The following is a 56,764-nucleotide window of genomic DNA, read 5'->3' on the forward strand; positions in this document are numbered from 1 at the left end:
ATCCACTGGTACAACCATGACCGCATCTCGTTAACGCTCGAGTGCCTGAGCCCGATGAAATACCGGGCCCAGGCACTGGCTGCGTAGACTTTTACTTACCGAGTCCAACTTTCGGGGACCAGTTCAAAATTGGTGCGGGGGGCTTGTCATGGGTTGGGGGCGTCCTAGGCGAGCAGCACCGTGGGTGACCCGGGCCGTGCCTCCGCCGTCGTCCTGCCGGCCGCGGTGCGGCCCGCCAGATAGCCGAACACCAGTCCCGGGCCAAGGGTTCCACCGGCACCGCCGTACACCATGCCGGTGGGCCCGGCCATGACATTGCCTGCGGCGAAGAGGCCGGGGATGACTTTGCCGTCGACGGACAAGACCTCCGAGCTGGGAGTGGTGCGTGGGCCTCCCTTGGTACCCAAGGTGCTGCTGTGCAGTTCCACGGCGTAGTAGGGGGCCCGCTCCAGCGGACCGAATGTGGAGTCCGCTCCCGGATATCCGTCCCGGTTGCCGACAAAGCCGTCGAAGGAGCTCTCGCCGCGCCCGAAATCGGGGTCGGATCCCTGCTTGGCGTGCCCATTCCAGCGCTCGATCGTCTCCACCAGCGCGTCGGCCGGCACCCCGATCAGCCCTGCCAGGCCCGCGACCGAGTCCGACCTCATGATCCATGAGGGCACCGGTTCTCCCGGGGCCGTGCCGAAGCCCCCGAAGCGTTCCATCATCCGGGCGTCGAAGACGACCCAGCAGGGGATGTTCCGGTAGTCGAATGAGGTTGGATCGAGTTCATGGAACGCCCCGCCCATGGCGTTGTAGTTCGCCGCCTCGTTGGCAAACCGCTTGCCCTCGCGGTTCACCATGATCGAATGCGGCACGGTGCGCTCGCGCTGCACCAGGTACACGGGCTGGGTGCCAAACGCGTTCTCGCCCGGCAGCGTGCACACCGGCGCCCACCAAGCCTCGCGCATGTTCCCGAGGCTGGCACCGATGCGCATGGCCATGCGCAGGCCGTCGCCGGTGTTGGTGGGAACGCTGGCGGGATGGCTGATCGGCCCTCGCAGGAAGTCCCGGGCCAGATCCTTGTCCCACTCGAATCCCCCGGTCGCCAGTACGACCCCCTGTCGGGCCGTGACCTCGTGACGCACCTGCGGGCCTTCCAGAACGACCCCACTGACGGCTCCGTCCTCAAGGCGCAGCTCCACGGCACGCTCCCCGAGGTGGACCTCGACCCCGCGCTCCAGGCATCCCTGCAAAAGCGCAGCAACCATGGCGCGCCCCAGCCCCTCCACCTGGTGTTCCTCGCGCTCCCGTCCCTTTTCCGGCGGCAGGAAGCCGGTGCCGCCTCCGATGGGAGTCTCCCCCACGAGCATCCGGCGCGGCGTGCCACCAAGGCGCCCCGCCCATTCGCCCAGACCTTCCAGCGAGAACAGCTGCGGTTCGATGGATCGCCCCCCGCCAGGCTTTCCGCCGGGTCGCTCGGGGTGGTAGTCGGGGTATCCCGGAACCAGAGACATCTTCAGCGGCGTGGTCTCGAGCCAGTCCAACAGCTCGGGAATCGTGTCGACGAAGGCCTCGGCCATTTCGGGGAGGATCATGCCGTTGGACAGGGACTGCAGGTAGGCCAGCGCATCGGCACGGGAGTCCTGGACCCCTTGTTCCCGGGCGTATCTGTTGTTCGGCATCCACGCCACGGCGCTTGACAGGCAGGTGGTGCCGCCAACGACGGGCGCCTTCTCGAAGACGCCCACCGTGGCACCGCCATCGGCCGCCGCGAGCGCTGCGCACAGGCCAGACGCCCCACTGCCCAGAACTACCACGTCATACGTGGAACGATTTGTACTGCTGTTCATTAACTACTCCCCTGTATCGGTATTCGGAGTTGGGCGGCGGCCAACCGCACGAAACAGGAGGTTTTCTCCGTGGCGGGTCGGCCGCGACGCCAGGCTGGCGTCCCGGGCACGCCATAGGCGACCGGTGGCCAAACCATGGCCCACATCACAAGAAAGACGCTAGCATCGCAGGGAGATACTTACAATCGTTATCCTAGATTATGGAGCCAGACTCATCCGACAGGATCCGTCCGATCGGAGCAGCTACAAGGTCCAGGAAATCGGCGTGTTCAGGACGTCGGGGAACTTGCGCTCGACATAGTTTGCGTACTCGAGAATGTGTTCACGCATCGCGCTCGCCGCAGAGGCCGGGTCCTTCGCAGCCAATGCCTCATAGATCGCAGAGTGGGCCTTGTGGACCGCGACCCTGCGGTGCTCCGGGTAATCGACGCCGATGGCCGATCCGTCAAGCATTCCCAGGAGGGTATCCGTGAGGTGGCCGAACAGGGCGTTGCCGGAGTTGCGGGCAATGATGTCGTGGAACCGCTTGTTCATCTCGAGAAAGACGGATTCATCCCCCACCTTGTCGAGCATATGGTCCACGGTGTACTTCAGCGCAGCAAGCTGCTCCTCGCTCATCCGCGTCGCCGCGAGTTGCGCCATCATCGGCTCGAGGGCCGTCCGGGCTTCGGTAATGGTCCTGAACGGCGCGTTTTCGAACTGCAGCAAGAGGGTCAGTGCCGTGGCCAGGCCGCCGCCATCCGGCTGTTGCACCACGGGCCCGCCACCGGGCCCTGGCTTAAGCATGATGATGCCCTGCAGCTCGAGGAAGCGCAGCGACTCCCGCAAGGTTCCGCGCCCGATGTTGTACTCCTCGAGCATGATCCGCTCGGGGGGCAGGCGATCTCCCGGCACATTCCCCCGACGCTGGATGTCGGCGACAATGCGCTGGGCCACCAGCACGGCCGTCTTTTGCGGCCGTAACGAGGTCTGCATGGGTTCTCCTTGTGTGAGGTGGCCGCTACGCGGCCGCGTAATAATCGAATCATAAGTATAGTCCGACTATTATACTCCTCCACCCCGCCAACGATCAGGAAGCCGGCTCCAGCTCCGTCATCATCTTCTTGAGCGGGGTGCCTGAGTCGCCGGCCCTGTCGGCCGGAACATTGAGCCCTTTGGCCAGGAGCGTCTTGACTGCCATGAAATCCACCGGGTTGTTGATGCAATCCACGGCAATGACCCGCCCGTCTCGGTAGTAGATCACGGAGAACTTCTCGTCGGCGATCGAACCGCGCAGCACAACCCGGTCATGCCCCGCAGAGAGTCCGGCCATCTGCAGCTTCAGGTCGCCCTGGTCGGACCAGAACCACGGCACCATGCGGTAGGCAACCTTGTTCCCGACGATCGTGGCGGCGGCATTGCGTGCCTGCTCCACGGCGTTGTTGACGCTCTCGAGCCGCAGGCGCTCCGGCGCACCTTCGCGCGGCAGCGGGTTGGGCATGTCCGCACAGTCCCCGGCGACGAGCGTGGTGCCGTCGGAAGCCAGCGAATGTTCGTCCACGGCGATCCCGTTGCCGCAGGCCAAGCCGAGGGCTTCGGCGATTTCCGTTCGGGGAACGACGCCGACGCCCACCAGCACGACGTCGGCCGGCACGGTCTTGCCTCCCTCCAGCTCGACGCCGGTGACCCGACCTTGCCCGTCGCCGACAAATCGCGTGATCCGGGCGTCCAGCGTGATGTCCACGTGGCGCGACCGGTGCGCGCCCAGGAAGAAGTCCGAGGTGGCCTCCCCGACCGCCCGGCCGATGAGCCGGGGTGCCGCCTCGAGAACGGACACTGTCTTGCCCAGCTTCCGGGCGCTCGCGGCAGCCTCCAGCCCCACGAAGCCTCCGCCGACCACGACGACGTTCCGGGCGTCTTCCAGCCGGGTCTTCAAGCCCTCGGCGTCGTCGGCATCGCGCAGGTAGAGAACGCCGTCGAGTTCAGAGCCTTCCAGCTGCAGCTTGCGCGGCCGCGCTCCCGTGGTCAGGGCCAGCCGGCCGAAGGTGAACTGCCGGCCCGAGGCGGCGGTCGCCGTTCCCGCGCCGTCAGAGTTCTTGTCGATCGACACGATCCGCTCGCCCAGGACCAGATCGATGTTGTTTTTCTCGTAGAAGTCCCGGGTCCTGAACGCCAGCGTCTCCGCCGTGACGAGTCCTTGCAGGAAGGTCTTGGACAGTGGCGGCCGCTGGTACGGGGCGTGCCGCTCGGCGCCGATGAGGGTGATCGGATCGGCATACCCCATTTCCCGAAGGGAGCTGGCGAGCTGCACGCCAGCCTGCGAGGCGCCGATAATGAGGATTCCGCAGTTCTCCGACATGGCGTTTAGACCTGACTTTCCGGTGTTTCGACGTATACGTGGACATCCGCTTCGAGCTTCAGCTGGCACGAAAGCCGCGAGTTGCCGCGGCGCTCCTCCGTGGTGCCGTCGAGCATCTCATCCTCGAGTTCACCCATGGCCACCAAGCCCTCCAGGTCCTCTTCTCGGACGAACACGTGGCAGGTGGAACAAGCCAGGGAACCGCCACACTCGGCCACGATTCCCGGCAGGCCGTTTCGCACCGCAATTTCCATCACGGAGTCCCCACTGTTGCCGCCAAGGACGTTGATGTCGCCGCTGGCCGAAGTATAGGTTACCTTTGGCATGCTCTTTCCCTTTCGTTCAGGAAGTTTACCGAATTCATGATCATGATTGTAACCATAAATGATCGGATGCAACAGGACTGGGGGCCAAATGTTTCGTAAGGCCCCGACGCTAACCGGCTTGCCGGCGAGGCGCGGCCGGGGATCCAACCGCTTCCAACCCGTCTAGGCGTGGGCGCGGAACCTCACCGGATCCATGACCTCACCGACCTGGTAGACCCCGTTAAACACCTCCACGCCGGCTGGCGTCAACTGCGCGTCCACTTGCGCCCAGCCCTGCGGCAGCGGGCCGACAGCCGGCGCGCCGGGCACCAGTGTCGCGAGCTCGATGCGGCACTCCTTGCTGGGCCAGCGTTCGGCATCGACGACCGTAAGGACCGCGCCTGCGTCGCGGAACTCGATCCAGGGGTCGACAATCATGACGAAAAGCATCCCCCCGTGCCCCTTGTAGCGCACGTCGCCTCGGTACTTGACGACCCCCTCCGGGATCGCCGGATCGTACCCGGATGCGTCGTCGAGCTCGAAGAAGTAGACCCCTTCGCCGGCCTCCGTGGCGCCATGGCCAGCACCCCTTCGCCCGTCGGCCATCGAGTCGATGTAGCGCGTAAAACTGCCCTTGATCCCCCAGGAAAGCCCGGGGCGTGTCGCCGGCTCGTCGCCGCCCTGAAGCCGGGCCGGGGCACTCATGCTCATATCTGTCATCCTCGTCGGTTTCCTGAAGCTGCGCCCGAAACTTTCGCCCCAAAGGGGCGGCAGCCCGGGCCTTGAACTGCCCGGCGCAGCCGGGCAGGCCGAATTGCTAGAGTCGCTCTTCGAGCAGGCGCTTGCCCGGGGTGAACGTCGCCGGCAGCTTCTCGAAGCCTGTATTGACACCCTGCCGCGGGTAGCGGGTCACCTTGGCATGGTCCACCTGATAGTCGGGCATGCGTTCCAGGACCTGGGTCAGGATGGTCCTGGCCATCAGGCGCCCCAGGTGGGAACCGGCGCACCGGTGGCTGCCGACACCGAACGACATATGGCGGTTAGGCAGGCGTTCGATGTCCACCTCGTCCGGGTTCTCGAATCCACCGGCGGCATCGCGGTTTCCCGAGGACCAGGCAAGCAGCGCCCGGTCCCCTTCCTTGATCTTGACGCCGTGGAAGTCGGCGTCCTTGCCGACGGTACGCGCAAGGGCCTGGGTCGGGGAGAAATAACGCAGGAACTCCTCGACGGCGTTCTGCATCAGGCCGGGATCATCAATGAGCCTCTGGCGGACATCGGGGTTGGCAGAGAGCCACTCGAGCGCCTGGCCGCTGAGCGAGGCAACCGTACCCACGCCCCCGGAGATGATCAAGTCCACCATGTTCAGCGTTTCCTCCTCGGTGATCGGCCGGCCGTCGATCTCGTGGCCCAAGATGAAGCTGATGGGGTCATCGCCTGGATTGAGCTTTCGCTCCGCGATGACCGCCTTCACCTTCTCCGCCAGGGCGGGAAGTTCCTCCGTGGTGACATTGATGTACTCGGGGCTGTCCAATTCTGCGGAGAGGACCTTGCGGTGGGCGAAGGAATAGCGGCGCCAGTCCTCAAGCGACAGGGACAGCCAGTCGATTGTGATGATGGAAGGAATGCCGGTCAGTGCCGCAAAATCGGCCTCGCCGCTTTCGATGATGTCGTCGATAAAGAGTGCGGTGTACCGCTCGACCATCGGACGCATCTCCTCGATCCTCGAGGGCGAGAGCAGCTGGTTCATGATTCGGCGGTACGGCATGGACGCCGGCGGGTCGAGGTCAATGGGGAAATGCTCCGAGATCGGTCGCTTGGGAATGAGGATTGCCTGGCCTTCTCCGCCGTGGATGCTTCGGGCCGAGGAAAACATCTCATCATCGCGGGCGGCATCGAAGATGGCGTCGTACCCACTCAGGACCCAGTATCCGCCCCATGCCTCGGTCCACGCGACCGGCGCCTTCTCCCGCAGGGCGCGGTAGCTGGCAACCGGATCGGTGCTGTGCGCCTCCGCATTGTGGTCGAACTCGACGACCGGGCGATCGGTCCGTACCGAAGTCTCTGCGTCCGTTTGCTGTGTCATAGAACTCCCCTTTGCTTCACGTTTGTGGCTCTTGGTGGCCTGGACGAACGGCGCCGCGGCGAAACTCGTCCTTGTATCTACTAATTATTATAATAGAATGGACCGTAAGCCCAGTCTAGGGCCCAACGAAGAATTCATACAGGGAACCAGGCCGTATCAGAGTGGCCAACCTCCGTTCGGAGAAGACAACCAAGAGGAGTATTGATGCGCATTGAACTCGACCGGAACGTCTGCCAGGGGCACGGCGTCTGCCAAATGACCGCCCCGAACCTGTTCACGCTTTCCGATGAGGACGGTCTGGCAATCCAGCCGTCGAACCCGATTGCCCCGGAATTCCAGGACGAAGGGCGCCTGTCCGTCGTCAGTTGCCCGGAACGCTCCCTGCGCATCATCGAGGAATAGCGGAGCGGCGGCGACCCGACGACGGAGCCCGAACTTCTGTGCAAGAAGAACTGCCCCGCCGGACGGCGGGGCAGTTCTTCTTGCACGCTGGACGCGGAGCGGCGGGGACGGGGATCAGTCGAAGACGATGACGGTCCGCGCTACTTCTCCGCTGAGCATGTCCTCGAAACCCTCGTTGATCTCTTCGAGCTTGATCCGCCGCGAGACGAGCGAGTCGAGCTCAAGGTTCCCGGCGAGGTAGTGCTGCGCCAGCCGGGGAATGTCGACCCGGGACCTGGCCGACCCCATGAGGCTGCCCTGCACCCGTCGCTCCCAGAGCAGGGACAATAGGTGCACCGAACCGGTTGCGGTTTCCGGCGGAGCACCCACCAAGGTCAGGGTGCCGCCGGCACCCAGCATGGCCAAGCCCTGCTCAAAGGTCTGAGCCAGGCCAACCACTTCGAGCGCGTGGTCGACGCCCCCGCACAGCTCCTGCACCGCGGCAACGGGATCCACGAGGCTCGCATCGATGACGTCGGTGGCGCCCATTTTCCGGGCGTGATCCAGCTTGGAGGCGACCCGGTCAATGGCAATGATTCGTCCGGCACCGGCCAAGCGTGCCCCCTGGATGACATTCAGACCCACGCCGCCGCACCCGATGACTGCCACCGTCTCGCCCGGTTTCACCTTCGCGGTGTTGGCAACCGCACCGACACCCGTAACCACGCCGCACCCCAACAGCGCCGCCACCTCGATCGGGACTTCGTCGGGAATCCGCACCACGGACCGTTCATGGACGAGCATCTTTTCAGCGAAACCGCCCACGAACGAATAGGTTCCCACGGCCTGTCCGCGCGACCGCACTCGCGGCGCATCCTCCGGTGTGCGATTTGGCTTTGCGCTACAGAGGTTCGGCCGACCGAGCATGCATTCGTCGCATTCTCCGCAGAAGGGAAGCGGGAAGGTAACGACCCTGTCGCCCGGGGAAACGTAAGTGACTCCGGCGCCCACGGCTTCGACCACGCCCGCGGCCTCGTGTCCAAGAATGACGGGGAGCGGATTCGTTAGTTTTCCCTGGATGACGTGGAGGTCGCTGTGGCAAAGTCCGCTTGCCAGCACCTTGACCAGTACCTCACCAGGCATCGGGTCATCAATCTCGACCTCTTCAATGACCAAGGGTGAACCGGTCTCGTGCATGATTGCTGCGCGCATGGGGCTGTTCTCGTTTCTGTTGAAAGTGCGTTGATGTTGGTTGCCAGGACCGGAGTCCTCGACGTGGCCACGTGGCGCACGGCGATTGCCGCTTCAAGGAAGCACCGTCCGCATCGACGATGATGCCGGGTGCGGGGCCGGTTCGTCACGGGAAAGCCGGGAGGGTGGCCACCGGTGTACGCCTGGCCACCCTCCCCTGCCGCCGCTGCTACGGAAGCTGGATGAGCTTCGTCTCGAGGAACTCGGAAAGCCCCTCGACGCCGCCCTCGCGACCCAGCCCGGACTGCTTGTAGCCCCCGAACGGCTGGAGCACGTTCATGCCCCAGGAATTCACGGAGATTTGCCCCGTCCGGATCCGACGCGCGATGGCCTCGGCCGTCGCGTCGTCCTTGGCGTAGACGGCACCTGAGAGCCCGTACTCGGTCCCGTTGGCCACGGCCACGGCCTCGTCGATCGAGTCATAGGGGATCACGCACAGCACGGGGCCGAAAATTTCCTCCTGCGCGATCCTCATTCCTGGAGTGACGTCTGCAAACAGGGTCGGCTCGACGTACCAGCCGGTATCCAGGCCCGCAGGCCTGCCGCCGCCGGTCACCAGTCGCGCCCCTTCGCTCTTGCCGATCTCGATGTAGGACTCGACCCGGTCGCGCTGGCGCTCGGCGGCCAGCGGACCGATAACGGTATCGACTTCGCGGGGATCCCCGATCTTGACGCTTTCCATCACGGCCTTGATCCGCTCGATGACTTCTTCCTGACGCTGGCGCGGGACCAGGATCCGGGTCAGCGCGGCACACACCTGGCCGGAGTGGCCGATGCCAAAGAACACCAGCTGCGGGAAGACCGTATCAAGATCGACGTCATCGGTGATGATTGCCGCCGACTTGCCGCCCAGTTCGAGCGTGACGCGGGCGATGCGCTCGGCGGCAATGCCCATGATGGTTCGGCCGGCCACCGTGCTGCCGGTGAACGTGATCATGTCGACGTCCTTGTGCCGAACCAGGTACTCCCCCACTTCCCGGCCGGCGGGCAGCAGGCTGATGACGCCCTCGGGCAGGCCGGCCGCCTCGAGTGCCTCGGCCAGCATCATCATGCTGATGGGGCCTTCGGGCGCCGGCTTGACCACCACGGTGCAGCCCGCAGCCAGGGCGGGGGCGAACTTCAGCGACGCGGTCGCCACCGGTCCGTTCCAGGGCAGGATCGTGGCCACAACGCCGATCGGCTCGCGCACCAGCAGGCCGCTGCCGCCCTCCCAGCTTCGCTTCTCCTCGAAAGTGAACCGCTCGTGCAGCGTGACGACGTCATCCCAGACCTTGACTGCGTTCTCGTGGAAGGCGTTGCTTGCGGCGGCGGGGGCGCCGATCTCGGCGGTGAAGGCCGTGGACATGGCCGGGACCCGCTTCTTGATTTCCGCGCCCACGCGGCGCAGGATTTCGGCCCGCTCCGCCGGCGTCATCCGGGGCCATGGTCCCTCGTCAAAGGCCTTGCGCGCCGCGGCGACGGCGGCATCCATGTCGGCTTCCTGCGCCTCCGGCACGGTGGCAATCACTTCACCGGTGATCGGCGAGACCACCTCGATGACCGCGTCGCTGGACGGGGCGACCCAGTGGCCGCCGATGAGCAGCTTGTCGTAGCTCGGCAGGGTTTGCGATTGCGCCGAGGATGCTGCTGAGGTTGTGGTTGTCATGTCTGTTCCTCCAGATTGGTCGTGCCTGCGGTGTGATTCGGTGAAAGCCTGTCGTCCCCGGACACTTAGACCGGCGGCGGCGGCGGGGGCAGCAGTGGATGGGCCGCACGCCGGCGGAATTTCCACCCCTGCGTCGTCCGGCTGTAGTCATCGGTGTAGTAGCCGACCGATTCGTCGCGCCGGCCGTCTGCCATGACGACCACGGCGTGGAGATAGACCCTCGCCGAGGCGGCATCGCCATCGATGTCGATCATGTGGTTCAGGGCCAGATGGCACCGGTGCCGGGTGTTGTGGATCAGGCCGGCAAAGAACTCCCGGATCTCCTCCGTCCCCCGCACCACCCCCATGCCGAAATCGGTGACATCCCATTCGGCGTCGGCCACGAACATGTCCACGACGTCCTCAAGCCGTGACGAGTCCACCGCCCGGGAATACTCGTGGGTGAGCCGTCGCAGGGCCTCCAGGTCCGCAACCGAACCTCGCCGCGCGTCCGCTGCTGCCGTAGTACCCATCGTCTCCGTCATGTCGCCGCCCCCCCCCTTACGGCGCCTGGAAGACCAGCTCGGCGGGGTGGGACTCGGACTGTGTTCCGTTCCGAAGCCACTCGGCCAGACGCTCGCCGATCATGAAGGCCGTCAGGTTCGTCAGTCCGGTGGTCACGTTGACCATCACCGAGGCATCGGCAACCCAGAGGTTCTGTGCGCCGTGGACGCCGAGGTACTGGTCAACGACCGCATCCGGATCCCCGACCGGCCCCATGCGGCAGGTTCCCGCGGCGTGCAGGGAGGTGGAGGCGAAGGCCCGGATATAGGCTTCGAGCTTCGCGTCGTCGTTGATCGTCTCTGCATCCAGGAAGCAGATCTCCTCGATCTCCTCACGCATGGGAGATGAGGTGATCATGTCCCATGACTTGCGCATGGACCCCTTGAGCCGCTCGATGTCCAGCGGGTGGGAGAGGAAGTTCACGTGGATCTCGGGTTGGTCATGGGGATCGGCCGAGGAGAGGGTGACCCAGCCGGCCGAGTGCGGCTTGGCGAGCAGGTTGTTCATCATCAGGGCCTTGCGGCCCTTGGTGTCGGCGGGGATGTTCATCGTCGCCGGGTCCAGCACGGCCGCGAAGATCATCATGTCGTCGACCAGGTTCTCGGTGCCGGTGCTGTACTTGACTTGTGCGCGCACCCCGCCCTTGTCGGTCTTCTCCTTAAGCAGCGCCACCAGCGGGGAGAACGGGTGGTCCTGGAGGTTCCTGCCCACGGCCTCGTTGACGATGACCGGCTCGATGCCGTGCTCTTGAAGGACTTGCCGCGGACCGATCCCGGAGAGCATCATCAGGTGCGGCGTGTGGAAGGAGCCTCCGGCCAGCACCACGCGGTCGGCCGTCACGTTCTCGATCCGGCCGTCCACCTCGGTCTCCACGCCCACGGCGGTGGTGCCGTTGAAGAGCACCCGGCGGGCCAGGGTGTTGGCCCGGATCTCCAGGTTCGGCCGGTTGCGGGCTTCGGCGAGGTAGGTGAGCAGTGCGCCTGCGCGCAGCTCCTCTTCGCCGATCAGGTTCCGGGGCACCGGGCCGTACCCGGAGGAGGATTCCGCGTTGAAGTCCTCGACCTTCGCGAAGCCCCGCTCCTCGCAGGCCTGGGCGAAAGCCCGTGTGATGGCGGGCCACTGGTCCTCGAAGTGTCGCGTGATCGGCACCGGACCGGAGGAACCGTGTCCCGGGGCGTCGGGGAAGTCGAGGTCGTTTTCCAGCCGCGCGAAGAAGGGCAGCGTCTTCTCGTACGACCATTCGGGGTTTCCGGCGGCCACCCAGGTGTCGAGGTCCTCCTTGGTCGCCCGTTCGGCGATGGCGGCGTTGACGGACGAGGATCCGCCCACGATGCGGCCGCGGGCGTAGGGCATGGCCTCGCGGGCCGTCGGCGGCTCGAGGAAGTAGGCCTTGAGGCCCCAGTCGTGTTTTTGGACGCTCATTTCCTTGGCGTCGCGCACGTCCTCGGGCACAAGCGCCAGTTCCTCGTAGTCCGGTCCGGCCTCGATGAGGACTACGCGCTGGCTAGGGTCCTCCGTCAGGCGCGCGGCAAGGGCCGCTCCGCCGCTTCCGGCTCCAACAATTACTGTGGTCAGGGTCATGGAAATCTCCTTGGTTTCGGGGCGCGTGATCCCGCCCGCGCAGGGCGGGATCACGCGTGGGAAGGTGCTGGGGGCCGGCTAGCTGAGGACGAAGCCTCGATAGCCGTCGGCGGCCACCGCGTCGCAGGTTTCGCGGTAGGCTCCGAAGCCGCCCGCGTAGGGCATGAAAACCCGGGGCTTGCCCGGAACATTGGCCCCGAGGTACCAGGAATTCGCGTTGCTGAACAGCGTCATGTCGGCGATCCCGTTTACCTGCTCCACCCAGCCGTCCTCGGCTTCCAATGTTGCCTCGGACCGACTTAGTCCCAGTTCCTCCACATGGGCGAGGTGGTCGCTGATCCACTCGACGTGCTGCTCGATGGCCGAGACCATGTTGGTGAGCACTGACGGCGATCCGGGTCCCGCAACGATGAACAGGTTGGGGAATCCGACGGTGGACAACCCCAGGTATGTGCGCGGCCCTGCGTCCCAGTGGTCGCGCAATGCGACGCCGTTGACTCCGTTGATCTCCGGGCCCAGCAGCGCGCCGGTCATCGCGTCGAATCCGGTCGCGAAGACGACAGCATCGAACTCGTATTCGGCGGCCTGGGTCTTCAGTCCCCGTTCGTCGAATCCGACGATGGGAGACTCGCGGACGTCGACGAGCCGGACGTTCTTGCGGTTGAATGTCGCGTAGTAGTTGGAGTCGACGCAGATGCGCTTGGTGCTGACCGGGTAGTCCCGGGGCTTCAGCTTCTCGGCGATGCTCGGGTCCTCGACCACCTCGTCGATCTTCGAATGGATGAAGGCGGCCAGGGTGTCGTTGGCCTCCTGGTTGACAATCAGGTCGGCGAAGGCGCCGCCGATCCTGAAACCGCCCGCTCCCCACAGCGACTCGTAGGTGTCCCGGCGTTCCTCTTCGGTGACGTCCATGGCCAGCGCCTGGTTGCCGAGGAACGGCAGACCGGTCGGCGAACGGCGGGCGACTTCCCGGCGCCGCGGGTAGTCGGCCTTGACCTCCTGCAGGAACTGGGGATCCAAAGGCGCGTTCCGCGCCGGGACGCTGAAGCTCGGGGTCCGTTGGAAGACGGTCAGGTGCTCGGACTGCGCCGCGATTTCCGGAATGGCCTGGATTCCGGACGAGCCGGTGCCGATGACACCCACCCGCTTTCCGGTGAAGTCAACACCCTCCTGCGGCCAGGATCCGGTGTGGTAGACCTCCCCGGCGAATGAATCCATGCCGTCGAAATCCGGGACCCGCCCGTTGGAGAGGCAACCAGTCGCCATGACGACGTACTTCGCCCGAAGGGTCTCCCCAAGGCCGGTGGTGACCGACCAGCGGTTGGCCTCCTCGTCGAAGGTCGCGGCGGTGACTTCCGTATCAAGCTCGATGGACCGGCGCAGGTCGAACCGGTCCGCGACGTGGTTCAGGTAGCCGAGGATTTCCGGCTGGGCAGGGTAGCGCTCGGTCCATTCCCATTCCTGCTCCAGCTCGGGAGAGAAGGAGTAGGAGTAGTCCTGGCTTTCCACGTCGCAGCGGGCACCCGGATAGCGGTTCCAGAACCATGTGCCGCCAACCCCGTTGCCGCGTTCGAAGACGACGGCGGACAGGCCCTGCTGGCGCAACTTGTGCAACATGTACAAGCCGGAGAAGCCGGCTCCGACGATTGCGACGTCCACTTCGCGGTTGGCGCCCATCATGCACCCTCTGCCTTGAGCTCGGCACGGACCGTCGCCGCAACGAAGTCCATCGCCTCGGCCGCCGCAGGAAGCACGTTGACCATGGAGAAGAAGCCGTGCATCTGGCCCGGCCAGCGGCGGTGTTCGGTCCTCACGCCTGCTTCCTTCAACCGTTCCGCGTATGCCTCGCCCTCGTCTCGCAGCACGTCGTGGGCACCGGTGATGACCAGGGCCGGGGCAACACCCTCGAGGGATTCGGCGCGCAGCGGCGAGGCCTCGGGCTGGGTGCGGTCATCGACGTTGGGTACGTAGTGGTCCCAGAACCACTTCATGAAGTCGGTGGTGAGCAGCGTCTGGTTCTCTGCCTCCGCGTAGGAGCCGCGGGTGAAGTCGGCGTCGGTGACCGGGTAGATGAGGATCTGCTGGGCCAGGGCCGGGCCGTTGTTGTCGCGCGCACGCAGGGCAACGACGGCGGAGAGGTTGCCGCCGGCGCTGTCCCCGCCCACGAACAGCGGGACACGGGCACCGGCCAGCTGCTCCATGTGCTCGTCGGCCCAGCGCAGCGCCGTCCAGGAATCCTCGACGGCAATCGGGTAGCGCAATTCCGGGGCCTTGCGGTAGTTCACCAGCACGACCGCGCATCCGGTCTTTTCCGCCAGCTGCCGGCCGAGCGTGTCGAAGCTGTCGATGTTGCTCACCACCCAGCCCCCGCCGTGCAGGTAGACGAAGACGCCGGCCGGGCTGGCCACCGGAACGTGAATGCGGACCTCGAAGGCGCCCCCGTCGATTCCGGTCAGCGTATGGTCGTCCGTTCGGTGCATCTCCGGCCCCTTGCCGTACATCGCGTCCATTCCGGCCGCTGTTGCGCGCGCGTCCGTCGGGTTCATCTCCCACATGGGTTTTGCGTCGGGGCCGGCGGCCTCGGCCGCTGCCGTGAGGAATGCTGTTGTTGCGGAATCTAGTGCCATGAGAATCTCGCTTCGTTTGGTTATCCGGATGGAGCGGTGTTGCTGATTGAACGGGATGTTGGGTCGGCGGAATTGCGGGGGGCGGGTGGCCGCGGCGCAGCCGGGTGGCCGGCGCCGGGCGCTGAGCGGTCTAGGCCGCGGGAAGCAGCGGCTTCACGGAACGCTGGCTGAACTTCCAACCGTCCCCGGACCGGACGTAGCTGTCCTCGTAGAGGGCCAGGTTGTCCGCCCGGCTGCCGTCGGGGTTGACCACGAAGGCGTGGCAGTAGACGGTGCCGGTGGCGGTGTCGCCGTCCACGTCGATCAGGTGGTTCATGGTGAGGTGGACGCAGCCGGAGAGGCTGTCGATCAGCGCGGCGAACGTGGCGCGGACTTCCTCGTGCCCCACGGACTCCGCCGGGGCGCCGAAGCCGCGCATGTCGAAAACCGCATCCTCGGCAAACAACCCCAGAAGCTCATCCAGAAGGAAGTTGTCGATGGCCCAGGAGTATTCGTGGGTGAGGCGGCGGATCTGCTCGGTGTCGAGGTCTGTGCTCTGGAGTGAATCTTGGGTCGTCGTCATGATTGCTCCTCGTTGTAGCGGACACGTCCCGCCGTCGGGTCCCGTGAGGGAAGGCCGGACTGTGACGTGAGATACAGACGCGGGGTCAATCCCTGCGTATGATTAGGACCATATCTGACGCCTTGGGGCGAGTCAACGATTTGCCGTACCCGCTTTTTCGGCATCCCCGCAGATCCCCGGCGTGACGCGGCACACCTGCCGAAATGCGTCTCCGGCCACGGCGTTCCGGCCGGCCGCCCGGTGGCTCTGCGCACCGGCCCGCCGGGGGGCGGCAGACGCTGAAGGGCCCGGCTGCCTGCGCAGCCGGGCCTTTCAGCGTTCCTGTCTACTTGTCTAAACGCGCCACTGGATGTGCTTGACCTCCAGATACTCCTGCATGCCCCATTCGCCGAACTCGCGTCCGACGCCGGAGCGGCCGTAGCCGCCGAAGGGCGCATCGGGGCGCATGGCTCCACCACCGTTGATCCACACGGTACCCGCGCGGATCTGCTCGGCGACGCGGCGACCCTCGACCAGGTCCTCGCCGCACCAGACATTGGCCGCCAGCCCGTACGGGGTGTCGTTGGCCAGGCGGATCGCCTCGTCGGTGTCCTTGAACGGCACGATGACGGCCACGGGACCGAAGATCTCCTCCTGCACGGCACGGGCGCTGTGCGGCATGTCGCCGAGCAACACCGGATTGACGAACCAGCCCTTCTCCGGCAGCGGCTTGGTCACTTCAAGAAGCTTCCTGCCGCCCTCGGCCACCGAACCGTCAATGAAACCCTGCACCCGCGACTGGTGGTCCGGCCTGATCATGGGACCGACGTTTGTCGCCCGATCCCAGGGGTCGCCCACGATCATCTGGTCGAAGGCCGAGGCGCCGGCTTCCAGGAATTCGTCATACAGGCTGTCGTGGACCAGGATGCGAGCCAGCGCCGCACAGCCCTGCCCGCCGTTGCGGGCCCAGCGCAGGTGCATCTCGACGGCGATCTTCTGCACGTCGACGCCGGGCAGGATCAGGGTCGGGGACTTTCCGCCCAGTTCCAGGGTTACCCCGGTCAGGTTCGCGGCGGCCTGCTCCATGATCTTGGCTCCGACGCCGTCGGATCCGGTGAACGAGACCCGGTCGACGCCGGGGTGCGCGGAGAGCTGCTGGCCGACGTCGGCTCCTCCGATGATCACGTTCATGACTCCGGGCGGCAGGCCGGCTTCGCGGATTAGGTCGCCCAGGAACAATGTCGTCAGCGGGGTGCGCGGCGAGGGCAGGAGCACGACCGTGCAGCCGGCTGCCAGCGCCGCTCCGAACTTGAAGATGGCCAGGTTCAGCGGGTAGTTGTAGCCGGTGATCGCGGCAACGACGCCGACGGGCTGGTGGACGACGTCGCTCATCGTCGGATGCGGCTTGTCGTAGCCCCCAAGGTGCTGGGTGCGGTCCACCTTGGCCGCCTCGGCGGCCCAGCGCAGATGCTCCTCGACGGCCATCTTGACCTGCAGGTATTCGGCTAGCGCAACGGGCGTGCCCACTTCGTTGACGATGGAGGGCAACAGGCGGTCCGCCGCGGCCTCGAGCACGTCCGCCAGCCGGTGGATGTGGCGTGAACGTTCCTCTCCGGACAGCGCCGCCCAGGCCGGGAAGGCGCTCCGCGCGGCGGCGACGGCCGCATCGACCTGGTTGCTCGACGCGCCGCCGACGGTGCCGATGACGGCTTCCGTGGCCGGGTTGAAGACGTCCCAGGTTTCGCCCTGTGGCTGGACCTGGGCGTCACCGATGAGGAGCGTGCGCGTCTCCGGGACCCAGTCCTTGAGCGGATTCTGCGTGGTTTCGGTGCTAACCGTCATGATGGGACCTCTTCCTTGGGCCGGGTGGCCATCAGGCCGACGCGGGTCATTTCGCAGACGACCTCGTTACGCTGGTTCAGCCCGATGTGCTCGAACCAGACGATGCCGGAATCGGTGCGGGTCTTCGATTCGCGCTTCTTGATGATGGTGGTTTCGGCCCGGAGCGTGTCGCCGTGGAACACGGGGTTCGGGAACTTGATGGAGTCGTAGCCGAGGTTGCCCAGGGTCGTCCCCATGGTCAGCTCCGGGACGTGGAAGGCGCCGATCAGCGCCACCGTGAAGAGGCTGTTGAGCACCCGCTGCCCGTGGATGGAGTTCTTGGAGAATTCCTCATCAAGGTGCAGTGGCTGCAGGTTCATGGTCAGCGATGTGAACATGACGTTGTCCATTTCCGTGATGGTCCGGGTCAGGGCGTGCTTGTAGTGGGCACCCGCCTCGAATTCCTCGAACCACAGTCCGCGCATTGTCATCTGTTTGCTCCTGTCGAAATCTGTGCCGCGCGGTCTAGCCACTCAACGGCCTTGTCGTAATGTGCCTTGTCGATATGCAATCCCCGGTAGCGCAGCGCTCCGGTTCCGTCGGCGGCCGCAGCCTCGTAGGCCTTGGCCAGGCCCTCGTAGAACGAGATGTCCTCGGCCGAGGGTGAGAAGACCGCGTTGACCGTTGCCACGTGCTTCGGATGGATCGCGATCATGCCCCGGAAGCCCAGCTGCCGGCCGCGGAGCGCGAACTCGCGCAGCCCGTCCAGGTTTTCCAGGTCCTCCCAGAGCCCGGTCAGTGCATGGATGTCTGCCTCCCGGCAGGCAAGCAGCACACGGCTTCGCAGGTAGAGCGTCTCCGTGCCCTCGGGGGTCCATTCGTAGCCGACGGCGCGCGCAATGTCCGCATGCTCGGCGCTGGGGCCGATCATGGCCCCGACACGCGGCGAACTCAGCGCCACTTCGCGGCAGTTCTGGATGGCCTGGACGGTTTCGACGGGCACAATGTACTCCAGCTGTCCGACCCCGTTGCGCTCCTCGAAGTGGTCAAGCAACGCGTCGTATTGCAGCACGTCGGTGGCTTGTTCGATCTTTGGTGCGAAGATTCCGGTCAACCCGGGCACCACGACCGCCTCGAGGTCCCCGCCGGTCAACCGCGTGGCGAGCGGATTGACCCGGACGAAGAGCCCGACCTCGGTGTTCACGGTGCGCACTCGGCTGATGGATTCCGCCACCAGGGCACGCGCCTTGACTTTCTCGGCCGAGGGAACGGAATCCTCCAAATCCAGCACCACGCAGTCCGCCCCGGCATCGATCGCCTTCTGGACCCAATCCGGACGGTGCCCGGGGACAAAGAGGATGGAGCGGTAGGCGCGCATCAGTAGCTCCTCGGCAACCCGAGGACGTGCTCGGAGAAGTAGTTCAGCACCATTTCCTGGCTGATCGGCGCGATGCGCATCAGCCGGGCTTCGCGGAAGTAGCGTTCCACGTGGAATTCCTTGCCGTAGCCGAACCCGCCGTGCACCTGCAGCGCGACGTCGGCGGCGAAGAAGCCGGCCTCCGCGCAGAGGTACTTCGCCGCGTTGGCCTCGCGGCCGCAGGGCAGGCCGTTGTCCACCATCCAGGCCGCTTTTTGCACCACGGCCTCGGCGGCGTCGAGCCGGATCTGGGCTTCGGCGAGCTGGAAAGCAATGCCCTGGTTCTTGCCGATCGGGCGTCCGAAGACCTCGCGCTCGTTGGCGTAGCGCACGCCGCGGCGCAAGGCCGCCTTGCCGATGCCCAGGGCCGCATTGGCCGAGATGACCCGCTCGGCGTTCAATCCGCCGAGAATGGCACGGAAGCCGTGGCCGACCTCCCCGACCACGTCTTCGTCGGCCACGAAGAGATCGTCGATGAACAGTTCGTTGGTGTCCACCGCGTTGCGCCCCATCTTGGGGATCGGGCGGATCGAGACGTGCGCCGGGTCCATTTCGGCGAAGAACAGGGTCATGCCCGCGGTGCGCTTGCCGTTGGGGTCGCGCGGGCTGGAGCGGGCGAGGATGAGCATGCGCTCGGCCTCCTGGGCCTTGGTGATCCACACCTTCTGGCCCGAAATCCGGTAGCCGCCGTCCACCTTTCGAGCGAACGTGGAGATGTTGGAGGTGTCGGTCCCGGCATCCGGCTCGGTAACCGCGAAGGAGGTGTGCAGCTCGCCGGTGACAACGCGCTTGAGGAAGCGGTCCTTGAGGTCCTGGCTGCCATGGTTGATGATCGGCTCAAAGCCGAAGATCCCGATGTGCACGGCGCTGCAGCCGCCCATCCCTGCCCCGGAGGCAGCGATTTCCTGCTCGACGATGGCTGCCTCGGTGACTCCGAGTCCGCCTCCGCCGTATTCCTCCGGAATGGTCAGACCCAGCCAGCCGCCGTCGGCCACGGCGTTGTAGAAGTCCCACGGGAACTCCTTGGAGTCGTCGTGTTCCATCCAGTATTCATCCGGGAAGCTCTTGCAGAGGTCACGCACGGAGGACCTGATGTCGTCGTGCAGGGGGTTAGGGCTGAAATCCATGGTTTCTCTCTTTTCTGGTGAAGCGGCAGACGATCAGGAAACGTGCACTGCCTGGCGGTCGAAGGTCTCCGGGCCGAGGGTCTCGGCACGCAGCACCGCCTTGCGGATCTTTTGCGAGGGTGTCTTGGGCAGTTCGGAGACGACGCGCAGGTAGCGGGGGATGGCGAAGGCCGGGATCTTGCCTTCGCACCAAGCGAGGATCTCCGCAGGGGCTGCGTTCCCCTCGACGACAACGACGGCCAGCACCTCGTCCTCCCCGGCCTCGACATCGGCCGGGACGCCAACGACTGCGCACTCGAGGACCGAGGGGTGGCCCATCACGGCGGCCTCGATTTCATAGGAGCTGATGTTTTCCCCGCGACGGCGCAACGCGTCCTTGTAGCGGTCCACGAAGTAGAACCAGCCGTCCTCGTCCTGGCGGAGGGCGTCCCCAGTGTGGAACCAGAGGTTGCGCCAGGCCTCAAGCGTCTTTTCCGGCATGCCGTAGTAGCCGTTGCTGCACGTCCACGGCTGGACGGGGCGGACCACCAGTTCTCCGACCTCCCCCACGGCAACCTCCCGATCCGTTTCCGGATCCACGAGGCGGATGTCGAACCATTCCGAAGCGGCCAGGCCTGCGGCGCCGGCCGGGCGGGGGACGCCATAGGGCGAGAGAATCGGGGCACAGGTTTCGGTCAGGCCGAAGGCGTCGACAAACGCCTCGATGCCGTAGCGTTCCTTGAACTGCTCCACGATCGTGCTGGCCGTGGGCGCCGCGTAGACGGCACGGAGCACGTTGTCCCGGTCGTTCTCGCGGGGCGGCTGCTTCCAGGCGAAGTCCATCATCACGCCGACGAAGTTCGTGACAGTGACTCCCGAGTCGCGGACATGGTCGATCCAGCGGCTGGCACTGAACTTGGGCCGGATGACCGCCCGGCCACCGGCGATGATGACGGGGTAGACCGCCATGAACTGTGCGTTGCCATGGAACAGCGGCGTCGTCGTGAGGTAGGTGTCGGCGTCGGTCAACCGGGTCAGACACACCACCTCCTGCGCGAAGAAGTAGAGCTGCGAGTGCGGCATGGAGACGCCCTTGGAGGGGCCGGTGGTGCCGGATGTAAAGAAGATGGCTCCCAGGTCCTGGGCGCGGGGCGGCTCCAGATCAAGCACCGGGCCCTGCTCGAGGTCTTCCCACGGAGCGGCGTTCCAGCCATGGGCGCGCAGCAGCTCGATGGCCGCGTCGCGCATCCCGGTGCCGGTGTCGATCACCCAGAAGCGCTCGATGCCGCGAGCGTGCTCGGCAATGGCCACGAAACGATGCGCGAACGCGTCGTCGATAACCGCGAAACGCGCGCCGACAACGTTGAGCTGGTGGCGGAGGAACTCTCCCTCGTAGTTGGTGTTGATCGGCACCTCAACGAAGTTCCCCACGGCCGCGCCCCACCAGGAGCGCACCAGCTGCGAGGAGTTCATGGCCATGATGGCCACGCGGTCCCCGGTGTTGCCGCCCGCGGTCAGCCAGCTCCCGGCGATGCGCACCGCGCTGTGAAGTGCCTCGCCGTATGTCCAGCGGGCATCCTCCACGGGAGCCTCCAGGCACACGGCGTCCGGACGGACGGACGCGTGGTGGCGCAGGACCTGGTCAAGCGTCCAGGTCTCCGGATTCGGAAACGTGGGAACAAGATCTGTGTAGACCTGCCGCTGGCTCATCGATTGCCTCCAAAACATCGAAACTTCACTTGAAATCCGTCCGCGAGAAAGCGGTCAGTCCTTCGACGGCCTGGGCAGCCGCAAGGTGTTATCTAGCTAACAATTCAAAACCGTAGCATCGACCCACGGTCCCTGACAATGATGCGACTAGATTACGTCGACAAGATGTCCAAAACCCCGCCGCCCGGCGGCCCCCTATCGGCCCCGCGGCGGCGGCACCGGAACGCTCGACCGGCGCCATGCGGCATTCAGGGAACCCGGCTGCCAGGGCGCGCCAAAGGCACCAGGACGTGCGGCACCGCGGGCCTGCACCCGACTCCACCCATGAAGCAGGAAGGGGCCGGGCGGCCAGTTCAAGCTGCCGCCCGGCCCCTTGCCGTGAAACATCCCCGCGACGGCGTCGCCGTCACTGAAGGCGTAGGGGTCCGCAAATGCGGACCCCTACGTCCGGAGGGTGGGGCTATGCGGCTCCCACCGGCGCACCCATGACCTTGTCGAACGACGCGCTCTCGAGCCCCGCCAGCGGCTTGACGATCTCTTCGCCCACCTTCTGGAGGTACGCCGCCGTCTGCTCGGCGTCCATTCCGGGCCAGTGGGGGCGGATCAGCAGCGGGCCGATGGGCAGCCGGTCGGCGATCTCGGTGATCTGGTTGCGCACGTCCGCAGCCGAGCCAAGAAGGACGTGGTCGCGGATCGTGTCCACAAACCCCTCGCGGACGGCCGTGTCGGACAGCAGGTCCATCCCCCGGTCTGCGTATGCCTCGTATTTCACGCGTGCCACGGAGGCGAACTGGTTCACGGCGTCATCGAAGTCGCTGCCGATCATCAACTCGCGGCGAAGCGGCAACTTGTTCAGCGGCAGGCCCGCATCCACACGCTCGTCCACGTAGATGCGGATGAGGTCCTCCACCTGGTCCAGGGTCTGCTGCGGGGTGATCGTCCAGACGTCGCCCATGCGGGCGGCGCGGCGCACCCCGTTCTCCTTCATTGCACCCAGCCAGATCGGCGGCCGCGGGTTTTGGACGGGACGGATGTGCGTCGGGGCGTCCTCGATGTTCCAGAACTTGCCGTGGTGGGTCACCCGGTCCTGCGTCCAAAGCTTGGTCATGACCTCGATGAGTTCCTCCAGCAGCCCGTATCGCTGCTTGAAGGGCACGCCCATGGCCTCGTATTCGGCGGGCAGGTACCCGGTGCCGATCCCGACGACGAGCCGGCCGCGGGTGATGATGTCGAGGGTCGCGAGCTGCTCGGCAAGGATCACCGGATGGTGGACCGGTCCCACCAGCACGGTGGTCCCCAGCTTGACGTCGTCGTCAAGCTCGGCGGCCAGGCGGGCGAGCAACGGGATGGGCTGCAGCCAGCGGAAGCCGTCATAGAGGAAATGCTGTCCGATGGTGAGGTACTTGAACCCCGCCTTCTGTGCCGCCTCCACCTTGCGCAGCATGAGGTCGAGGTGTTCGATCGGCGAAGACTCGACGGGCTGGTCGCCCATAAGGATGCCAAACTCCATGGTAATCTCCCTGCTCTCTCGCCCCCAGGGGGGCATTGGTCTACTTGGCGGTGAGTCCGCCGTCAACAGGGATGGTGATCCCGGTGACGTAGCTGGACATGTCGCTGGCCAGGAAAAGGGCAACGCCGGCGATCTCCTCGGGCTGCGAAGCGCGGCCCATCGGGATCTGTGCGAAGAAGGCCTCCTTGCGCTCCTCGACCTCTTCGGGAGAGGCCCGGAAGAATCCGGGCAGTCCGGGAGTGTCGACCGAGCCCGGCGCGATGGCGTTGACGCGGATCTTGTCCCCGGCGAAGGCCAGCGCCAGGGAACGGACCAGGGCGATGAGGCCTCCCTTGGTGAAGGAATACAGGGGGCTCCACGGCGATCCGACCAGGCCCGAGCTGGAGCTCTTGAAGATCACTGACGCCCCGCCGGCGGCCTTCAGCACGTCGGTCAGGTAGTGGGTGAGGTAGAAGCTGGCGCGCGCATTGATCTCAATCAGGGCATCCCACTCCTCCTCGCTGAGGTCCAGGCCCGCGGCGCCGGGGATCCCGACGTTATTGTAGAGGACGTGGAGCACTCCGTGCTCCTTCTCCACCTGCTCTGCGACCGCCTTCAGCGCCTTCAGGTCGCGGACATCCGCGACAATGCCGGCGGCGTTCCCGCCCTTCGCGCGAATACCGTCGACCACGGCCTTGGTGGCCGGCGCGTCGCGGTCCACGACATATACGAACGCGCCCTGTTCGGCGAAGCGCTCGGCTCCCGCCTTGCCCATCCCGGAGGCACCAGCGGTAACCAACGCAACCTTGTTCTGCAGCATAATTTTCCTTCTTCGATGCTCGGGTGAAGCGCCGGTGTGTGGCGCCGGGTTCGCAACGGAATCAACCGCTGTCCACGCCTTCGGCCTATTTGATAATCATCATTATTACTGATAATTTTTCAGTAATCAAGGGGTGCCCGCAGCACGTGCCAGCGGCGCCGAACCGGAGGGTTGGCCCGCAAGGAACTCCCCTCCACGCCCTCCACCCCCCCGGAGGCGGATGTGTCCGCGGCGGGCCGCTCCAGGCGGCAGCACTCGATCAGCGTCCGCGCCGGCGGAACCCCGCGACCGCCTCCGCGTGCTGGGTGGTTCCGAATAGCAGGGCGGTTGCCTCGACCGATTCGCTGAAGCCTGCCGTGGTGTTCCGGTTGATGAACGCCTTGCCCACCTGGACCGCCAGTGGCGGCTTCGCCGCGATCTCCCGGGCCAGGACAAGGGCGCGGTCGAGCAGTTCGTCGTCGGGATGGATCTCCTGGGCCAGGCCGCACGTGAGCGCTTGCCGGGGGTCGATGTCCCGGCCGGTGAGGGCCAGATAGCTGGTCCACTGGCGCCCGAGCACCTGGGGCCCGCGAACCATCCCGAATCCGGGCTGGAGCCCGACCTCGACCTCCTTGAAGGCGAATCTTGCCGATTCCCCGGCCAGCACCATGTCGCAGGCCAGCGCGAGCTCGGTTCCCCCTCCGTAGGCCAGGCCGTTGACAGCGGCGATCACCGGAACGGCGCACCGCTCCACGGCATGAAACGCGTCATAGACGCGCCGCAGGTGCGGCCGCACGCGGCCGACATCCCCGCCGAGGTCATGGAACATGTCGATGTCCCCGCCCGCGGAGAACGCCCGCCCCTCGCCCGTGAGAACGACGGCGCGGACGTCGTCGTCCACCCCGAAGCCCCCCATGAGGCTGGTCAGTTCGCGGAACCACTGCTGGTCCATCGCATTCAGCTTCTCCGGGCGCGACATCCGCAGTTCGATCACGTGCGCGGACTGTTCAACAAGGGTGAAGCGCTGCAGGGGTTCGGTCATCGCGACACCGCCTGGCTATCCCACGTGTCTTCGGTGATTCCGTCGGCCCGCAACCGGTACTTCTCCACCCGCTGGCTGGGGGTCATGGGCAGGGCCGTGACAAACCTGACGAAACGGGGAATCGCGAAGGGGGTGAGCGTACCCTCGCAGCGGCCCAGCAGCTCCGCGGGGTCGACGCTCCGACCTTCCCGCGGCACGATGGCGACCATCACGTCTTCCTCGCTGAGCGTGGACGGCACGCCGAAGGCGGCGACCTGGGCGATGTCCGGGTGTTCGGCGATAACGCGCTCGATTTCCCAGGACGAGATGTTTTCCCCGCGGCGACGGATCGAGTCCTTGACGCGGTCGACGAAGGTGAGGAAACCGTCCTCGTCCAGGTGCCCGCGGTCGCCGGTGTGGAACCACAGGTTGCTCCAGCTTTTGGCGGTGGAATCGGGCATCCGGTGGTAGCCATCGAACATCCAGCCGGGGCTCTTCGGGCGGACTACGATCTCGCCGGTCTCCCCGGCGGCCACCGGTTCGTCGCGGCCATCGACCACGGCGACCTGGTAGTTCTCCGACTCCTTGCCGGCCGTCCCGATCTTGCGGTCCCGAGGCGGCATGTCGGTGACGATGGAGACCTCGGTGCTGCCATAGATCTCGGTGAGGCGGACGCCAAATCGGCTTTCGAAGTTGGCGAAGATCTCCGGCGGACACGGCGCCCCGAATCCGAGCCGGACGGGGTTCTGCGCGTCGTCGGGGCGCGGCGGCTGCTTGTGCAGGATGCTCATCATCGCGCCCTGGTAGTTGAAGGCGGTGATGCCGTCTCCACGGCAAATGTCCCAGAACCGGCTGGCGGAGAACTTCCGGTGCATCACGAGGTCCGCGCCCACCTCGATCGCCGCCATGACGCTGCAGTACCGCGCGTTGCTGTGGTACAGCGGGAAGACGGAGTACAGGCGGTCGCTGGAGGTGTATTCGAGTAGCCCGGTGGTGTGCCGGGCCAGGTTGATGTTCGCGCGGTGGCTCAGCAGCACCCCCTTCGGCGGCCCGGTGGTCCCCGAGGTGTAGAGGATTACGGCAGCCGAGGCGGGATCGACCCCGTGCGCCCCCTCCGCGGAATGGGCCAGCAGGTCATCGAACGCCAACCGGTTGACCTGCGCCCCCGCCGCCGGGATCCCGCCGCCGACGACGACCAGGTGGCGGACCGCACCCAGTCCACGAATCAGCTCGCGAACCACGGCTTCGCGCTCGGCATCGCACACCACCACCGGCGCACCGGACTGCTCGATGCAGTACCGCAGCAACTCGGATCCGCCGGTCGGATTGAGCGGAACCTCCACGAGGCCGGCCTTCGCCAGACCGAACCACGCCTGGAGGGACGCCGGGGCGGCGGCCATGACCATGCAGACCCGATCGCCGGGCACCAGGCCCAGCGCCCGGAACCCGGCCGCGGCCCGTCCCGCCGCGCCGTCAAGATCGGCGATCGTGGTGGCCTGCCCCTCGATCTCGATGCTGGCCTGCGGATGCCGGTCCGCGGCGTCGGTGAGCCAGTCGCCGATTGAAAGCTGCTGCCCGGGGGCTGCGGTTGACCTCATGTCGGGTCCTTTCCTTGGGGTGGCCGGCCACCGCTCCGCGGCGTCCCGCCGGCGCGGACGGGGATGACAGGGTCGCGGCACGTCGGCCGGGCCGATGAACACGGGTCGCACCGGAGCCCGCTCCGGCTCCTTCCGAAGCTCCGGCACCGCCTTGACTACCGCCGGGGCACCGGAACCAAGCGCGTCCTCGCTATGTGCTGGGCATCGGCTCGAACGAACTGGCATTGAATGGAGCCAGCATGTCCTGGCCGATCAGGGCCGTTCGCGTCACCTGGATGCGCTTGGCGGTGAAGACCCACTTGCCGTCGCGCTCCGCGATTTCGTCGTTGTAACGGCCCCACGTTGCGCGGGCGCCGTCCGGATGCGTCGTGATGGCCAGAAAGCACGCAGCGACCGCAAGCGATCCGTCGCCCAATTCGAGGGCCGACACATTCGTCGTCATGTGCTGGCTCTCCTGCACGTCGGATCGCGCGAAATCCCGATAGAGGTCCAGGAACGCCTCGCGGCCCGCACGGGGCGCCGCGTCCGAACTTCGGACCAAGACGATGTCGGGGTGGGCAATGGCGAACAGTCCCTCCACGTCCTTCGCGTCGACCAGACGCGTGTACGCGGTCAGGAGTTGCTGGGCAACAAAGTGGTGGAGCATGGATGCCGTGTCTGACATGTTGGTGCCTTCCTATCGTTGTGCCGCCGTCGGATGGACGGGACTAGTCGGAGATGACCGCTTCCTGGTTGCCGTCCCACCGGGCCAGCACGCCGGGGACCCGCATGTCATTGCCTTCGAAGGTGATCTCGCCCATCGCCCCCGTGAAGCCCTCCCGCGCCATCAGCTCCAAACCGTCGCGGATTCCTTCCCGGGACGAATCTCCGCTGGCCTTGATCGCGTGGGCGATCCACCAGACTGCGTCGTAGCCCTCCGCGGCATAGGTCTGCGGCAGCTCGCCGAATTCGTTCCGATACGCTTCGACGAATTCCTTGGCGTGCGGGTCCTGTTGGGCAGCGGAGAAGTCAACCGGGTAGACCATGTCGACGGCGTGCTGCCCCGCTTGGGCCGCATTTCCGCCGGCATTGTTGGTGTTGCCGACGAACTGCCCCGCATAGCCGGCCTGGCGCAGCTGCGTCATGGCGGTCACCGACTGGGAGGACAACAGCAACACCACAATGGCGTCGGGATTCATCTGCGCAAGTTTCTGTGCCGGAGAGGTGAAATCCTGGGTCGTCGTCTGCACCGGGATGCTCTCGACGATATTCAGGCCTTCCGCCTGGGCCATTGCGGGGAAATGGGTCTCGGCGAGTTCGGCGAGCGTCGGGTAGGTCGAGTTGTACAGCACCGCGACGTTGGTCAGGTCCTGATTCGCAAGGAACTCGGCGGCATGCCCATAGAAGGTGTGCATGGGCGCCGTGGCCCGGAAGGTGTAGTCGCCAATCACCACTCCGTCGGATGCCGACTGGGTGAAGACGATGGGCACCTTCCGTGCTTCGACGACGGGGGCGACGGCCGCCGACTGCTGGCCCTGGACCGGACCCAGGATCACGCCGACATCCTTGTCGGAGAGGGCCCGGGTCACCTCGGCCGCGGCGCGCTCGATGGCGCCCGCGCTGTCGATCTCGTCGAGGACAAGCGATTTCCCCTCGCCCAGGTACTTCTGCGCGTTGATCTCCTGCACGGCGAGCTCGGCGCCCCGGGCGGCGCCGACCCCTGCGTAGGCGACGGGTCCGGTGAGGTCGCGTACGCCAACCATCTTGATTTCATCCGCGATCCCGGCTTCGGCGGCCTCGCTCGTTGGCGTGGCGCCACATCCGGCGAGGGACAGCATGGCGGCAACCACCACCAGTGCCGTTGCCTTGCGGCGCGTCGAGGTCCAGGTCATCGTGTGGTTCTCCGATCAAAGGCGGGCGGGGCGTTGGTCATGGCCGGCGGGGTGGCCGGAGGCGGAGCGGGCATTCTCAGGCGCCGATCGCGGCCTCGCCCAGGAAGGCGTGGACCAGGGCAGTGTCCCGCTGGGCCTCTTCGGCCGTGCCGGTCCACACGACCTCTCCGCGCTGCACCAGGACGACATCGTCCGCCACCGCCAAGGCGGCGTCGGCGTTCTGCTCCACCATCAGGACGGCGATCCCGGTGTCCGCGATCTCGCGGACCCGGGCCATGACCCTGTCCACCATCGCCGGAGCCAGGCCCATGGACGGTTCGTCGAGCAGAACCACCTTCGGTTGCGCCATCATGGCGCGCCCGAAGGCCAACATCTGCTGCTCACCGCCACTGAGCAGACCGCCGGGCATCGCCTTGCGTTCCAGGAGGATGGGGAACTTTTCGTAGACCCCGGCGACGGTGCGCTGGGCGGCCGCCCGGCTCACGGTGTATGCCCCCATGCGGAGGTTCTCCTCGACTGTGAGGGACGGGAAGATGCGGCGCCCCTCCGGCACCATGACTACGCCCTGCCGGACCTGCCGGTGGGCGGGCCGTCCCAGGATCTCCTTGCCGTTCAGCTTCACGGAGCCGCTCCGGGCCTTGAGCAGACCGTGGATGGCCCGCAGCGTTGTCGTCTTGCCGGCACCGTTCGAGCCGAGGACCAGGGTGATCCGGCCGGCGGACGCGGACATCGAGACACCGCGCACGGCATTGACCGCCCCGTAGCTCACGTGCAGATCATTGACTTCAAGCATGCTTGACCGCCTGCTTTCCCAAATAGGCTTCCTGGACCGCCGGGTTGCGCACGACATCCCGAGGGTCCCCTTCCACGATCAGTTTTCCGAAGTTCATTGCGAGCAGCCTGTCGCAGGTTTCCACCATCATCTGCACGTCGTGCTCCACGATGAGCTGGGTGAGCCCTTCGGTCCGCAGCGACGACATGAGGGCGGAGATCTCTTCCTTCTCGGAACGGCCCATGCCGGCCGTGGGCTCGTCGAGAAGCAGGAGCTTGGGCTCCATGGCGATGGCGCGGGCGATCTCCACGCGGCGGCGGTTGCCGTAGGACAGCTCGTCGGGCCTCACCTTCGCCAAGTGGTCGCATCCGGTCCGCACCATGGCCTGCTCCGCCCGTTCGTGGGCCAACTGGCGCGCCGCCCGGCCGCCCGCGGCCAGCGAGTCCGTGCCGAGCAGGACGTTCTCCAACACGTTTCGCTCTTCGAGCAGGCGGACCGTTTGGAAGGTTCGGGCAATGCCCCGGTGGGGCACCAAGTGCGGGTGGTCGGCGGCGTAGTCCTCCCCGAGGAACCTCAGCGTGCCCCGGGTCAGCGGAACATGCCGCGTGATCGCACCCACGAGCGTGCTCTTTCCCGAGCCGTTGGGGCCCAGGATCCCGCTGATCTTGCCCTCCGGAAGCCCGAAGGTCAGCCCGTCCACCGCCTTCACGCCGCCGAAGTGCACGGCGACGTCGTCGGCTTCGAAGATCATTCGCGGCCCGGCATTCTCATTTAGCGGATGGCTCACAACGTTCCTCCTTGGGTGGATGCCAGGCTGCGCTCCGGTTGGGGCGAGCTGGGTTCGTCGTCGGGGGTCCTCGCGCCATCCGACGCGGTCGGGGCCGGCGGCGTGGTCCCACGCCGCGACCGCCAGCGATGCACCAGGTCCTTGGCCAGGCCGAGCAGGCCGCTCGGGAGGAAGATCGCTGCCAGTGCGACGAGGACTCCGTAGATGATCGACTCCCACTCGGCCACGACGCTCAGGACGGTCGGCAGCCAGGTGATGACGACGGCCCCGATGAGGGCCCCGAGCCATGAGCTGGAACCGCCGATGATAATGACCGTCAGGGCCACGACGACCATGTGGAAATTGATCTCGGCCGGCGTGATCGTGGAGCGCAGCAGGGTGGTCACGGCACCCGCCAGACCGCCGATCAGGCCGCTGGCCAGAAAGACCAGCTTCCGATACCGCGCGACGTTGATGCCGAGGGCGGCAGCCAATTCCGGGTCTTCCCGAACGGTGTCGATCTTTCGTCCGAACCGCCCGTATTCCGAGATGGCAAGGCCGGCGACGACGACTGCCAGCAGGAGCAAGACGTGCACGTTGGTGATGTCGCCCAGCGCGCCGAAGATCCCGGAGGCCCCACCGGTCAGGCTGCCGCCGTTTGTCGCCACGACCGCGACGATCAGCGTGAAGGCGACAGTCGCCATGCCGAGGTAGAGCCCGGACAGCTTGTGGATGATCAAGCCCAACAGGTAGCACAGGAGGCCGGCGAACAGGGTTCCGAGGACCACCGCCGGCCAGGTTCCCACGTCGAACTTCGTGTACAAGATGGCCGCCGTGTAGCCGCCGATCCCGAAACAGCCAACCCCGGCGAAGGAGAAGACGCCCATCCGCATCGGGAGCTGGACGCTCAGCGCGAGCAGGAGTGTTGTCATTGTCGCCTGCACGACGACCGCATTCGTGGCATACCAAGTGATCATGTCCGACGCACCTCCTGGCGTCCGAAGATGCCCTGCGGGCGAGCCAGCAGGACGATAAAGATGAGTCCGAAGGAAACGGCGTCCACCCAGGTCCCCAGGTTCGCCGCGAAGATCAGGGTTTCGGCCCCCGCCAGGACGAAGGCGCCGATGATGACACCGGCCATCGAACCGAGGCCACCCAGGACGATCATTGCGAAGGCCTTGATGAGAAGCTGGTCCCCGGTCGCCACGCCCATCGCCTGGAGCTGGAAGACCTGGAGGGCGCCCGCCAGGCCGGCAAGGCCGCCCGCGATTGCCATCGTGGCGATGGCCATCACGGTGCGGTTGACACCCATCAGCGATGCGGTTTCCGAGTCGACCCCGATGGCGCGCAGGCCAAGACCATTGCGGGATGCGCGGAGCCAGAGGGTCAGGGCCACAGAGATGCCGATTCCGGCGACGATCACTATGACCGCCGTGTTCGTCATGCGCAGCCCCAGAAACTCGTAGACCTCGGTCTTGTACGTGGAGTTGGCGAAGCCGAAGGGTGCCGAGGCCGTCGCACGGTCCACGATCGCGATCGGAATGGCGGCCACGCCGATGCCGCCGATGAGGACCCGCAGCTCGGCGGACCGGTGGTTCTTCGACCTCTTGAGGATCTGTTCGAAGGCCAGCCACTGGGTGAGGGCCGACAGCGTGGCGCCGACCACGACGGAGACCAGGATGAGCATCGGCAGCGGCAGGGCCACATGCACCGAAACGACGTGTGCGCTGAACGCCGAGAACACGAAGATGGCACCGTGCGCGAAGTTCAGGATACCGATGGTGCTCCACGCCAGGGCCATGCCCAGGGCGAACAGCAGATAGATGGACCCGAGGGTCAGGGTGTTGAGCAGCTCTTGCACGCCGACTGTCCTTTCAACTCGACTGGTGGTCGGTCTGGGACGCGGGGGGGGGGGGGGGGAGGGGGCGGGGATGTTATGGCCGGGCCGCGTCGTTCAATTACTGGGTGGCGAGCTGCTCCTTGGAGCCGTCCCATTCCACCAGCACGCCGTTGACGCGCATGTCGTTGCCCTCGAAGGTCAGGTCGCCCATGACCCCCTCGAAGCCCTCCGCGGCGACCTGTTGGAGGCCCTTTTGGATCCCCGCGCGACTGGAGTCGCCGCTGGCCTTGATGCCCCGGGCCAGCCACCACATCGAGTCGTATCCCTCGGCCGCATACTGGTCGGGGGCCTCGCCGTACTTCTTCTTGAATCCGTCAACGAACTTCACGGCGAGCTCGCTCTCCTGTGCCACGGAGAAATCGACTGGATACACGAGGCCGGCCGCGTGCTCTCCGGCCTCGGCCACGTTGCCGGCCGCCTGCACGGATGACGCGACAGTCTGGCCTTCATAGCCCGCCTGGCCCATCTGGGTGAGGGCAGTCACCGATTGCGGGGCGATGAGCAGCATGACGACGGCGTCGGGCTTCTTCTCGGCGATTTCCTGGGCCTGCGCGGTGAAGTCCTGGGTATTGCTCTGGACTGCGTAGGACGAGCTAATGGTGAGGCCGTGCTTTTTGGCCAGCTCCGGGAACGACTTCTGGCCGATCTCGGCGAAGGTCGGGTACGTTCCGTTGTAGAGCACCGCGACATTGGTCAGGCCCTTGTCGGCGAGGTACTTGGCAGCGATCTCGTAATAGCTGTGCATGGGCGCGGTCCCGCGGAAGGTGTAGTCGCCAATGACCACCCCATCCGAGCCGGCCTGGTTGAAGATGGTCGGCAAGCCGGCCTTTTGGACCATCGGTGCCACCGTTGCGGCCTGTTGGCCGGAGACGGGCCCGAAGATCGCGTTGACCTTCGGGTTGGCGACGGCTCGGGACACTTCACTCGAGGCCCGCTCGATCGCGCCGGCCGTGTCGGCCTCATCGAGCGTGAGCTTGACGTCCTGGCCAAGGAAGGCCTGCTCCTGGATCTCATCCATGGCCAACTTCATCCCCTTGGAGGCGCCCACACCAGCGTAGGCCACCGGGCCGGTGGTGTCGTAGACTCCCATGAGCTTGATTTCGTTCGCGATGCCGGCTCCGCCGCCGGCACCCGCGGTGCTGGCGTCGCTGCCTCCACCGCAGGCGGCGAGCAGTGCAACTGCCGCGAGGGCGGTTGTTGCCTTGAGCAGCCGACCTCGTGTTTTCGGAACTTCCATGATCCTACCGTCCGTCCATTCTAATGATGCATATGATTTATACAGATAATAGCCTGCGCTACCGGTGCTGACTACCCCCAGATGGAGGTCTTTTTGCGGGCCTGCGTCAGCGAGCGGCCGCTCGCAGCCCGGTACCCACCTCGTCCGCGCCCCCCGACAACTCGTTCGCGACGAGGTAGGCCAGCGTCAGTCCGCGGCCGAGTGCGATGCCGCTGTTGTACCCGGTCCCCGTCGTCGACAGGCCTGCCGCCGACCCGACGGTGTACAACCCCGCAATGGGGATCCCTTGTCCGTCCAGGGCGCGCCCGTCGCCGTCGATGCGCACCCCGCTGGAGCCGATTCCGGTGCCCACAAACTTCAGCCGGAGCCCATGGAAGGGTCCCTGGGCGATCTCGCCCAGCACGGGACTGGGCTTGCTTGACGGATCGCCGGCGAACTTGTTGACGTAGGTCACCGTCCCTCGGCCAAAGTCCGGATCCTCGCCCCTTCGGGCGTTCTCACTGAAACGCTCGGCGGTCCGCCCCAGCTGATCGCCGTCGATGCCAAGCTTCTCCCCCAGCTCCTGGAGGCTCGGCGCAGAGGCCACCCACCCCTCGGGATATTCGCCGCCCGGCGGCGTTGCCGCCAGGCCGTACTTCTGCCGGTGCTGGTCGTCCCAGACGAGGAAGAAGGGAAGGTGACGGTCATCGGGGTTCAGCGTCTTGGAAACGATATCGACCCAGTAGGAATCGTTGCAGTACCGGTTGCCGGTGCGGTCGACGATCATCGAGTGCGGCATCGCGTACTCGGGTCCGTAGCCGTAGCCGGTGCCCACCTGCGAGCGCCACCCCGGCAGGATCGGCACGGCCGTGGGCGGGATCTTCGTGATGTCTCCGCCGACGGCGCGGGCCAGGCGGATCCCGTCGCCTCGCAGCGTCTCCGGTGCAACGCTGCCGAAGTCCTCCGGGTCAAGGCCGAGCATCTCGCGCACCAGTTCGGGGTCCCAGTCGTAGGTGCTCGTGGCCAGGACGACAGGCCCGTCGAACTGGACGGGGCCGTCGGAAGCCTCGGCCCGCACGCCGACCACCGCGCCCGAGGAATCCGTCACGAGCTCGACGACCCGGTGCTCGAGCCGGATGTCGATCGAGGGCTCGGAGAGCACCCGGGCCAGGAAAGAGGCCACGACACCGGTGCCGAAGGTCAGCGGATCACCGTCCTCCGGCTGGCTCTTGCTGTGGCTGCCGTCCGCGAGACCGAACGCCGGGAGCCCGACATGCCCGTGCCTGGACGGGGCGTCGTCCTCGACGTAGCTGGCCCGGCGCCCCTTGCCCAGCATTTCGTCGTACGTCTGCCCGACGGGGAAGTAGGGACTGTAGCGCAGCTTTTCTCGCCACTGGCCCAGCACGCTGCCATCGATCACCGCATTGGTGAGGTACCGACCCTCGGGTAGGGCGCCCTCGGCTTCGTTGTGGTAGTCGGCGAGCCCTGGGATCATGGCCCATTCAATGGCGCCGACCTCTTCCCAGTACTTCATCGCCTCGGGCGAGACCTCGATCCAGCGCTTCATGGCCGCCTCATCGAGCAGCTCCGGCGAGTCGTGGGCGATCGAGCGGATGTACTGCTCGGTGAGGCCCAGCGAGTCCTCGATGCCGTTCCTTTCGGCAACATGGTTGGCCCCGGACCACACCTGCCCCCCGGAGTAGGCCGAAGCGCCGCCAACCAGGTCCGAAGCCTCAAGCACAATGGCCCTGCCTCCACGCAGCGCCACCCCCAGTGCGGTGGCCAGGCCGGAAAGGCCGGCCCCGACGACAACGACTTGCTCGGTACCCTCGCGGGATCCAGTACTTTCCTTCTCAACCATCAATGACTCCTCTATAGTTCGGACGACAGTTGGATATAGTTGATATGATTATCATAGATCTGTCAATGGATCCCATGTGAATTTGCATAAGCGATTCGCGACCTTGCCGCCAACGGATCCCCGGCGAAGGCGGCCAGAGGACACGAAAACCGGTCCCGACAAACCGGGTTGACCCAAGCCAGGCCGGCCTGGCCCTCGGCTGCCCGGGTGAGGTTCGCGGCCCTGAAGCGGGTCCTGCGCCGGAACGCAACACGGACACACCATCCCCGGCCGGCGGCATGGGATCGAAAGCGCCCGCCGGCAGGCCCGGGCGGCCGCACCCCCCTCGCGGGAAAGACGGAGTCGGTCCCCTTGCGGGCCGATTAGCTGCGGGAAGCGGCCCGGGAGTCGATGTTCTCCGGGTAGTCCGCCGGAGCGGGTTCCACTCCGGGCCACGGCATGCGGTCCGGGCCCCAGAGCCCGGAATCGTGCTCCGCGGCGGGCACGGCGTATATGAACTTCACTCTCCGGCGGGAGAAGTGCCAGCGGCCATCCACCCGGCAATAGGTGTCGGCATAGCGATAGGCGGCGAGGATGGCGGTGCACCGGGTCAGCGGTTCGGTATGACCGCTCGCCCAGGCGGCCGCCTCATCCGGGCCGGCAAGCGTCACGCCATGGGACTCGGGCGCGTGGAGCATCGCCTGGTAGGTGTGCATCGCCGCCTCAAACGACTTGCGGATCAGAGCGTGTCCGGCCGCCTCGTCACCCCGCCGCTCAAAGACGCCTTGTGCCGCAAAGGTGCCGAGCAACGCCTCGATGTCGCGGGCGTCCAACGCACGCGCATTACAGCGTCACGAGGTCCCGGATCGCCTCGCGATCCAGCAGGCCGCGCACGGCCTCGCGCAGGGCGGCGCCTCGTCCAGGTCGGGTACGCGGCACTGCCGGTCAATCAACGCGGTCAGCGCGCTTTCCCGGGTCACGACACCCTCACACCTCGACGTCGAACGAGGGGGCGGGCAGTCGGCCCAGTGTCTCGTGAAGTCGTTCCGGAAGACGCGCCTTGGTGAAGTCGTTGGCATCACGGCAGGCGTAACTCATCTGGCCGCGCGTGACCAGGGCCCCGTCCCGAGTGAACTCATACCCGACGCGGTAGGAAGTCTCGCCCAGCCGGTCAAGCACTACCTGGCAGCTGAGTTGGTCGAAGACCTTGGCTGTGGAAAGGTAGCGGGCGCCGGAACTGATGCCCACGGTGACCACACCCAGTGCCTCCTGCATTTCACCGCTGCGGAGCCCCTGGCCGAAGAGCCACGACGTGTAGGCACGCTCCATCCAGCGATAGTAGATGGCAAAGTAGGCGATGCCCACGGCGTCGCAATCGCCGTAGGAAAGCTGGAAGTCCAGTTTCGAACCGGTCACGGTCATCATTCCTTCATATCTGGTGGGCCGTGCCGGAGGCCGGCCCGGTCGTCGTCCGAACGGGTTGGCTCGATCAGGACGCTCGCCGTTCCGGACAGCACCGCCTCCCCGCCCGCAATCCTCAATGCAATCTCGCAGTCGGCAACGCGTCCGGCCTCCGTGGCCCGCAGTCCCGTCACGGTGCCCTCGGCGCGGACCAAGTCGCCCGCCAGCACATTTCCCAGGAACCTGACCCGGAAGTCGAGGATCCGGTCCCGCCCCCCGGCCCAGCGTGCGAGCATCGTCATGAGGTACCCCATGTTGAGCGGGCCCTGGTTCACCGGACGATCTCCCATGCCCAGTGCGGCGAGGGCACGCGTGTCCCAGTGGATGGGGTTGGGATCGCCCAGCAGCGCCGCCATGGTCTTCATCGGCTGGATGTCCACCAGCACCTCGTGAACGGGGAGCGAACTTCCCACGGTGGCGTTCATGCCGCGGACCTCCTGGGAAGCACCAAGGAGTTCCAACAGGTGGCCACGTGTGCCTGCTCATCGTGAAGGGACAGTTCGTAGCCCACGATGTCGAAAGTACCGGCCCGCCGCCCCGTCTTCCGGTCCACCGAGGTGATCTTTCCGCTCACGCGGTAGGTCGCTCCGGATCGCAGCGGCATATGCAAGGTCGTTTGGTGCTCGCCGAACATGGGGCCGTCGTCCGCCGTGGCATCGAACCAACCGAAGAGTTCGTCCCATGTGATGCCCATGCCCCCCACTGCTGCCATCCACGCCATGACCGGGTGGGGCTGCGCCTCCGAGGGGTCATCGCCCAGGGCGTCCGCGAGGAGCCAAGCCCGCCACGGCTCGAGGGTGTAGCTTCCGCCCGGAAACTTCCGACCGACGAGTGGATGCAATGAGAGAGCCGTTTCAGACACCACGTTCCTGGTCCTCCCAATAGGGGGCCCGGAGGTCCCTCTTCAGGATCTTGCCCGTGGGTGCCTTGGGCAACTGCGCAACGAACTCCACCGAACGGGGTTTCTGGTAACTGGCCAGCTGCGTCTTGGCCTGCTCGATGATCTCCTGCTCGGTGGCTTGGTGGCCTGGCTTGAGCACGACGAACCCCTTGGCCGACTCGCCCCATTCCTCGTCGGGCACTCCGATGACGGCACACTCCAGGACTGCGGGATGGCTGGCGATCGCTTCCTCCACTTGGACACTGTAGATGTTCTCGCCACCCGAGATGATCATGTCCTTGGCCCGGTCGACGATGAAGATGTACCGGTCCTCGTCCCAGGTCGCCACGTCGCCCGTCCACATCCATCCGTCACGCAGGGTCTGTGAGGTCAGTTCGGGCTGGTTCAGGTATCCGATCATATTTGCCTCGGACCGAACGATGATTTCCCCCGGGGTCTTGCCGTCGCGCGGCACCTCCCGGCCAAGATGGTCCACGACGCGGACGGTGGTGAGGAATCCCTCGCGGCCGCAGGAACGGAGACGTTCCGGATGGACCCCCTCAAGGGCGTTCGCGTGGTCTTCCTGCGAGAGGAAACACATCGTGGTCCCCTCGGTTTGCCCATACCCTTGGATCAGGGTGCACGGGAAGGAATCTAGCGCCTGCCGAACGGTGGATGAGGGCATCGGCCCGCCACCGTATTGGATGTTGCGCAGGCTGCTCAAGTCGTATTTCTCGAAACCTTCCACGGCCATCATCCAATTGAGCATCGTGGTGATGCCCAGGAACGCCGACACCTTCTCCGCCTCGATGATCTCCAGGGCCTGCCGGGCCTCGAAGTTCACGAGCACCAGGGGGCATCCGTGCTTCAAGTAGTTCATGGAGAGGATGATCGGGATGTGGTACATCTGACCGGTCAGCATGTAGACATCGCTCGGGACGATCCGCTCCGCCACGGTCTGGTTCAGCATGCCGGCGCCCGCGCTCCGATGGGTGTGCAGGGCGCCCTTGGACTGCCCCGTCGTGCCCCCGGTGTACAGGATGAAGAATGGATCGTCGTCACCGATCCGGGACGTCGTCACCGGTTCCTCATCGGACGAACTTTGGACCAGGCGCTCCAGGCTGCCGTCACCCCCGGCACCGAACTCGAACCAATGCGGGATGTCCAAGGCGCGCTGCAGGTCACGGGTCACCTCTAGGAACTCGTCCGAGACGATGACTGCCTTCGGTGCTGCGTCCCGCACGACCTCCGTGAGTGCGGGAGAGGCCAACCGCCAGTTCAGGGGCTGTGTCACCAGACCGGCACGGCCGGCCGCGAAATAGAGGGCCTGGTACTCGACGCTGTTGCGGGAGAGCATGGCCACCCGGTCCCCGGGCCGCAGGCCCAGTCCGAGCAATCCGTTCGCCAACCGCCGCACGGTGGAGTCCAGATCGGTCCAATTGATCCGGCGGTCGTTGGGCACGTCATAGACAGCCTGTGCGTTGGGCGTGAGCGCGGCCCATTTGGCTGGGATAAGTCCTAGGTTCGCCATTGCAGTCTCCTCTTTCTGGGGTTCCGGCGTGGCTCAGTAGGACTTGTCTAGGTCCAGATGGAGCCTCCGGAACCGAAGGGTCCCTCCGTCCTCGACGATCTCGTTCCGGTACACCCCGGAGCTGAGCAGCTGGATCCGGTCTCCTTCCGTCGCGACCAGCGTGAGGTAGCTCGTCGTCCTAACGACCCCGTCCTCCTCGGACACGAGGAGGTTGGAATTGATGTGGCGACGCTGATCGGTCTGGCTGGCCATGGAATCAGTCATCAATTTCATGATGGTGTCCCGGCCGTCGAAAGACACCGGTTCCTGCCCCGCAATCTGCATGCTGAAGATGGCATCCGCAGTGAAGCAGGAATCCATCGTCACCAAGTCCCTGCTGTCATAGGCGAGGGAGTAGGTGTTGAGCAGCTTCTCGATAGCCATTCTGTCAGTCATGGTCGTCTGAATATGGTCAGTCATGGTCGTCTCCTAGGTCGGGGATCTGTCGCGGTGGGACTCACCGAGTTGGACCGTGGTCCCGGACGGGATCCACGGCAAACGAACGGGTTCAGGACCGGGGCATTTACTCGTTCTTCGAGCAGCACCTCGAGCCAAGGCCCAGTTGAGGGCGTGACGAACGCCAGGGTGTTCGATTGCATGGTCGCCAGCTTGGCCACTAGGCGATTCCCAACGCAAGCGTTCCCCGAGCCCCCAACAGGCAACCTCGCAAGACTAATTAATTGATGCGGATGATTAAGGTAGATCGTAGGTCAAGGAATTGAGCATGTCCATACCCTCGAGGGCGTCTTATGGTTCTTAAAGGCCTTGGTCCTGGACGTGAGATGCCCCGGAGCGCAATCCCTCAAGACGGCGGCGGCCCGGAGGCCGACCTCCCGGCACATGCTCGGGCATTGCCCCCGCCACGCCTGCGGAGCAGGACGAGACCCGGGAAGTCCTGCATCGCTCGCCGCGATGGGGCTGGCCGCGCGGGATTTCACCGACTTCAGCCGGCCCCGGGCCGCAGGGACAGGGAAGAACCAGTCGAGGCATGCCCCTCTGCCCGGCTTTACCGAGTTCCGCAGCCGGCGCCGGCTACTGCTGTTGAGTTTGAGGGGAGGCTCCGCCCCGGCCATTTCCCGGCATTTTGGTGGAGTCGTGGCTGACGGCCCCCGCTGCGGGATGGAACTGGATGACGACGCGGTTCGAACTGTCCAACAGCCGGATGAAGCTCCCCGGGTCGTCAGGTTGGTGCCTTGCCGCGAAGAGCTCCAGGAACCTCGCCTTCGTGGCGGGGTCGCGGTGGATAATGGCCGTTCCCCGCATGGAGAGCATGCGCCGCCCGGGAAGGCCCGTGCCGGCGTTGGAGACGACCATGCTGACCCGAGGGTCCTTCTCGACGCCGCGCACGTGTCCTCGGCCTTCCACTGCCGTGAACCAGAAGGACCCGTCGAACTCGATGAAGCTCATCACGACCCCGCTGGCCCACCCATCCTCGTTCGTGAAAACGAACGTGCATTCGGTTTGCGCGCCGATAAGCTCGGACCGACTGTCCCTGCCCAAGCCGAGACCACGCAGGTCCTCGATGTTGTCGACTCCGGTCTTGACCATGCGTTCCATCCTTACAGTGGAGAGAGCTGAAGGAACCGGGCCAGGTTGCCGCCCAGCACCTGACGGGTTTCCTCGTCGGTGAGGCCAAGCCCATGGATGGCGGCGATCTCCTCGCCCGGGTTGGTCATCGGCCAGTCGGATCCGAAGACGATTCTTTCTGCCCCGTGGTTGCGGATAAGCCGCCGGACCCGGTCCGGCGCGAGGGTGGTCAGCGAGGGGGGCCAAGAGGTCTCGAGGATGACGTCGACGCCGGAGAGCATCTCCTCGGCGTCGTCCAGGATCTTGTAGCCGCCGAAATGGCAGGCCATCAGAGTCAGGTCCGGGAACTGCCGGGCAATATCCGCGATCATCCGGGGACTCGACAGCGCGTTGGCGCGTGCGTCCCCTCCCTCACCGACGTGGGTGATGACGGAGATTTCCGAACCGAAGGCCTCGAGGATCCGCCACAGGCGCGGGTCGTTCAGCGCGAAGTTCTGGAACAACGGATGTAGTTTCACGCTTCTGATCCCGTGTCGCCGCAGGCTCGCCATGTTCTCCTCGAGCGACAGGTCCACATGCACCGTTCCCACCGGGTGCCGCCGCTTGCTTGCCAGGGCGGCGACGAAGCGGTTCACCGAATCCACCTGTCTCGCCTCGTTCGCGATGCCCAGGCAGCAACTCGCCTGGACCCCGTGCGCGTCCATGGCTGCGTCGAGACCTGACACCGTGCCGTCGCCGCGCGGCTCGAGGCCCGGAACCGGGTTGGAGTTCAGAGCCAGCCCCGCGATTTTGTCGGGCCAGACGTGGGTATGCGCGTCGATGATGAGTTCGGGTTTCACTTGCCCGCCTTGCGGAGGCGCCTGGCCAGGGAATCGAGCAGCACCTCGGTGGAACCCTCGTAGATCCTCAGTGCCCGCGCGTTGCGGTAGAGCCGTTCGATCTTCGACCCACGGACCAGTCCGAAACGGCCCATGACCTGCACCGCGCGGTCCACCACGCGGCCCGCCGCCTCGGTGGCCGCGATCTTGGCCATTGAGGAGAAGTGGAGGTTGGCGAGGGGGTCCGTGCGCGCGAGGGAAGCCGCCCGGTATGCCATGGCCCGGGCCGTCTCGACCTCGGTCCAGCACATGGCCAGCGACTGGGAGACCGCGCCGAGCTCGATGAGCGGAGCGCCGAACTGCTCCCGTCCCTTCGCGTGGGCCAGCGCCTCGTCGAGCGCGGCCTGGGCCAGGCCCACGGCGGAGCCCGCGACCGACACCCTGAAAACGGCCAGGGCCTGGAGCATCAAGGAGAAGGCCTTCCCCTCAACGCCCAGACGGTTGCCGGCAGGCACGACGACATCGTCGAACTCGAGCTCGCCGAGGATGTGGGGCGCGATCAGGTCGTCGCCGGGGTGCGCGGTCAGTCCCCGCGCGTCTGAGGGAACCAGGACCATGGAGTAGCCGTCGCCCTCGCGGCCGAGTACGCAGTAGAACGAAGCGGCACCGCCGTTGGTGATGAAGGACTTGCGGCCGCGGACCCGCAGACCGCCGCCTTCCACCTCCTCGATCGTCGTCGTGATTGCGCGCAGGTCCGAGCCAACATCCGGCTCGGTCAGGGCGATGGCGGCAATGGCTTCCATCGAGATGACCTTGGGCAGCCAGTACTGCTTCTGTTCCTCGCTCCCCCCCACCGTCAGAGTGTAGGAACCGATGCCTTGCACCCCGAAGAGGGAGTCCAAATGCGCCGAGGAATACATCAGCTCCTCGCGGATGACGGTGATTGCCAGCGGATCCAAGGTCTCCGAGACTCCCCCGTATGCGGCCGGCACCACGTGTCCGGCCAGCCCGGAGGCTGCCAGCGCCGTGCGCGTGGGCTCATGCAGCTCCGACATCGCATCGGCTACTCCGGCAACTGGCTCCAGCTCGGCGGCGAGCGCACGGGCCCGATCCCGGATTGCCAAGTGGTCCTCACCCAAGTCGAATACCGGTCGCCTCGGCTCGACGGGGGCCTCCATGTCCATACCCAGATCAACACTCACAACTATTCCTGTCCTTCCATCGAAGAATTACCCATAGTCAATACCATTCGAACGAACACCAGGGGTCTGGCCGCTATACGCACGGCGGCCAGACCCTGGACATCAGCGGCGCTGGTCAAAGCGTCGGCCGAGCACCTCGGAGACGATCCGAATGCGCTGCATCGACGGCGTACCGCCCGCAATCGCCCAGCCGTGCGAGTCGCGGTGCAGCCGCTCGAGCCCGTACTCCTCGGTGTACCCGTTGCCTCCATGCACCTGGATGGCCAGGTCGGTGACCTTCTTCGCCATCTCGTTGGCGGTGCATTTGGCCAGGGAAACCTGGAGTGCGTCCGGAATGCCGTCCTTCACGCTATTGGCCGCCCGTTCGACGAGGAGCCTCGCAGCCTCTACCTGCAACACCATGTCGGCGACCATCATCTGGATCGACTGGAACTCGACCAGTTCCTTGCCGAACTGCTCGCGCTGCTGGATATAGACCAGCGTCTTATCCAGCGCCGCCTGCCCGATCGCCAAGGACATCGTAGCGTTGCCCATCCGCTCGATCGAAAAAGCACCAAAGAGCGAGCTGAACTGCCCGGCCGGCACCACGACGTTTTCCTTCGGGACCAGCACGTCGTCGAACATGACGTCCGCGGACGGGATGCCGCGGAAGCCCATCAGCCGTTCGGGCACGCCGAAGCTGACGCCAGGCATGGTCTTGTCCACGATGATGGCGCCGATCCCCTTCGCCCCGGGGGCGTCGGAGAGGCGCGCGTAGACCAGGTAGTGGTCCGCTTCGCCGCCGTTGGAGATCCAGCGCTTGGCCCCGTTGACCACGAAGCCCTCGCCGACAGGACGAGCGGTCGTCCTGGCGTCGGTGGCCGCCGATCCGGCGTCGGGCTCAGAGATCGCCACCGCCATCGTCCTGTCTCCGGTAATGATGTCCGGCAGCAGCCGCTCCCGCTGCTCCTCCGTTCCGAGGTGATTGATAACCTGGGCCGGACCCGTGTTCGACTCAAAGACCTGGAATGCCGCAGGCCGGCAGACCTTGGCGAATTCTTCGATCACGGCGAGCGCCTGGGGCAGCGGCGCTCCGGAGCCGCCAAAGCGCTCCGGGTGCGCGATGCCGAGGAAACCCAAGTCACCGAGTCGTTTGCGTTCGGCGAGGGAAATGGGTGTCCGTGTCACATCCAGTTCCTCGGCCATCGGCGCATAGACCTCTTCGGCTACTTGAGCCGCCAGTTTGCGGATCTCGGCATGTTCATCAACAACGGAAACCGTCACGGCCCCCACCTCCAATTACATTGATCTACGGGAAAGCCCCGAAGGGGCGTCGACGAGTCGGAAAGTCTGAAGCGTCTTGCCTCAGGTGGCAATTCCGACTGTCTGTTGTATTCATTATCCTAGATTCGGAGCCAAAAGCAAAGCCCCCTCTTCCGGCTCCGAAAAGCGCGGAAGAGGGGACGCCGCAGGCGTCAGGCCGTGCCCACGGGTCGGCGGGCCTCGCGGAAGCGGGGCTTGCGCTTCTCCAGGAAGGCCTGGGCACCCTCCCGCATGTCCTCGCTGCCGATCGCCTGGATGAGGGATTCGAGCCCCGCTTGCATATTGTCCTTCGAGGCGTTCCACCACAAGTTGGAACTGACCTTGGCAATCTCCAGGTAGCGCGGGCTGAGCTCGTGGATCTCGGCCAGCCAGCGGTCGACGCCCTCGTCGAGCCCTCCGTCCGGGACCACCTCGTTGACCAGGCCCATCACGTAGGCCTGCTCGGCACTGTAGCGCCGACACATGAAGGACATCTCCTTGGAGCGCTTCTCACCGATCTGGATTGCGGCCAGGTTCGTGGCCCCGAGCACCGGCGCGGAGCCGACCTTCGGGCCGGTCTGGCCGAAGGTGGAACGCTGGGTGGCAATGGCGAAGTCGCAGGCGATAACAAGCTCGTTGCCACCCCCGGCCGCAGCCCCGTCCACCGCTGCAATAACCGGCCGCGGGCATGCCCGGATGGCGTCGACCAGGCGCAACGAGGTGGTGAACAAGTCCCGCAATTCCTCCGGATCCGGATCGCTCAACTGTCCGAGCGCACCGCCAGCACAAAATGATCCGCCGCTGCCGGTGATCACCACGGCCTCCGCCCGCGAAGCGGAGTGCAGCCCCTCGATCATGGCATTGGCCATATCGAGGTCGTAGGCGTTGCGCCGCTCCGGACGCTCGAGCCTGATGCGGACAACTCCTCCGCTTTCTTCCACACTGACGCCAACTGACGACATGCCAACTCCAAACGTAGGTATACCTGGACTCTTGGATGCGCCCCTTCCGGGCGGCCACCAAGAGTATATGCACATGGATGGAACCCGGCTCAGGCCCCCGCGGACGGGTGGCCCCGTCCACACCCGGCCTTGACCACTCCCGACCGGGGATCTAAGTTAACTATATGAATCATGACCAACAATTGGAAGACGTAGCCCCGTCGGCTTTCACGCACTTGTTCTCGCCCATTGACTTGGGGCCGATGCAACTGCGCAACCGGGTCATGATGCCTCCGCACAATTCGGCCATCGGCAACTTCTGGAGTACAGACGAGAACGAGGCCGACCGGGCGATTGCCTACCTCGAGTCTCGGGCCAAGGCCGGTGTGGCCTGGGTAGGCGGCATCACCGGACGCATCCGCAACCGGTTCATCCCCGGCTTCGAGCCCTCGGGCGTCAGTGCGGAAACCAACGGCTACTTTCGGTTGCCTCATTTCGTGGACCGGGTGCAGCGGGCCACCGAGACGCTGCACGCCGCCGGGGCGGTGGTGACGTGCCAAATGACCATGATCGGCGGATTCCCGCACGCCCCCTCCGCCCGACTGAGCTCCCCCGTCACAAACCAGTTGCCTCACGTGCTCACGACCCGCGAAATCGCCTGGTTCGTCAGGGAGTACGGGTTCTCCGCGGGCCAGGCACGGCGGGCGGGGCTCGACGGCATCGAATTGCACGTCAACCACGACGACATGCTCGAATGGTTCCTCTCTCCCCTGACCAACCACCGCCAGGACGCCTACGGCGGCTCGCTGGAAAACCGGGCCCGGTTTGTCGTCGAAGTGCTGACGGCGATCCGCGACGCGGTCGGAGACTCCATGGCGGTCGGGGTGCGGCTGAACCTCAAGGAGGAGTCACCGGGGGGATACGACGCCGAGGCGGGCATCGAGATCGCCCAGTACCTCGAAGCCACCGGATTGATCGACTTCATCCACGCTGTGGTGGGCACTCCCTGGGGCAATCCCAGCTACATCCAGCCGCATTTCTTCGACGCGGGGCAGTGGTCGGAGCTTGCCGGAAACCTCAAGCGCGCCGTCGCGCTGCCCATCGTCTACACCGGGCTGGTCGACTCCCCGGAAACCGCCGAGGCCATCTTGGCTGCCGGCAACGCGGACGTGGTCGGCATGGCCCGGGCGCACATCGCCGACGGCGAGCTTCTGGCGAAGGCGGCCGCGGGCCGAACCGCGGAGATCCGTCCCTGTGTCGGCGGCAACGAATGCATCAACAGGCGCTATGTGGACGGGCTGCCGTTCGGCTGCGCGGTGAATCCGCACACCAGCAACGAGATCGACGGCCCTTGGCTCCACTCCCCCGGCCCCCGGCGCCTGCTGGTGGTCGGCGGCGGCCCCGCCGGGCTGGAACTTGCCGGCCTGGCGGCCGAAAGCGGACACAGGGTCGAACTCTGGGAAGCGCAGCCGGAGCTCGGCGGCCAACTGCGCATCGCTGCGGCCGCGCCGCGGCACGAGCGCTTCGGCAAGTACCTGGACTGGCAGAGGAACCGCCTTGCCTCACTGGGTGTCGAGATCCGGCTCAACCGCGCGGCCACTTTCGAAAACGTCCTCGCCGAGGAGTCCGACGTCGTGGCGGTGGCCACCGGCGCCTCGGCCCGCAGGCCGGACATCCCGGGCGCGCAAGATGAATCCGTCCTGGAAATCCGCGATGTCCTCACCGGCGTGTCCGTTCCCGGAAAGCGTGTCGTCATCATTGCCCAGGACGACCACATGCCGCCGCTCGCCGTGGCCGACCACCTCAGTTCCCGCGGCCACCAGGTCCGGATCATCTACGCCACGAACGGACCGGCCCAGCTGCTCGGCCGCTACATCGTCGGGGCCATCTTGGGCCGGCTTGGCACCAATGGGGTGCAGTTCCGCTTCATGGAGGAAGTCACCTCCATCGCCGCCGGAAGCCTCACCACGCGCAATGTGTATTCCGGGGTGGAAGAGCAGGTGGAAGGATTTGACTCGGTGGTGCTGGCCTGTGGCGGGGTCGCGGAGAGCTCCCTGTTCGAGGAACTGCACGGTCTTCGAGGCGATATCCACCTTCTGGGCGATGCCTTCGCCCCGCGCCGCTTGGTGTTCGCCACCCGCCAGGCCTATGCGCTGGCCAAGCTCCTGCGGGATCCGGCCCCGCTCGTCCCGGTGGGTGCCGGCACGGGCGCAGAAGCGGACGACCGATGAACACGGAAACGGCGCCCCGGGCGCTCGGGCGCCCGGCGCTTGACCTGGGCGCGCTGCTCGCGCCGCGCTCCATTGCCATCATCGGCGCTTCCTCCAACGAGGGCGGGTACTCCTCCCGCAGCCTCACCAACCTCCTGCGGACCGGCTACTCGGGCAGCATCTACCCGGTCAATCCCCGGCACACCGAGCTGGCCGGCCTGCCGTGCTACCCGAGCGTGGGACACATCGGCCAGCCGGTCGACGCCGCGATCCTGCTGGTCCGCGGCGACCTCGTAACCGATGCCGTCCGCGACTGCGTCGACGCAGGGGTCAAGGTCATCACCGTCTGCTCGGCCGGCTTCGCCGAGGACGGAGAGCAGGGAGCGGCGCGGCAGGCGGAACTCGTGGACCTCACGCGGGCCGGCGGAAGCCGGCTGCTCGGGCCAAACTGCATCGGCACGGTGAACGTGATCGACAACATCGTGGCATGTCCGACGCTGAACATCACCGACGTCTTTACCCCCGGGAGCATCTCCATCGTCAGCCAAAGCGGCGGCATGGCGGTGAACCTGTTTAACCGGGCCCAGGGCCGGGGCATCGGGATCCGCGGCGTCGTCAGCGTCGGCAACGAGGCCGATGTCGACGTGGCGGACCTGGTCGACGCGCTTGCCGACGACGAACACACCATGGTGATCGCCCTGTTCGTCGAGGAATTGCGCGACGTCCCGGCGTTTGCCGCGGCCGTTGCCAAGGCGCATCGCGCGGGCAAGCCCGTGCTGGCACTCAAGGCGGGCCGTTCGGAGGCGGGGGCCCGCAGTTCGCTCAGCCACACCGGGGCCCTGGCAGGTTCGCACCGGGTGTTTGGCAACGTCATGGAACAGCTCGGCGTCCTCGAGGTCGACTCGATCGACGCGCTGATCGACAGCGCCGACCTGTTGTCCAGGATGGAACCGCCGGCCTCGAACAGGATCCTGATCGTGTCCCCCTCGGGAGGGGAATGCAGCTACGCCGCCGACCGCGCCAGCGAACTCGGCCTCCGGGTCCCGGCGCTCTCCGCGCAGACCATCGATGCCCTCTCCGGCGACATGCGCTTCGGCACACCCGGCAATCCCCTGGATCTGACCGGCCAGGTCATTGGCAATGCCGGATACCTGGCCGGGGTGCTCCGCGAACTCGAGCGTGCCCCCGAGTTCGACATGGTGCTTTACGCCATCCCCACGTGGGGGCCGCACGATGCACAGCGGCTGCTGCCGGGATTCATCACCGCCGCGCAGGCCAGCGTGAAGCCGACCGTCATTTCGGCGTGGACTGCCGCCAACCTGACCCAGCACGGGGAAGCGGTTCTCGCGGCCGGAAAATCCTCGCACTTCGGCTCGGTGGATGCCGCCCTCATCGCCCTGTCCAATCTCGCCCGCTGGTCGGACCTGCGTGCCACGGCCGCGAAAGCCCCGACGGCACGCGGCGCGGCCACCGTGGTTCCGCGCCCGGCGGAATTGCCCGAACTACCCACCGAACACCAGGCCAAGACCTTCCTGCGCCGGCAGGGTTTGCCGGTCTCCCGAGAGGTCCTGCTCGCCGACACGGTCGCTGCCGCGCACGCGGCAGGCGCGGCGGCCGACCTTGGCTTCCCGCTGGTGGCCAAGCAGCTCTGCGCCGGTGTGGTGCACAAGTCCGACCTGGGTCTGGTGAGGGTTGGGCTGCGCGATAAGGCCGAGCTCGATCAAGCCCTCAAGGGCTTCGCGGAGATCGTTGCGGGCCGTGACCTGGAGTCCGAGGGACTGCTGCTTGCCGAGCTCCACCGGGGTACCGAGGTCATCGTCGGCGGGATCCGCGACCCCCGGTTCGGCCCGCTGGTGATGGTCGGTGCGGGTGGCGTGCTGGCCGAACTCGTCGATGACGTCGTCTTCCGTCTGTGTCCGCTCACCCGGGAGGAAGCCGGGGCGGCACTCGACGGGCTCGCGGTGGGCCGGCTGCTCCGCGGCCACCGCGGCACCCGGTACGACAGGGACGCCCTGATCGAGATCATTGTCGGTTTCTCGGAGCTGTTCGCGGCCTCGGACTGGTTGGCACAGGCGGACCTGAATCCCGTGATCGTAGCAGACACCCCGACCGGAGGCGCCGTGATTGTCGACGCCGCGCTGGTCCTGACCCCACCCACCAAGGAGTAAGCACATGGCACTGAAATTCGGGCTGGCCCTGATGAACGACTTTCCGCAGGACGTGGTGCCCGCAAGCCGCATCTCGATGCTGCGCGAACAGGTCCGCGCCGCGCGCGAGGCCGGCATCGACTCACTCTGGGTGCTGCAGCACTATCTGGGCGGGATGCCCACCCTGCAGCCGGTGCACCTGCTTTCGGCGCTGTCGCAGGACGCCGGCGACATGAAGCTGGGCACCAACATGTACATCCTGCCGCTGCGCCATCCCGTCGGGGCGGCAGAGGAATTCTCCACGCTGGACCACCTCACCAACGGCAACGCGATCGCCGGTTTCGGGATGGGGTACCGCGAAAACGAGTTCAAGTCCTTCGGCGTGCCCATGGAGGAGCGCATCGGACGCTTCGAGGAGGGCATCCAGTTGGTGCGCCAGCTCTGGAGCGGGGAACGCACCAGCTTCGCCGGTCGGCACTTCCAGCTCGACGACGAGCGGATCAGCCTCGCCCCGGTCCAGCCCGGCGGACCGCCGATCTGGATCGGGGCCGGCGCCCACCGCAAGGGCGCGGAGCGGGCCGCCCGGCTCGGAGACGCCTGGATCGTGCCCCCGCATACCTCGCCCGAGAAGCTTGAGGTCGTGCTGGGGCACTACCGGGCCGAACGCGAGCGCCTCGCCCTGGGCCCGGCCTCCGAGTTCGTGGTCCGCCGCGAGCTGGTACTGGACCCCGAGCCCGACCGGGCGCGCTCGATCGGGCTCGGGGCCCGCAATGCACTGAGCCGCGAGTACGCCAAATACAACGCGCCGGACCAGACCGGGAACTACGCCCACCTGGCCTCGGACCAGGCGGCGGAACAGACCGCCGACGCCTCCTATCTGTTCTCCGACCCGGCCTCGGCCGTGGTTGCGCTCAAAGAGCTGGAGGCGCAAGGCCTGACCTACATCGTGCTGCGCATGCAGTGGTACGAGATGGGCCAGGAACAGGTCCTTCGTACCCTCGAACTGTTCAAGAACGAAGTCCTCCCGTCCTTCCGCTAGTCGACGCCCCCATGAAACGAGCACACCATGACGTATCCGATACTGCAGGACAAGGTGGCCCTGGTGACGGGCGCCGGCATGGGCATGGGCGCGGCGACGGCCAGGCTCTTGGCCGGAGCAGGGGCCCGCGTGGCCGTGGCCGACCTCAATGAGGAGGCAGGCGAAAGGACAGTCGCCGAAATCGAAGCGGAGGGGGGTTCCGCCTGCTACGTCAAGGTCGACGTGTCCCGGTCGGAACAGGTGGAGACCATGGTGGATGCAGTCGTCGCCGCCTACGGCCGACTGGACGTCGCCGTGAACAACGCGGCCATCACCCCCGATGTCGCCCCACTGTCCGAATTCGACGAGGACTACTGGGATCGGTTGATGGGGGTCAATCTCAAGGGCGTCGCGCTGTCGTTGAAGTTCGAGCTGCGGCAGCTCATCAAGCAGGGCGGCGGCGGATCCATCGTCAATGTCTCATCGGTCCGCGGATTTAGCGGGCAGCCCAATGCGGCGGCGTACGTGGCCGCCAAACACGGCGTTGTCGCACTGACCAAGGTAGCTGCCATGGAAAACGGCGCGCGGAACATCCGCGTCAACTGCGTCGCCCCCGGTGCCATCGATACGCCCATGCTTGCGGCATCGTTGGCCCGACGTGGTCAGACGGCAGCCGACATCGCCCCGACAATGAGCCTGCTCAACCGGCTTGGCACCCCCGACGAAGTCGCCCAGGCCTCACTCTGGCTCGTTTCCGACCTGGCTTCCTACGTCACCGGAAGCACCATCCACCCCGATGCCGGCTACACCGGCAATTGACACGACCACCCACTTTGCCCCACCAGCACCAGGAGTTACCAATGACCACCACGACGACCGCCAATGCCGTGCACAAACCCGCCCGGCAGGCCGACCGCCTCTACCATGATCTGCTTTCCACCGAGGAAACCCTGGAAGTCCGTGCGCGGGTGCGTCGTTTCGCCGACGCAGTTGTCGCCCCCGCGGCCAACCGGATCGCGACAGGAGACGAGGTGGACGACGGCTTTCCCACCGACGTCTTCGACGCCATGGCCCGCGAAGACCTCTTCCGCATCGCGTTCCCCGCCGATATTGGCGGCCTGGGCTTGGAACGACCCGCCTCGGCCACCGCGGCGGCCATCGAGGAACTGGCCTACCGGTCCAACTCGGTGGCCGCGATCTACGACGTCCACTGTGTGCTGGCCGGAACGGCGTTGAACCAGGGCTCGCCCGATCAACGGCAGCAGTGGCTCCGGCCGCTGATCCGTGGGGAAATCATTGGGGCTTTCGCCACCAGCGAGCCCGGCTCCTCCAGCGACCTGAGCCCGCAGTCCGTGCAGACCGTGGGGACGCGTACCGCCACCGGTTGGCGGCTTCAGGGCCACAAACGGTGGATCACCAATGCCCCCGTGGCGGACGTTATCCTCGTGCTGGCCCGCACCGGGGAGCGCCTGTCGATGTTTATCGTCCCGGCCACCACGGAGGGCGTGACCGTGGGCCGCGCGGACCGGAAGCTCGGCAACAAGGGTCAATTGACCGCAGACGTCCTGCTTAATGACGTGGACCTGCCCGACAGCGCGCTGCTCGGGGCGGAGGGGTCGGGGCTGAAGATCGCTCTCTCGATGCTCACCTACGGGCGTATCGCCATTGCCGCTGCCGGGGTGGGCATGGCCCAGGCGGCCTTCGACCACATGACCGACCGGCTGTGCACGCGCGAGGCGTTCGGGGAGAAACTCGGCCGCTTCCAGCACTGGCAATTCCTCATGGCGGACCGGGCCATCGAACTCGAGGCCGCCCGGTCGCTGTATATCAAGGCCGCACTGCGGATGGACAAGGGCGTCGCCGTTCCGGAACCCGAGGCGGCCATGGCGAAGGTGGCCGGCACTTCGCTGGCCGTGGAGATCTCCCGGGACGCGGTCCAGCTCTTTGGCGGACTCGGATTCACCCAGGAGCTCGGTGCCGATGGAACGACGAGTCCCGTTGAGGCGCTCTATCGCGACAGCAAGGTCACCGAAATCTACGAAGGTGCCAACGAGATCCAGAAGTGGATCATTGCCCGGCAGCTGCTCGGCCGCGAAATCGCCGGCTGACAATTCCGTAGCACCCCCAGTCCAAGCCCCGCCGCAACGGCGGACAGACGAGAAACGAGAAACAATGTCGCAGGAAAAGATTGTCATAGTTGATGGCGCCAGGACGCCAGTGGGCAGGTACGGCGGGGCATTGATGTCCCTGCCGGCCCACGAGCTGGGGGCCATCGCAGCCACCGCCGCCCTCGAGCGCGCCGGAATCGACGCGCAGGACGTGGACGAAGTCGTCATGGGCTGCGTCGGCCAGGTCGGGCCCGACGCCTACAACGCGCGGAGAGTTGCCCTTGCCGCAGGTGTATCGCCGTCCGCCACCGCAATGACCATAAACCGGCTTTGCGGCAGCGGGCTGCAGGCGGTTTGGTCGGGAGCGCAGCAGTTGCGCTGGGGCTCCACCGACATCGTCGTCGCCGGGGGCAACGAATCGATGTCCCGCATGCCGTTCCTTGACTTCGACTCACGTTCCAACGGCCGGCTGGGCGACCGCACCCATGTCGACGGAACCCTCGCAATGCTGACGGACCCCTTCAGCAACGAGCACATGGGCATCACCGCCGAGAACGTCGCCGATAAGTACGGCGTCAGCCGTGTCGAGCAGGACGAGTTCGCGCTGGAAAGCCAGCGACGAGCGGCCACAAACGCCGCGCGGATGGCTTTCACCGAGGAAATTGTGCCGGTGAAGGTACTGGGCAGGAACCCTGCGACCATCGCCGACGACGAGCACCCCCGTCCCGACACGACGCTGGCCAGCCTGAGTAGCCTGCGCCCTGCCTTCCGACGTGAGGGATCAGTCACCGCCGGCAACTCGTCGGGCATCAACGACGGAGCCGCCGCACTCGTGATGATGCGTGAAACCACCCTGCGCAATCGTGGACTGAGTGCACTCGCCACACTCGAACATGTCTCAGTTGCCGGCATCGACCCAGCCCTTATGGGCTATGCCCCGACGCTTGCCCTCCAAAAACTGTTCGCGGAGACGGGCCTGAATCCCAGCGACATCGGCACAGTCGAACTGAATGAGGCCTTTGCCGCCCAGGCGGTGGCAGTCATCCGCGACGCGGGTCTCGACCCGGAAACCACGAATCCGTATGGTGGGGCCATCGCCCTGGGCCACCCGGTCGGTGCCACCGGGGCAATCCTGGCGCTTCGGGTGGCCAAGGACCTGCAGCGGCGAGAGCTTGAATACGGCATCGCAACGCTCTGCATTGGGGGCGGGCAGGCCATCGCCGCCCTCTTCCGTAGGTGGGATGCCAATTGAGCGCCCTAACAGCCGTCGGGGTCGTCGGCTCGGGGACAATGGGGCGTGGCATCGCGGAGAGCGTTCTGCGGGCAGGCGTCCGGGTTGTCCTTCGCGATTCCTCCTCGAACGCCTTAAGCCAAGCCCGGAAGCACATCGAGAGCAGCATGAATCGCTCGGTGGACCGGGGGCACCTTTCAGCCCAGGAAGTTTCCGTTTTGTTGGCACTCCTTGATCCGGTGGAGACCCCTGCATCCCTGTCCGATTGCCAACTGGTCATCGAGGCTGTTCCGGAAATCCTCGAAATCAAACTGGCCGTATTGGCATCGATTGAGGACCACGTGTCCCATTCTGCCGTCATCGCCAGCAACACCTCTTCCATCCCGATCACCAGGCTGGCCAGGGCATTGAGGAACCCCTCCCGATTCGTGGGACTGCACTTTTTCAACCCGGTGGCACGCATGCCGCTGGTGGAAGTTGTGCGAACCGTTCACAGCAATGACTCGAGTGTGGCGGCGACGCGACACTTTGTGGAGTCCTTATTGGGAAAGAGCCCGATCGTCATCGGGGACCGTCCCGGATTCTTGGTGAATGCCCTGCTCATACCGCTCCTGCTTGCCGCGGCACGCATGCTCGACAGTGGTTATGCGGATGCTGAAAGTATCGATGCGAGTATGCGGCTCGGGTGCGGCCATCCGATGGGACCGCTGGAACTGTCGGACTTCATTGGCTTGGATGTGGTGTGCGCGGCCGCCGACGCCATGTACGCGGAGTCCCGCGACCCGGCACTGGTTGTACCAAGTAATTTGCGCCGGCTTGTCGAGGCTGGGCATCTCGGAGCAAAGTCCGGGCATGGGTTCTTGTCGCCCAAACGGACGAACGGAGCCGAGGAGTGAGAAAGGGACAAGTCGATGAAACATCTTTTGGTGTTGTAGGTGAGATTGCCACCACCATTAAGCGATCGGAAAATCACAGGGTAACGCCCGTGCTGGGGGGAGCTTCTTGGAATCCACACGCGGACAAAGATACTGTTCGACTGGTCGATGACTGGCGCGCCCTGCTGGGGATGCCCGTACAAATCCGCCGCCAAGAAGTTCCTATACGACGAGGAATTGTCGAGGACATCACCTGGGATGGTGCAGCCATTTGGCTGGCGCAGGAAGGGAATCTCGGCAGGATGCTAGTGCATAAGGACGAAGACTACCAAGTCTGGGTCAGTTGCAGACGCTAACGACAAAACAGCTTCCTTGGATCGCCACGCTGGCTGTATGTGGCCGTCTGAAGTTCCCGTCAGCAGGCAATGCGGAGCCGCCATTCGGGCTTTCCGCCGCATGCTCGTCCCTCACTTCGACACCATCTGTACACAGGTCTCTGCGGCGGATGGGGTCCGCGTTGGGGACACACTCCATCACTTAACGGAATCGGTTTCTAGGGCGATGGAGACTTCCAAAAATCGTTGTCTCGCTTCGCCGCCGCCAGCATCCGCTGCAGATTCTCATGGTTGGACGATTCCACCGGCCACTGGGCCCTCTACCCTGTAGGTTCGGAGCCAATTCCCAAGAGTTCCCCGCTGGCGATTAGCAAGGCAGGAACCTCATCCAATGACTTTTCCGACAGGTACAACTCCACGGACTCCGCGCCGAATTCCTTGGTGAGCTACTGACACGTGGATTTGCAATTGCTCTCCCCGAATGCTCTTCTCAAATCAGTATGAGACCTTAGCGGCGAATCCATGGAGCGCACGTTAAGCGGCGGGAGTAAGGGTTGACTAGGTGACGATCCGGCAGTGAATACTCACCAGTGCAATGATCCTTATCGTAGGCTCCATACACGGGACGTATTCGCGACACGAGCGATGGAAACGACTGGCATCTACCGGAGGGAATCCACTTTCCCCGCAATGGTTGATGCTGGCTGATCCACGGACCTCTCTGACTGCGCAGGGTCGCGCCGTCCGGTGCGCGTGGCTCCGATGCCGGCAATGATGACCATCACGATGCCCGCGATCGCGGCGGGGCGCGGGACCTGGTGCAGGATCAGGAACCCGACGACCATGGCGATGGCCGGCTCCAGGCACATCAGCGTGCCGAACGCCGCGGTGGTCAGCCGGCGCAGCGCCAGCAACTCGAGGCTGAACGGAATCACCGGCAACAGCAGTGCGAGTGCGAAACCGATTGCCAGCAACTGCACGTCCAGGCGCCCGATCGCGCTCGGGCCGACCACGAGCGTTGCAGCCAGGGCTGCGACGGGCATCGAAATGGCCAGGGCACCGATGCCATCGACAGCGTCCCCGGCGCGCTGGGTGAGCAGCACATAGGCGGCCCAGCACCCCGCGCCACCCAGGGCGAAAAGCACACCGGTCAAATCCGCGGCCCCGTGCCAGGGTTCGGTCAGCCCGAGCACCCCGGCGGCGGCGACCAGCGCCCACCAGCGGCCGGCGCCCCGTCCCTGGATGATGGCGACGGCCAGCGGGCCCATGAATTCCAGGGCGCTCGCGGTGCCCAGCGGGATCGTTTCCACGGCCTTCATGAACCCCACCGTCATGCCGGCGGTGGCCAGGCCGAGCAGGGCACAGATCCCCAGCGTGGCACGGCTGAACTTCAGCCTCCACGGCCGCGCGATGGCCACCAGGATGACAGCGGCCCAGGCCAGGCGCAGCCAGGCGACACCCTCGGATCCCAGGGTTCCGGCCAGCCCGATCGACGCGGCCAGGCCCAGCTGGACGCAGCCCATCGCGGCAAACGCCATCATCGAGCCGATGGAGGCGGAACTGGTGGAGGGGGCCGGTGTTGGACTCATGGTTACCAGTAGATCGGAAAGGCGCCGTCCATGTCCACGCGAGAATCATCAACATATCGTTCGCCAATCCTGCACAATGGTGAACATGGAAACCAGGCGTCTGCAGTACCTCTATGAACTCTCACGCATGGGGTCGATGCGCGGGGTTGCTGACATCTTGGGCACCACGACCTCGACCGTTTCCCAGCAGATCGCCCAGCTCGCCAGGGAGACCGGCACCCGGCTGTTGGAGCCCGACGGGCGCGGGGTGCGGCTCACCCCGGCGGGGCGCCGGCTGGCCGAGCACGCGCAGACCATCCTCGCCGCCGTCGACGCCGCCCGGCTGGATCTGGACTCCGGGGCCGAGCCCTCGGGAACGCTGCGGGTGGCAGGGTTTGCCACCGCTATCCGCAGGACGCTGATGCCGATCATCGGGGAACTGGCCGAGCACCACCCCAGGGTGCGAATCGTCGTTCTCGAGCACGAACCGGCGGAGGCGCTGAAGCTGCTGGCCACTGACGATCTCGACCTGGCCCTGACCTACGACTACAACCTCGCCCCGGACGAGGTCGGCTCGGACATCGAAACCCTGCCGCTGTGGAGCACCCCGTGGGGGCTGGGCGTGCCGACCACCGAGGCACAGCGGTTCGCGGCGACCGCAGAGATGCCGGACGCCGCGGCGGTCTTCTCCGTCTTCCGGGACCACGATTGGATCGGGAACTCCCGCAACATCGCCGACGAGACGGTGCTGCGGCTCGTCTCCTCGATGGCAGGGTTCGAACCTACCCTGCGCCACCAATCAGACAGCCTGGACCTGGTCGAGGACCTGATTCTCGCGGGGCTGGGGGTGGGGCTGCTTCCGGAGGACCGCCCGCGGCGGGAGGGGATCACCATCCTGCCGCTGCAGAATCCCGACCTGCACCTGCGCGCCTATGTCCGGACGCGCCGGGGCCGCAGTGCCTGGCCAGCCCTGGCCTTGGTGCTTCAGCGGTTGCGCAACGGCTGAGAAGCACTCCCCCAACACCCCGGGCCCGCGCGCGGCGCCGACCGGCCGATTGCTTGTGTCCACCGGGCATTCGGGCCAGACTCGAGGTAGAGGCAATGCCCACGCACCCGTCGGCCGAGAGGACCCAAGCCAT

54 protein-coding genes (1 of these 54 cut by a window edge) are annotated in these 56,764 nt (G+C 65.9%); 12 read left to right on the forward strand and 42 right to left on the reverse strand.

Annotation, left to right across the window (positions count from 1 at the left end):
* Positions 1 to 87, forward strand: a complete 87-nt coding sequence (locus ACLQ7E_RS11570; RefSeq protein WP_411731500.1) for an IS3 family transposase — start codon at positions 1 to 3, stop codon at positions 85 to 87.
* Positions 88 to 164: 77 nt separating this feature from the next.
* Here ACLQ7E_RS11570 and ACLQ7E_RS11575 read toward each other — a convergent pair whose 3' ends face one another.
* From ACLQ7E_RS11575 to ACLQ7E_RS11600, 6 genes are all read right to left on the reverse strand, one after another.
* A complete protein-coding gene (locus ACLQ7E_RS11575) occupies positions 165 to 1,832 on the reverse strand; it encodes an FAD-dependent oxidoreductase (RefSeq protein ID WP_411732724.1) in 1,668 nt (555 codons plus the stop codon).
* Between the two features lie 243 nt (positions 1,833 to 2,075).
* Complete coding sequence (locus ACLQ7E_RS11580) at positions 2,076 to 2,807, reverse strand: FadR/GntR family transcriptional regulator (RefSeq protein ID WP_411732725.1); 732 nt, start codon at positions 2,805 to 2,807, stop codon at positions 2,076 to 2,078.
* A gap of 94 nt (positions 2,808 to 2,901) precedes the next feature.
* Positions 2,902 to 4,170, reverse strand: coding sequence for an NAD(P)/FAD-dependent oxidoreductase (locus ACLQ7E_RS11585; protein ID WP_411732726.1), 1,269 nt, complete (start codon positions 4,168 to 4,170; stop codon positions 2,902 to 2,904).
* A gap of 5 nt (positions 4,171 to 4,175) precedes the next feature.
* The gene (locus tag ACLQ7E_RS11590) at positions 4,176 to 4,496 is read right to left on the reverse strand and encodes a 2Fe-2S iron-sulfur cluster-binding protein (protein ID WP_411732727.1); all 321 of its coding nucleotides are present in this window, start codon (positions 4,494 to 4,496) and stop codon (positions 4,176 to 4,178) included.
* A gap of 162 nt (positions 4,497 to 4,658) precedes the next feature.
* Entirely contained in the window at positions 4,659 to 5,186 is a 528-nt protein-coding gene (locus tag ACLQ7E_RS11595) for an HtaA domain-containing protein (RefSeq protein ID WP_411732728.1), read from the reverse strand.
* 106 nt (positions 5,187 to 5,292) lie between these two features.
* Positions 5,293 to 6,558 (reverse strand): cytochrome P450, encoded by a 1,266-nt coding sequence (locus ACLQ7E_RS11600; RefSeq protein ID WP_411732729.1) that lies wholly within the window; start codon positions 6,556 to 6,558, stop codon positions 5,293 to 5,295.
* 204 nt (positions 6,559 to 6,762) lie between these two features.
* On the opposite strand from ACLQ7E_RS11600, the gene ACLQ7E_RS11605 reads away from it, so the two are divergent.
* Entirely contained in the window at positions 6,763 to 6,960 is a 198-nt protein-coding gene (locus ACLQ7E_RS11605) for a ferredoxin (RefSeq protein ID WP_411732730.1), read from the forward strand.
* 114 nt (positions 6,961 to 7,074) lie between these two features.
* Here the strand turns inward: ACLQ7E_RS11605 and ACLQ7E_RS11610 are convergent, their stop codons facing one another.
* The 35 genes from ACLQ7E_RS11610 to ACLQ7E_RS11780 all read right to left on the reverse strand — a co-directional run bounded on the left by ACLQ7E_RS11610 (position 7,075) and on the right by ACLQ7E_RS11780 (position 44,154).
* Positions 7,075 to 8,151 carry a Zn-dependent alcohol dehydrogenase gene (locus tag ACLQ7E_RS11610; RefSeq protein ID WP_411732731.1) on the reverse strand — a complete coding sequence of 359 codons (1,077 nt, stop codon included), beginning with the start codon at positions 8,149 to 8,151 and terminating at the stop codon, positions 7,075 to 7,077.
* Between the two features lie 208 nt (positions 8,152 to 8,359).
* Positions 8,360 to 9,835: an aldehyde dehydrogenase gene (locus tag ACLQ7E_RS11615; protein WP_411732732.1), complete on the reverse strand. Its 1,476-nt coding sequence runs from the start codon at positions 9,833 to 9,835 to the stop codon at positions 8,360 to 8,362.
* Positions 9,836 to 9,900: 65 nt separating this feature from the next.
* Entirely contained in the window at positions 9,901 to 10,359 is a 459-nt protein-coding gene (locus ACLQ7E_RS11620; RefSeq protein WP_411732733.1) for a nuclear transport factor 2 family protein, read from the reverse strand.
* A 16-nt stretch (positions 10,360 to 10,375) separates the two neighbouring features.
* On the reverse strand, positions 10,376 to 11,959 hold the full coding sequence (locus ACLQ7E_RS11625; RefSeq protein ID WP_411732734.1) for a GMC family oxidoreductase: 1,584 nt from the start codon (positions 11,957 to 11,959) through the stop codon (positions 10,376 to 10,378).
* A 78-nt stretch (positions 11,960 to 12,037) separates the two neighbouring features.
* Positions 12,038 to 13,639, reverse strand: a complete 1,602-nt coding sequence (locus ACLQ7E_RS11630) for a flavin-containing monooxygenase (protein WP_411732735.1) — start codon at positions 13,637 to 13,639, stop codon at positions 12,038 to 12,040.
* On the reverse strand, positions 13,636 to 14,586 hold the full coding sequence (locus tag ACLQ7E_RS11635) for an alpha/beta hydrolase (protein WP_411732736.1): 951 nt from the start codon (positions 14,584 to 14,586) through the stop codon (positions 13,636 to 13,638). The genes ACLQ7E_RS11630 and ACLQ7E_RS11635 overlap by 4 nt, the downstream gene beginning before the upstream one ends.
* Positions 14,587 to 14,716: 130 nt before the next feature.
* On the reverse strand, positions 14,717 to 15,148 hold the full coding sequence (locus ACLQ7E_RS11640; protein WP_411732737.1) for a nuclear transport factor 2 family protein: 432 nt from the start codon (positions 15,146 to 15,148) through the stop codon (positions 14,717 to 14,719).
* Positions 15,149 to 15,481: 333 nt separating this feature from the next.
* On the reverse strand, positions 15,482 to 16,969 hold the full coding sequence (locus tag ACLQ7E_RS11645) for an aldehyde dehydrogenase family protein (protein ID WP_411732738.1): 1,488 nt from the start codon (positions 16,967 to 16,969) through the stop codon (positions 15,482 to 15,484).
* Complete coding sequence (locus ACLQ7E_RS11650) at positions 16,966 to 17,439, reverse strand: MaoC family dehydratase (RefSeq protein WP_411732739.1); 474 nt, start codon at positions 17,437 to 17,439, stop codon at positions 16,966 to 16,968. Before ACLQ7E_RS11650 ends, ACLQ7E_RS11645 begins: the two co-directional genes overlap by 4 nt.
* Positions 17,436 to 18,326: an HpcH/HpaI aldolase/citrate lyase family protein gene (locus ACLQ7E_RS11655; RefSeq protein ID WP_411732740.1), complete on the reverse strand. Its 891-nt coding sequence runs from the start codon at positions 18,324 to 18,326 to the stop codon at positions 17,436 to 17,438. Before ACLQ7E_RS11655 ends, ACLQ7E_RS11650 begins: the two co-directional genes overlap by 4 nt.
* Complete coding sequence (locus ACLQ7E_RS11660) at positions 18,326 to 19,492, reverse strand: acyl-CoA dehydrogenase family protein (RefSeq protein WP_411732741.1); 1,167 nt, start codon at positions 19,490 to 19,492, stop codon at positions 18,326 to 18,328. The genes ACLQ7E_RS11655 and ACLQ7E_RS11660 overlap by 1 nt, the downstream gene beginning before the upstream one ends.
* 33 nt (positions 19,493 to 19,525) lie before the next feature.
* Positions 19,526 to 21,181, reverse strand: a complete 1,656-nt coding sequence (locus ACLQ7E_RS11665; RefSeq protein ID WP_411732742.1) for an AMP-binding protein — start codon at positions 21,179 to 21,181, stop codon at positions 19,526 to 19,528.
* Positions 21,182 to 21,641: 460 nt separating this feature from the next.
* Entirely contained in the window at positions 21,642 to 22,691 is a 1,050-nt protein-coding gene (locus tag ACLQ7E_RS11670; protein WP_411732743.1) for an LLM class flavin-dependent oxidoreductase, read from the reverse strand.
* Between the two features lie 40 nt (positions 22,692 to 22,731).
* Complete coding sequence (locus ACLQ7E_RS11675; RefSeq protein WP_411732744.1) at positions 22,732 to 23,490, reverse strand: SDR family NAD(P)-dependent oxidoreductase; 759 nt, start codon at positions 23,488 to 23,490, stop codon at positions 22,732 to 22,734.
* A 259-nt stretch (positions 23,491 to 23,749) separates the two neighbouring features.
* Positions 23,750 to 24,511 (reverse strand): enoyl-CoA hydratase/isomerase family protein, encoded by a 762-nt coding sequence (locus ACLQ7E_RS11680; RefSeq protein WP_411732745.1) that lies wholly within the window; start codon positions 24,509 to 24,511, stop codon positions 23,750 to 23,752.
* Entirely contained in the window at positions 24,508 to 26,088 is a 1,581-nt protein-coding gene (locus ACLQ7E_RS11685) for an AMP-binding protein (RefSeq protein WP_411732746.1), read from the reverse strand. Before ACLQ7E_RS11685 ends, ACLQ7E_RS11680 begins: the two co-directional genes overlap by 4 nt.
* Positions 26,089 to 26,278: 190 nt before the next feature.
* Positions 26,279 to 26,752 (reverse strand): nuclear transport factor 2 family protein, encoded by a 474-nt coding sequence (locus tag ACLQ7E_RS11690; protein WP_411732747.1) that lies wholly within the window; start codon positions 26,750 to 26,752, stop codon positions 26,279 to 26,281.
* 43 nt (positions 26,753 to 26,795) lie between these two features.
* Complete coding sequence (locus tag ACLQ7E_RS11695) at positions 26,796 to 27,959, reverse strand: ABC transporter substrate-binding protein (RefSeq protein WP_411732748.1); 1,164 nt, start codon at positions 27,957 to 27,959, stop codon at positions 26,796 to 26,798.
* A gap of 76 nt (positions 27,960 to 28,035) precedes the next feature.
* Positions 28,036 to 28,752 carry an ABC transporter ATP-binding protein gene (locus ACLQ7E_RS11700; RefSeq protein ID WP_411732749.1) on the reverse strand — a complete coding sequence of 239 codons (717 nt, stop codon included), beginning with the start codon at positions 28,750 to 28,752 and terminating at the stop codon, positions 28,036 to 28,038.
* Positions 28,745 to 29,518, reverse strand: a complete 774-nt coding sequence (locus ACLQ7E_RS11705) for an ABC transporter ATP-binding protein (RefSeq protein WP_411732750.1) — start codon at positions 29,516 to 29,518, stop codon at positions 28,745 to 28,747. Before ACLQ7E_RS11705 ends, ACLQ7E_RS11700 begins: the two co-directional genes overlap by 8 nt.
* Positions 29,515 to 30,474, reverse strand: coding sequence for a branched-chain amino acid ABC transporter permease (locus ACLQ7E_RS11710; protein WP_411732751.1), 960 nt, complete (start codon positions 30,472 to 30,474; stop codon positions 29,515 to 29,517). The genes ACLQ7E_RS11705 and ACLQ7E_RS11710 overlap by 4 nt, the downstream gene beginning before the upstream one ends.
* On the reverse strand, positions 30,471 to 31,358 hold the full coding sequence (locus tag ACLQ7E_RS11715; RefSeq protein WP_411732752.1) for a branched-chain amino acid ABC transporter permease: 888 nt from the start codon (positions 31,356 to 31,358) through the stop codon (positions 30,471 to 30,473). Before ACLQ7E_RS11715 ends, ACLQ7E_RS11710 begins: the two co-directional genes overlap by 4 nt.
* A gap of 97 nt (positions 31,359 to 31,455) precedes the next feature.
* Positions 31,456 to 32,634, reverse strand: coding sequence for an ABC transporter substrate-binding protein (locus ACLQ7E_RS11720; protein WP_411732753.1), 1,179 nt, complete (start codon positions 32,632 to 32,634; stop codon positions 31,456 to 31,458).
* Between the two features lie 106 nt (positions 32,635 to 32,740).
* Positions 32,741 to 34,474 (reverse strand): FAD-dependent oxidoreductase, encoded by a 1,734-nt coding sequence (locus ACLQ7E_RS11725; protein ID WP_411732754.1) that lies wholly within the window; start codon positions 34,472 to 34,474, stop codon positions 32,741 to 32,743.
* A gap of 362 nt (positions 34,475 to 34,836) precedes the next feature.
* Positions 34,837 to 35,286 carry a nuclear transport factor 2 family protein gene (locus ACLQ7E_RS11730; RefSeq protein ID WP_411732755.1) on the reverse strand — a complete coding sequence of 150 codons (450 nt, stop codon included), beginning with the start codon at positions 35,284 to 35,286 and terminating at the stop codon, positions 34,837 to 34,839.
* Positions 35,287 to 35,440: 154 nt separating this feature from the next.
* On the reverse strand, positions 35,441 to 35,875 hold the full coding sequence (locus ACLQ7E_RS11735; RefSeq protein ID WP_411732756.1) for an acyl-CoA thioesterase: 435 nt from the start codon (positions 35,873 to 35,875) through the stop codon (positions 35,441 to 35,443).
* On the reverse strand, positions 35,875 to 36,339 hold the full coding sequence (locus ACLQ7E_RS11740; RefSeq protein ID WP_411732757.1) for a MaoC family dehydratase: 465 nt from the start codon (positions 36,337 to 36,339) through the stop codon (positions 35,875 to 35,877). The genes ACLQ7E_RS11735 and ACLQ7E_RS11740 overlap by 1 nt, the downstream gene beginning before the upstream one ends.
* The gene (locus ACLQ7E_RS11745; protein WP_411732758.1) at positions 36,336 to 36,776 is read right to left on the reverse strand and encodes a hypothetical protein; all 441 of its coding nucleotides are present in this window, start codon (positions 36,774 to 36,776) and stop codon (positions 36,336 to 36,338) included. Before ACLQ7E_RS11745 ends, ACLQ7E_RS11740 begins: the two co-directional genes overlap by 4 nt.
* Positions 36,769 to 38,325, reverse strand: coding sequence for an AMP-binding protein (locus ACLQ7E_RS11750; RefSeq protein WP_411732759.1), 1,557 nt, complete (start codon positions 38,323 to 38,325; stop codon positions 36,769 to 36,771). Before ACLQ7E_RS11750 ends, ACLQ7E_RS11745 begins: the two co-directional genes overlap by 8 nt.
* Before the next feature lie 33 nt (positions 38,326 to 38,358).
* Complete coding sequence (locus tag ACLQ7E_RS11755; RefSeq protein ID WP_411732760.1) at positions 38,359 to 38,784, reverse strand: nuclear transport factor 2 family protein; 426 nt, start codon at positions 38,782 to 38,784, stop codon at positions 38,359 to 38,361.
* A gap of 612 nt (positions 38,785 to 39,396) precedes the next feature.
* Complete coding sequence (locus ACLQ7E_RS11760) at positions 39,397 to 39,912, reverse strand: pyridoxamine 5'-phosphate oxidase family protein (RefSeq protein ID WP_411732761.1); 516 nt, start codon at positions 39,910 to 39,912, stop codon at positions 39,397 to 39,399.
* A gap of 11 nt (positions 39,913 to 39,923) precedes the next feature.
* Positions 39,924 to 40,730: an amidohydrolase family protein gene (locus ACLQ7E_RS11765; protein WP_411732762.1), complete on the reverse strand. Its 807-nt coding sequence runs from the start codon at positions 40,728 to 40,730 to the stop codon at positions 39,924 to 39,926.
* Complete coding sequence (locus ACLQ7E_RS11770) at positions 40,727 to 41,911, reverse strand: acyl-CoA dehydrogenase family protein (protein ID WP_411732763.1); 1,185 nt, start codon at positions 41,909 to 41,911, stop codon at positions 40,727 to 40,729. The genes ACLQ7E_RS11765 and ACLQ7E_RS11770 overlap by 4 nt, the downstream gene beginning before the upstream one ends.
* 102 nt (positions 41,912 to 42,013) lie before the next feature.
* Positions 42,014 to 43,174, reverse strand: a complete 1,161-nt coding sequence (locus ACLQ7E_RS11775) for an acyl-CoA dehydrogenase family protein (RefSeq protein WP_411732764.1) — start codon at positions 43,172 to 43,174, stop codon at positions 42,014 to 42,016.
* Between the two features lie 191 nt (positions 43,175 to 43,365).
* A complete protein-coding gene (locus ACLQ7E_RS11780; RefSeq protein WP_411732765.1) occupies positions 43,366 to 44,154 on the reverse strand; it encodes an enoyl-CoA hydratase/isomerase family protein in 789 nt (262 codons plus the stop codon).
* A gap of 164 nt (positions 44,155 to 44,318) precedes the next feature.
* Between ACLQ7E_RS11780 and ACLQ7E_RS11785 the strand changes: the two genes are divergently transcribed.
* The 8 genes from ACLQ7E_RS11785 (at position 44,319) to ACLQ7E_RS11820 (ending at position 54,078) form a co-directional block, all read left to right on the forward strand.
* Positions 44,319 to 46,364 (forward strand): FAD-dependent oxidoreductase, encoded by a 2,046-nt coding sequence (locus ACLQ7E_RS11785; protein ID WP_411732766.1) that lies wholly within the window; start codon positions 44,319 to 44,321, stop codon positions 46,362 to 46,364.
* On the forward strand, positions 46,361 to 48,511 hold the full coding sequence (locus tag ACLQ7E_RS11790) for an acetate--CoA ligase family protein (RefSeq protein ID WP_411732767.1): 2,151 nt from the start codon (positions 46,361 to 46,363) through the stop codon (positions 48,509 to 48,511). Before ACLQ7E_RS11785 ends, ACLQ7E_RS11790 begins: the two co-directional genes overlap by 4 nt.
* 4 nt (positions 48,512 to 48,515) lie before the next feature.
* Positions 48,516 to 49,529: an LLM class flavin-dependent oxidoreductase gene (locus tag ACLQ7E_RS11795; protein WP_411732768.1), complete on the forward strand. Its 1,014-nt coding sequence runs from the start codon at positions 48,516 to 48,518 to the stop codon at positions 49,527 to 49,529.
* Positions 49,530 to 49,556: 27 nt separating this feature from the next.
* The gene (locus ACLQ7E_RS11800; protein WP_411732769.1) at positions 49,557 to 50,327 is read left to right on the forward strand and encodes an SDR family NAD(P)-dependent oxidoreductase; all 771 of its coding nucleotides are present in this window, start codon (positions 49,557 to 49,559) and stop codon (positions 50,325 to 50,327) included.
* A 41-nt stretch (positions 50,328 to 50,368) separates the two neighbouring features.
* Positions 50,369 to 51,616 carry an acyl-CoA dehydrogenase family protein gene (locus ACLQ7E_RS11805; protein WP_411732770.1) on the forward strand — a complete coding sequence of 416 codons (1,248 nt, stop codon included), beginning with the start codon at positions 50,369 to 50,371 and terminating at the stop codon, positions 51,614 to 51,616.
* 64 nt (positions 51,617 to 51,680) lie between these two features.
* Entirely contained in the window at positions 51,681 to 52,868 is a 1,188-nt protein-coding gene (locus ACLQ7E_RS11810; RefSeq protein ID WP_411732771.1) for a thiolase family protein, read from the forward strand.
* Entirely contained in the window at positions 52,853 to 53,743 is an 891-nt protein-coding gene (locus ACLQ7E_RS11815) for a 3-hydroxyacyl-CoA dehydrogenase family protein (protein ID WP_411732772.1), read from the forward strand. The genes ACLQ7E_RS11810 and ACLQ7E_RS11815 overlap by 16 nt, the downstream gene beginning before the upstream one ends.
* On the forward strand, positions 53,740 to 54,078 hold the full coding sequence (locus ACLQ7E_RS11820; RefSeq protein ID WP_411732773.1) for a hypothetical protein: 339 nt from the start codon (positions 53,740 to 53,742) through the stop codon (positions 54,076 to 54,078). Before ACLQ7E_RS11815 ends, ACLQ7E_RS11820 begins: the two co-directional genes overlap by 4 nt.
* A gap of 641 nt (positions 54,079 to 54,719) precedes the next feature.
* On the opposite strand, the gene ACLQ7E_RS11825 is transcribed toward ACLQ7E_RS11820, so the two are convergent.
* Positions 54,720 to 55,646, reverse strand: a complete 927-nt coding sequence (locus tag ACLQ7E_RS11825; protein ID WP_411732774.1) for an EamA family transporter — start codon at positions 55,644 to 55,646, stop codon at positions 54,720 to 54,722.
* 85 nt (positions 55,647 to 55,731) lie between these two features.
* Here ACLQ7E_RS11825 and ACLQ7E_RS11830 point away from each other — a divergent pair, with 85 nt between their 5' ends.
* On the forward strand, positions 55,732 to 56,631 hold the full coding sequence (locus ACLQ7E_RS11830) for a LysR family transcriptional regulator (RefSeq protein WP_411732775.1): 900 nt from the start codon (positions 55,732 to 55,734) through the stop codon (positions 56,629 to 56,631).
* A 131-nt stretch (positions 56,632 to 56,762) separates the two neighbouring features.
* Positions 56,763 to 56,764: a 2-nt sliver of a siderophore-interacting protein gene (locus ACLQ7E_RS11835; RefSeq protein ID WP_411732776.1), read on the forward strand. The gene runs 1,171 nt beyond the window's last position; a 2-nt sliver of its 1,173-nt coding sequence is all that appears in the window; only part of the start codon is in view: it crosses the right edge, with 2 bases visible at positions 56,763 to 56,764; its stop codon lies beyond the right edge, outside the window.

The organism is Paeniglutamicibacter sp. (assembly GCF_046714615.1).
Classification (GTDB): domain Bacteria; phylum Actinomycetota; class Actinomycetes; order Actinomycetales; family Micrococcaceae; genus Paeniglutamicibacter.

Coding starts and splice junctions, on each gene's coding strand:
- ACLQ7E_RS11575 (WP_411732724.1), bottom strand. CDS start 1,832: ATGAACAGCAGTACAAATCGTTCCACGTATGACGTGGTAGTTCTGGGC.
- ACLQ7E_RS11635 (WP_411732736.1), bottom strand. CDS start 14,586: ATGGCACTAGATTCCGCAACAACAGCATTCCTCACGGCAGCGGCCGAG.
- ACLQ7E_RS11620 (WP_411732733.1), bottom strand. CDS start 10,359: ATGACGGAGACGATGGGTACTACGGCAGCAGCGGACGCGCGGCGAGGT.
- ACLQ7E_RS11710 (WP_411732751.1), bottom strand. CDS start 30,474: ATGATCACTTGGTATGCCACGAATGCGGTCGTCGTGCAGGCGACAATG.
- ACLQ7E_RS11670 (WP_411732743.1), bottom strand. CDS start 22,691: ATGGAGTTTGGCATCCTTATGGGCGACCAGCCCGTCGAGTCTTCGCCG.
- ACLQ7E_RS11580 (WP_411732725.1), bottom strand. CDS start 2,807: ATGCAGACCTCGTTACGGCCGCAAAAGACGGCCGTGCTGGTGGCCCAG.
- ACLQ7E_RS11690 (WP_411732747.1), bottom strand. CDS start 26,752: ATGTCAGACACGGCATCCATGCTCCACCACTTTGTTGCCCAGCAACTC.
- ACLQ7E_RS11650 (WP_411732739.1), bottom strand. CDS start 17,439: ATGACAATGCGCGGACTGTGGTTCGAGGAATTCGAGGCGGGTGCCCAC.
- ACLQ7E_RS11680 (WP_411732745.1), bottom strand. CDS start 24,511: ATGACCGAACCCCTGCAGCGCTTCACCCTTGTTGAACAGTCCGCGCAC.
- ACLQ7E_RS11660 (WP_411732741.1), bottom strand. CDS start 19,492: ATGGATTTCAGCCCTAACCCCCTGCACGACGACATCAGGTCCTCCGTG.
- ACLQ7E_RS11735 (WP_411732756.1), bottom strand. CDS start 35,875: ATGACCGTGACCGGTTCGAAACTGGACTTCCAGCTTTCCTACGGCGAT.
- ACLQ7E_RS11655 (WP_411732740.1), bottom strand. CDS start 18,326: ATGCGCGCCTACCGCTCCATCCTCTTTGTCCCCGGGCACCGTCCGGAT.
- ACLQ7E_RS11595 (WP_411732728.1), bottom strand. CDS start 5,186: ATGAGCATGAGTGCCCCGGCCCGGCTTCAGGGCGGCGACGAGCCGGCG.
- ACLQ7E_RS11750 (WP_411732759.1), bottom strand. CDS start 38,325: ATGGCGAACCTAGGACTTATCCCAGCCAAATGGGCCGCGCTCACGCCC.
- ACLQ7E_RS11790 (WP_411732767.1), top strand. CDS start 46,361: ATGAACACGGAAACGGCGCCCCGGGCGCTCGGGCGCCCGGCGCTTGAC.
- ACLQ7E_RS11805 (WP_411732770.1), top strand. CDS start 50,369: ATGACCACCACGACGACCGCCAATGCCGTGCACAAACCCGCCCGGCAG.
- ACLQ7E_RS11685 (WP_411732746.1), bottom strand. CDS start 26,088: ATGAGGTCAACCGCAGCCCCCGGGCAGCAGCTTTCAATCGGCGACTGG.
- ACLQ7E_RS11795 (WP_411732768.1), top strand. CDS start 48,516: ATGGCACTGAAATTCGGGCTGGCCCTGATGAACGACTTTCCGCAGGAC.
- ACLQ7E_RS11755 (WP_411732760.1), bottom strand. CDS start 38,784: ATGACTGACCATATTCAGACGACCATGACTGACAGAATGGCTATCGAG.
- ACLQ7E_RS11590 (WP_411732727.1), bottom strand. CDS start 4,496: ATGCCAAAGGTAACCTATACTTCGGCCAGCGGCGACATCAACGTCCTT.
- ACLQ7E_RS11665 (WP_411732742.1), bottom strand. CDS start 21,181: ATGAGCCAGCGGCAGGTCTACACAGATCTTGTTCCCACGTTTCCGAAT.
- ACLQ7E_RS11605 (WP_411732730.1), top strand. CDS start 6,763: ATGCGCATTGAACTCGACCGGAACGTCTGCCAGGGGCACGGCGTCTGC.
- ACLQ7E_RS11615 (WP_411732732.1), bottom strand. CDS start 9,835: ATGACAACCACAACCTCAGCAGCATCCTCGGCGCAATCGCAAACCCTG.
- ACLQ7E_RS11810 (WP_411732771.1), top strand. CDS start 51,681: ATGTCGCAGGAAAAGATTGTCATAGTTGATGGCGCCAGGACGCCAGTG.
- ACLQ7E_RS11830 (WP_411732775.1), top strand. CDS start 55,732: ATGGAAACCAGGCGTCTGCAGTACCTCTATGAACTCTCACGCATGGGG.
- ACLQ7E_RS11645 (WP_411732738.1), bottom strand. CDS start 16,969: ATGACGGTTAGCACCGAAACCACGCAGAATCCGCTCAAGGACTGGGTC.
- ACLQ7E_RS11675 (WP_411732744.1), bottom strand. CDS start 23,490: ATGCTGCAGAACAAGGTTGCGTTGGTTACCGCTGGTGCCTCCGGGATG.
- ACLQ7E_RS11800 (WP_411732769.1), top strand. CDS start 49,557: ATGACGTATCCGATACTGCAGGACAAGGTGGCCCTGGTGACGGGCGCC.
- ACLQ7E_RS11785 (WP_411732766.1), top strand. CDS start 44,319: ATGAATCATGACCAACAATTGGAAGACGTAGCCCCGTCGGCTTTCACG.
- ACLQ7E_RS11740 (WP_411732757.1), bottom strand. CDS start 36,339: ATGAACGCCACCGTGGGAAGTTCGCTCCCCGTTCACGAGGTGCTGGTG.
- ACLQ7E_RS11625 (WP_411732734.1), bottom strand. CDS start 11,959: ATGACCCTGACCACAGTAATTGTTGGAGCCGGAAGCGGCGGAGCGGCC.
- ACLQ7E_RS11695 (WP_411732748.1), bottom strand. CDS start 27,959: ATGACCTGGACCTCGACGCGCCGCAAGGCAACGGCACTGGTGGTGGTT.
- ACLQ7E_RS11600 (WP_411732729.1), bottom strand. CDS start 6,558: ATGACACAGCAAACGGACGCAGAGACTTCGGTACGGACCGATCGCCCG.
- ACLQ7E_RS11630 (WP_411732735.1), bottom strand. CDS start 13,639: ATGATGGGCGCCAACCGCGAAGTGGACGTCGCAATCGTCGGAGCCGGC.
- ACLQ7E_RS11725 (WP_411732754.1), bottom strand. CDS start 34,474: ATGGTTGAGAAGGAAAGTACTGGATCCCGCGAGGGTACCGAGCAAGTC.
- ACLQ7E_RS11610 (WP_411732731.1), bottom strand. CDS start 8,151: ATGCGCGCAGCAATCATGCACGAGACCGGTTCACCCTTGGTCATTGAA.
- ACLQ7E_RS11760 (WP_411732761.1), bottom strand. CDS start 39,912: ATGGTCAAGACCGGAGTCGACAACATCGAGGACCTGCGTGGTCTCGGC.
- ACLQ7E_RS11780 (WP_411732765.1), bottom strand. CDS start 44,154: ATGTCGTCAGTTGGCGTCAGTGTGGAAGAAAGCGGAGGAGTTGTCCGC.
- ACLQ7E_RS11825 (WP_411732774.1), bottom strand. CDS start 55,646: ATGAGTCCAACACCGGCCCCCTCCACCAGTTCCGCCTCCATCGGCTCG.
- ACLQ7E_RS11585 (WP_411732726.1), bottom strand. CDS start 4,170: ATGTCGGAGAACTGCGGAATCCTCATTATCGGCGCCTCGCAGGCTGGC.
- ACLQ7E_RS11640 (WP_411732737.1), bottom strand. CDS start 15,148: ATGACGACGACCCAAGATTCACTCCAGAGCACAGACCTCGACACCGAG.
- ACLQ7E_RS11700 (WP_411732749.1), bottom strand. CDS start 28,752: ATGCTTGAAGTCAATGATCTGCACGTGAGCTACGGGGCGGTCAATGCC.
- ACLQ7E_RS11720 (WP_411732753.1), bottom strand. CDS start 32,634: ATGGAAGTTCCGAAAACACGAGGTCGGCTGCTCAAGGCAACAACCGCC.